Source organism: Gordonia sp. QH-12, assembly GCF_001578675.1.
In the GTDB taxonomy this organism is placed as follows: Bacteria; Actinomycetota; Actinomycetes; order Mycobacteriales; family Mycobacteriaceae; genus Gordonia; species Gordonia sihwensis.
Window position 1 is genome coordinate 1 of sequence record NZ_KQ969284.1, and the last position, 57,010, is coordinate 57,010.

Below are 57,010 nucleotides of genomic sequence, written 5' to 3' on the forward strand. Positions count from 1 at the left end.
GGGATTCGAACCCCTGAGGGCTGTTAACCCAACCCGCGTTCCAGGCGAGCGCCATAGGCCACTAGGCGAATCCTCCAGGCAGAACGATCGTAGCGGGTGGGGTGCATGGAACCCAAAACGACCCGCTACACTGTTCTACGGATCCCGCGCGGCGTGCATCCTGTGAACTCCCCCAGGGCCGGAAGGCAGCAAGGGTCAACGGGCTCTCTCGGGTGCGCGGGGTCCGCTTAACTTTTTTCGCGCGTTACATCTGCAGCCGCCGCGAGGCCGCGTCTGTGGGAGAGGTTCACGTTGAACTTTCACTCGATGAGTGTCGACCAACTCCGCACCACCCAAGACGATCTGCGAAAGCGCTACGAGGTCCTCCGGGCAGCCGGACTCAAGCTCGATCTGACACGCGGCAAGCCGGCCCCCGACCAGCTCGACCTCTCCAACGAGATGCTGTCGCTGCCGGGGCAGACGTACACCAGCCCGGACGGCACCGACTGCCGCAACTACGGTGGCGTCACCGGTCTGCCAGGACTCCGTGCGATCTTCGGCGAACTGCTCGGCACCGGCGCCGACCGCACCCTTGCCCTCGGCAACGCCAGCCTGCAGATCATGCACGACATCACGGTGCACTCACTGCTCGGCGGAAACCCCGACTCCGACAAGCCGTGGTCGGCCGAGCCGATCAAGTTCCTCTGCCCGGCTCCCGGCTACGACCGCCACTTCGGCATCACCGAGCGGTACGGCATCGAGATGATCACCGTCCCGATGAACCCCGACGGCCCCGACGTCGATGCCTGCGCGGCGCTGACCGCCGCCGATCCGTCGATCAAGGGCATGTGGCTGGTCCCGACCTACTCGAACCCCACCGGGTACTCGGTGTCGGAGGAGGTCGCGCGCAAGCTGGTCGCGATGCCCGCCGCCGCCGACTTCCGCATCTACTGGGACAACGCATACGCGGTGCACACGCTGGTCGAACGCGCACCCGAACCGCTGCCGATCCTGGATCTGGCCGCCGAGGCCGGCAACCCGAACCGCGTCTACGTCTTCGGGTCCACCAGCAAGATCACCTTCGCCGGCGCCGGCGTGGCGTTCTTCGCGTCGTCGAAGACCAACCTCGACTGGTTCACAAAGAACGTCAGCGTCTCGACCATCGGTCCGGACAAGCTCAACCAGCTGCGGCACCTGATGTTCCTGCGCGACGCCGACGGCGTGCGTGAACTGATGGCCCGGCACCGCGAGCTCATCGCACCCAAGTTCGCGAAGGTGCTGGAGATCCTCGAGGACCGGCTCGCCGACAGCAAGATCGCCTCATGGACTCACCCCGAGGGCGGCTACTTCATCAGCCTGGACGTCATCGACGGCACCGCGAAACGCACCATCGAGCTGGCGAAGGATGCCGGCATCGCGCTGACGGCCGCCGGATCCACCTTCCCGTACAAGAAGGATCCGCGCGACGAGAACATCCGTCTCGCCCCGACCTTCCCGTCGATCGACGAGCTCGCCACCGCAATGGACGGCGTCGCCACCTGCGCGCTGCTCGCCGCGACCGAGGTGCTGCTGGGCTCCGAGTAGCGACTCCCGGTGAAGCTCGAACGGTCGACGCCGGCGGTCGTCGGATTCCTCCTCGCCGGGCTGCTCTCGGTCTGGGCACAGCACTCCCTGATCCCCTTCACCGAGCCGTACTGGGGGCTGTTCCAGAACTTCCTCGATCTCGACGTGTACCGGGCGGGCGCCCAGGTGGTGCTCGACGGCGGTGATCTCTACCAGGCCAAGCTGCTCGGCCAGATGGACTTCACCTATGCGCCGCTGTCGGTGGTTCTCTTCGCTCCCTTCGCGTGGATGGCGGCGGGCCCGGCGCACCTGGTCTGGACCATCGCGATCTTCGTCGCGCTGTATCTGGTGGTGGTGCTCGGGTTCAAGAGTCTCGGACACGAGGTCACCTGGCGGCTGCGTGCGATCGCGGTGTCGATCGTGCTGCTGAGCGCGCTGCTCGAGCCGGTACGGTCGACCATCTGGTTCGGACAGATCAACGTCTTCCTGATGCTGCTGGTGATCGCCGATCTGGCGCGGCCCGAGGGCAGCCGGCTTCGGGGCGTCGGCGCCGGTATCGCCGCGGGCATCAAGCTGACACCGCTGATGTTCGGTGCGTACCTCCTGGCGATCCGGCAATGGCGGACCGCGGCGAGCATGGCCGCCGGCTTCGCGGCGTCGGTGGTGCTCGGGTTCGCCCTCATGCCGTCGGCGTCGAAGGACTTCTGGTTCGGCACGATGTTCGACTCCGACCGGGTCTCCTCGCCGCAGACCTATGGCAACCAGTCCATTCGCGGCGCGATCGCCAATTTCACCCACACCGACCACCCGAGCACCCTGCTGTGGCTGGTGCTCTCCGCCGCGCTGGTGCTGCTGGCGGGCCGTGCCTGCGTCCTGGCGCATCGGCACGGTCAGGAACTGCTGGCGCTCTCCATCGTCGGAATGACCTCGTGCGCGGTTTCCCCGGTCGCGTGGTCGCACCACTGGGTGTGGCTGGTCCCATTGCTTGTGGTCGCGATCCACCAGATCGCCGAACGGATCCCCGGCCCGGGCGCCTTCGCGCTGGCCGCGCTCACCCTCGGCGGGTTCGCATCCGCGATCGCCTGGCGGACGCACTTCGCCTTCCCGATGTGGTACGCCAACCGCAGCGTGGAAGAGGCGTACCTGACGGGCCTGTTCTTCAAGCACCCCCCGCCGTTCGACTGGTTCACCACCCAGCCGTTCACACTGATCCTCGTCGTCACCTCGGTGGTGACGATCGTGGCGTATCGACGGCCCGGACCCGGGCGACCGGCGCCCGCGGCCGGCCGGTCGTGAGCGCCGGCACGGCTGTCGGGGCTCGCCGGTAGTCTTGCGTCGTGGCTCTCTATCGCACCTATCGCCCGGCAACCTTCGCCGAAGTCGTCGGCCAGGAGCACGTCACCGCGCCTCTGAGCCGAGCCCTCGATACCGGCCGCATCAATCACGCCTATCTCTTCTCCGGTCCGCGCGGCTGCGGCAAGACCTCGTCGGCCCGCATCCTGGCCCGCTCACTCAACTGTGAGCAGGGCCCGACGTCGACCCCGTGCGGCACATGTTCGTCCTGCGTCTCGCTCGGTCCCGGCGGACCGGGCAATCTCGACGTGGTGGAGCTCGACGCGGCCAGCCACGGCGGCGTGGACGACACCCGCGATCTCCGCGACCGCGCGTTCTACGCGCCGGCCGAGTCGCGCTATCGCGTCTTCATCATCGACGAGGCGCACATGGTGTCGTCGGCCGGCTTCAACGCGCTCCTGAAGATCGTCGAGGAGCCGCCGGAGCACTTGATCTTCATCTTCGCGACCACCGAGCCGGAGAAGGTGCTGACGACCATCAAGTCGCGGACGCACCACTATCCGTTCCGTCTGCTCGCGCCGCCGGTGATGCGCGGTCTGTTGGAGAACATCTGCGCCAAGGAGGGCGTGGTGGTGGCGCCCGAGGTGTATCCGCTGGTGATTCGCGCCGGCGGCGGCTCCCCGCGCGACAGCCTCAGCATCCTCGATCAGCTCCTCGCCGGTGCGGGTGACGAGGGCGTCACCTACGACCGCGCGCTCGCCCTGCTCGGTGTCACCGACTCGGCGCTGATCGACGCCGCGGTGGAGGCCCTCGCGGCGGGCGACGGCGCAGCGTTGTTCGGCGTCGTCGAGCGGGTGGTCGACGCCGGGCACGATCCGCGACGCTTCGCGATCGATCTGCTCGACCGTTTCCGCGACCTCATCCTGGTGCAGGCGGTGCCGGACGCCACCGAGCGCGGGCTGGTGGAGGCCCCCGAGGATCAACTGGCCGCGATGCGCGAGGCCGCGGCCGAACTGGGGCCCGCGACTCTGACGAGGTACGCCGAGGTGGCGCACACCGCGCTCGGCGAGATGCGCGGCACCACGTCGCCGCGCCTGTTGCTGGAGGTGATGTGCGCCCGTCTGCTTCTGCCTGCGGCCTCGGCCGACGACGCTGCGCTGCTGCAGCGAATCGAGACGCTGGAACGGCGTCCCGCGGGAGCATCCGCCCCGGGCTCCGTGCCCGTCGCGGTGACGGACGCTCCCGCCGCCCCCGCCGCGGACGAGCCCGCACCGCGCTTCGTCCGGCCTTCGCAGCGCAAGGCCGTCGAAGAAGCGCGTGCGGCCGTCGACACGGCCGATGCGCCTGCGCCGGCATCCGAGCCCCGCGCGCCTGAGCCTCCCGCTCCGCGGCCGAGCACGCCCGCACCCGAACCCAGCGCACCCGAACCCAGCACTCCCGCCCCCGAGTCCGCTGAGGCGCCGCGCGCCGAGGAGCCCGCGGTCTCGGCTCCCCATCCGCCGGAGGTGTCTGATCCACGGGCTCCGGAGCCGCCGCAGCAGCGCGAGCCCGTCGGACGCGAGCACACGCAGCGCGAACAGGTGCAGCGCTCCGCCGCGCACGAGGAGATCCCGCCACCGCCCGAACCGCCGATGGACGCCGATCAGCTCCCGCCGGCGGACGAGCCGCACCAGCCCGATCCCGCGTCCGAACCGGCCCCCGAACCGGAACCGCAGGCCCCGACAGGACTCACGGTGGACGCCGTCTCGGCTCGGTGGCCGGACATCCGTGCGGCTGTGCGGACGCAGAGCACCGTCCTCGAAGCGATGCTCTCGGCCGCTTTCGTACATCAGGTCGACGGCACCCAGGTGGTGCTCGGACATCCGCATCCCGCGCTGGTGGGACGCCTGTCCGACGATCGCGGACTGCGTGCCCTGACCGCCGCGGTGGTCGAGGTCTTCGGCGAGGGCTTCAGCGTCGCCGTCGTGCACGCCCAGCCCGGGTCGGCACCGGCGGCGGCGCCGACCCCGCAGCGCACCCCGGAACGGGAACAGCCCCGCCGTCAGACGTACACCCGGCCGAGCCGGCCACGGTCGGAGCAGACGCACGGTGAGCAACCGGCCCCGCCGCCCGCGCCGGAGGAACCCGAACCGGAGCCGCCGGTGCCCGACGAGGAGCTGACCGACGCCGAACGTGACGAGATGGTGGCGCAGGCCCAGTCGGGGACCCCGGACGACCGTCTCGACCCCGACCAGGTGGCCCTGGAACTGCTCAAGTCGGAGCTCGGCGCTCGGCCGGTCGAGTAGCCGCGCGTAGACGAATCCCCGACCCGCCGACTACTCGGCCGCGCAGGCCGGACGGCGAATCGGGGATTCGTTCACGAACTCGGACCTACGGCTGCCACCAGGGACGCAGCGGTAGATTCGTGGTTCCGTCGAGCTGCATCTTGGTCGCCAGGACGTGGTGCAGCTGCACGATGTCCCGTTCGAAGCCGATGCGGCATCCCGCCATGTACAGCCCCCACAGGCGGGCGGTGCCTTCGCCGACCTCGGCGACCGCCTCGTCCCAGTTCGCGACGAGGTTGGCGTTCCAGTCGCGCAGCGTCATCGCGTAGTGGTGGCGGAAGTTCTCCTCGTGCAGCACTTCGAGGCGCGAGACGTCCTGCATCTTCGAGATGATGGTGCCCGATCCCGTGAGTTCGCCGTCGGGGAACACGTAGCGGTCGATGAACGGGCCGGCCTTGCTCCGCGAACGGTTGTCGGGGCGGGTGATCGAATGGTTCAGGATGAGGCCGCCGGTGCGGACCTTGTCGCGCATGAATCCGAAGTACTTCGGGTAGTTGGCGACGCCGATGTGCTCGGTGAGTCCGATCGACGAGATGGCGTCGAAACCCGTTTCGGTGACGTCGCGGTAGTCGCTGAAGCGGACCTCCGCGAACTTCGACAGCCCCTGCTCCTCGATCGCCTGCTGCGCCCACTTGGCCTGCTCGCTGGAGAGGGTCACTCCCAGTGCGTGGACGCCCTGGCGCGCGGCGTACCGGACCATCCCGCCCCAGCCGCAGCCGATGTCCAGGAGACGGTCGCCGGGCTGCAGGTTCAGCTTGTCGAAGATCAGCCGGTACTTGTTCTCCTGTGCCTCCTCGAGGGTGGCGTCGGCGTTCGGGTACACCGCGCAGGTGTAGGTCATCGATTCACCGAGCACCAGCTCGTAGAAGCGGTTCGAGACGTCGTAGTGGTAGTGGATGGCCTCGGCGTCACGCTCGCGGCTGTGTCGCAGCCCCTCGGCGAACCGGCGCCAACGGGGCAGGCTCTCCTGCGGGGGCGGCGGGATCAGCTTGAAATGCTCGAGCCCGATGGCCCTCGCCACCTGAGCCATCTCCAGCGGGCTCGGCTTGGAGAACTTCAGATCGGCGGCCAGTGCCTGCAGTGCGCTGTACGGGTCGCCGGGATGCGCACCGATCAGCTCGAGGTCGCCGGAGACGTAGGCCCGGGCGAGCCCGAGGTCGCCGGGCGCCGTCACGAGGTACGTGGTGCCGCGCGAGGTCTTGAGATTCAGCCCGTACTCGGCGTCCTCGGGTCCCGCGGTGCTGCCGTCGTATGCCGTGATCCGTACGGCGAGATCGTCGCCGACGAGGGTTTCGAAGATCTGGGCCAGCTTCATGCGCGTTTCACCGCTTTCTCGTAAAGGCCGAGCAGACGGCCGCGGGGATCGTAGCGACGCTTGAGATCGTCGTACGCCTCGCCGCCGTAGAGGTCGTCGAATTCTTCCGAGCCGTAGAAGGATTCGGAGTAGAGGGACTTGTGTCCGCCCAGCTCGCTGACTTTCTGCTCGATGATCCGGTTGGTGTGCCCGGGCCGGCCGGGGGTGACGGGCACCCCGGACCAGAACCCGATGTTGACGTAGAACTTCCCGCGCTCCAACGGATACAGGGTCCACGGCTGGACGGTCTCGTCGTCGCCGGCGACGGCGATCGGCGACGGCTCGGCCAGTTTGAGCGGACAGAGCCAGATCGGTTCGATCGGGATCTCGTCCAGGAACCAGTCGACGAAATCGGCCGTTCGCTCGATCGGGACCTCGATGTCCTGAACCACCCGCTCGGTGGGCGGCAGACCTTTGACGGCGTTCAGCTTGTCGCCGATGTTCCACCGCTGGTCGTGTCCGATCAGCTTCCAGTAGAAGCTGCTGCGCAGGTACTTGGCGGGCCAGAACCGGCGGATGCGCGGATTCTGGGCACCGAATGCGCGGGAGCACCAGAACCAGTCGGTGTCCCAGCGCCAGAGATAGTCACGGATGGTCAGCCGATCGCGTTTGGGTTCGGCGCCGTCGTGCTGGATGGATCGGTAGAAGATGTTCGCGTCGGTGTAGTCGCTCACCGGGCCGGGCTCGTCGGTCTGCCGTCCGAGCACGGCGTACGCCTCGTCGGAGGTGAAGACGACCCCGTCGAGATAGTCGACGCGCTCGCCGCGGTATTCGCGGTCGGTCGCGACCCGGTCGAGCAGATCCTGGAGCTCGCGGGTGCTGTGCACGCGAACGTGACGCAACTCGACGAAGGGCGGAACCGGTTCGAGCCTGATCTTGAGTCGGACCGAATACCCAAGCGTCCCATAGGAATTGGGGAATCCGAAGAACAGGTCGCGGTGCTCGTTGTCGGGTGTCGCGACGATCAGTTCGCCCGATCCGGTCAGGATCTCCATCTCGAGCACCGACTCGTGCGGGAGACCGTTGCGGAACGAGGTGCTCTCGATACCGAGCCCGGTGACGGCGCCGCCGAGGGTGATCGTCTTGAGCTGCGGGACCACCAGGGGCACGAGTCCGTACGGCAGAGTCGCATCCACGAGGTCCTCGTAGGTGCACATCCCCGCGACCTGCGCGGTCTGTTCCTCGGGATCGACCGAGATCACGCGATGCAGTTCGGAGACGTCGAGACCCGGAGCGGACGTCTCGGCCCTCTTGCGGAACAGATTCGACGTCTTCTTCGCCAGTCGCACAGTGGCGCCGTCGGGGATAGCTCGGTAGCTGTCGAGAAGTTTCTGCTTGCCGCGCGCGAAGGCGGCATCGTCGTACTCGGATGCGTTCAAAGCCACATTCCTACCGTAGCCTGATCGCCGTACGGTGAACGAAGTGAATCGGACCCAAGACGAGTTCAGAAGGAGCCTTCCGACGTGGGACAGCTAACAGCCAGCGCAGCAATCCAGATCAACGCCGCTCCCGAGGCCGTCAGTGCGGCCCTGGCCGACTACGCGAACGTGCGCGAGGGCATTCTTCCCGAGAACTACCGCGACTATCGCGTCGACGAGGGCGGCAACGGTTCGGGAACGGTGGTCCACTGGATTCTGCAGGCCACCGAGAAGCGCAAGCGCGACGTGCTGGCCGACGTGACGGTCGCGGGCGACACGATCACCGAGACCGATCGCAATTCGACGATGGTCACCACCTACCGCGTCACTGCCGAGGGCACCGGCTCGCGCGTCGAGACCACGACGAGTTGGAAGGGCGCGGGCGGCATCGGCGGGTTCTTCGAGAAGACCTTCGCCCCGAAGGGACTCAACCGCATCCAGACGGCCCTTCTCACCAATCTCAAGCAGCGTCTCGAGAGCTGAGCTGAGCCGCAGGGGACGCCGCCGCGTCAAACCGCTGACCGCCCGGGACGGCATCGATGCCACCCGGGTGGTTCTGCGTCTGCCGGACGGCCCCGGCGGGTGGTCGGTGCGTGAGGCGCTCCTCGCGGCTCCGGTCCTGACCGGCGTCACTGCGGCCGATCTGGAGTTGCGGTCGCGCACCGGTGAACTGGTCGACGCCGACGGCCGTCCGGTCGATCTCGATGCGCCGGTGCTCCGACCGGTTCCGGTGTACCTGTACCGCGACCCGCCGCGGGAGCCGCCGGTGCCCTTCGACATGCCGATCCTGCACCTGGACGACGATCTCGTGGTGGTCGACAAACCGCACTTCCTCGCCACGATGCCGCGCGGAGCGCATGTGGCGCAGACGGCGCTGGTGCGGTTGCGTCGCGAACTCGGCTCCGACGACGTGGCCCCGGCACACCGGCTCGACCGGTTGACGGCGGGCGTGCTGCTGTTCACGCGCCGCCGCGAGGTGCGGGCCGCCTATCAGGAACTCTTCGCGCAGCGGCGCGTTCGCAAAGAGTATCGGGCGATCGCGCCGGCGGACGACGCTCTGGCCGGCGGCGTGCGGATCGAGAACCGGATCGTCAAGACCGCGGGCGACCTGCGTGCCCGCGTCGTCGAGGGCGAGGTGAACGCGATCAGCGACATCGAACTGTCGACCCGGCTCGGCGACGGGCTGGCCGAATACCGTCTGGCGCCGCACACCGGCCGCACCCACCAGCTCAGGATGCACATGGCTCAGCTCGGCGTCCCGATCGTCGGCGATCCGCTGTACCCCGAGGTCGACGCCGACCTGGCGGCCGCACCGGATCGTGGTGACTTCTCCCGGCCCCTCCGGCTCGTCGCCGCGGCACTGGAGTTCACCGATCCGTTCAGCGGTGAGCGCCGGGAGTTCCGCACCGCCCGCTGAGCGGCGAGCGCAGGGGTCTCCGGCGCGTATCCTCGCGGTCGTGGCGATCATCGGATCCTTCGAACGGCACCCGGACCTCGGCTGCGAGGGTGTGGTGTTCCTCGACGAGGACTCGGACGCCTGCTTCCAGTTGCTGCGCGATCTCCCCGGTGGTCCCCGGGCCGGTGAATACTGTGTGACCACGGGCGCGAGCGCCCCGGTGTACGGGGGCGTCGTGCAGTGGCGCCGCGTCGGTGACGACCGTTTCGAGTTCGCGCTCGCACCGCGAGCGGCTCGACTCTTCGGCGACGAGGTGCTGTCGTTCCGCGTGGTACCGGGTTCGGGCACCACGGTCGCCGAACTCGCCGAACACGTCGAGCGTCTCCTGGCCGGTCCCGGCGACTACCCTGGGAGTCGTGACTGACGCATTCGACCCCAGTGCGCTGTTCGGCGGCGCCGGCGGCGACAACCCGATGGCCGGGCTGATGGCCCAGGTTCAGCAGATGCAGACCCAGATGGAGACGGCGCACGCGGAGATCTCCGCGACGTCGGTGGTGGGGTCGGCGGGCAACGGACTGGTGACGGTGACCGGTGACGGCGCCGGGACGGTCTCCGCCGTCGAGATCTCGCCGGAGGTGGTCGATCCCGCGGACGTCGAGACGTTGCAGGATCTGATCGTCGGTGCGTTCGCCGACTTCGTGGCTCAGCGCGATGCCCTGGTCGCGGAGAAGATGGGGCCGCTGGCGGGCGGCGGACTGCCCGGCCTGGGCTGACGGACTGGCGCATGTACGAAGGCCCGATCCAGGATCTGATCGACCAGCTCGCGAAACTTCCCGGGCTGGGTCCCAAGGGTGCTCAGCGGATCGCCTTCCACCTGCTCGCGGGCGAGAACGTGGAGATCGACCGGCTGATCGCCGCCCTCGGACACGTGCGCGACGACGTCACCTTCTGCGTCGAGTGCGGCAACGTCGCCGCCGATCGGCTGTGCCGCATCTGCGGCGACCCCCGCCGGGACGTCACGAAGATCTGCGTGGTCGAGGAGCCGAAGGACATCTACGCGATCGAGCGGACCAAGGAGTTCGACGGCCGCTACCACGTCCTCGGCGGTGCGCTCGACCCGCTGTCCGGCATCGGCCCCGACCAGCTCCGGATCCGCGAACTGCTGCGTCGTCTGGGCGACCAGCCCGACGGCCAGGACGTCTCCGAGATCATCGTCGCGACCGATCCCAACACCGAGGGCGAGGCGACGGCGACATATCTGCTGCGCATGCTCAAAGACTTCCCCGGGCTGTCCGTGACCCGTCTGGCGTCGGGACTTCCGATGGGCGGCGACCTCGAGTTCGCCGACGAACTGACCCTCGGCCGCGCGCTGTCCGGTCGGCGCATCCTGGTCTGAGCGTTGGCCGACGACCACCTTCCACCGGCGGAGCGCGATCCCTCACCGCAGGACTGGGCGTGGCTGGCCGACGAGATCGCGGTCCGCGGAGGGCTGACCGACGCCATGGTGGCGATCGACGGTCCGTCGGGGGCGGGCAAGAGCACGTTCGCAGCGCAGCTCGTCCGTGCGCTCGCCGAGCGCGGCCGCGCCTCAGTGCTGGTCAGCACCGACGACTACGCGACGTGGGACGACCCCGCCTCGTGGTGGCCGGAACTGGTTCACGATGTGATCCGCGCCTACGAACGGCGTCACGACTACTTCTATCGGCCCCGGGTCTGGGTGGACGGCCGACCGGAGGTGGGGCCGGAGGTCTGGATGCGGTGGCAGCCGATTCTGATCGTCGAGGGCGTGACGTCGGCGCGGCGCTGCACGGCCGATCGTTTCACGCATCGGTTCTGGATCGACGGTCCTCCCGCCGCCGACCGGTTGCGCCGAACCGTGCAGCGTGACGGCGAGGCCGAACGCGATCATCTGGCCCGGTGGCAGGACTTCGAGGAGGGCTGGTTCGCGGTCGACGACACGCGGGCGAGGTGCCGGGTGCTCGGTTAGCGAGCGGCGGCGAGCCGTTCCCGGCGCAGCCGGTCCACCTGCGGCAGGTCGAGAGGCTCCAGTTCCGTGCCGACCGCCTTCGACAGCAGATAGTCGGCCAGTTCGGGATTTCGTGCGAGGACCGGGCCGTGCATGTAGGTGCTGACGACACTGCCTTGCACGGCGCCTTCCACGCCGGCGCCGGCGCCGTTGCCGACACCGTGGCGGACCCGGCCCAGCGGTGCGGCCGCGGCGCCCAGGGAGGTCGCGCCGCGGTGGTTCTCGAACCCGGAGAGCGGTTGGCTGAGACCGTCGATGATCGGTGCGGTCACGAGCTCGCCGATCGCCCGGGACTGCCTCGGAGAGGTGGTGAGGTCGAGCATGCTGATCCCCGCGACGCGCTCGCCCGCAGCGGTCTCGTACCAGTGACCCAGCACTTGGATCGCCGCGCAGATCGCGAGCACCGGGCGTCCGGCGTCCGCCGCGCGCTGCAGCCCCGGATACCGCTGCAGATGACGGGTGGCGAGCCGCTGGGCGTAATCTTCGGCGCCGCCGAGCGTGTAGACGTCGAGCGACTCGGGTACCTCGTCGTCGAGCGTGATCGAGACGATCTCGGCGTCGATGCCTCTCATGCGCGCACGCTGTCGCAGGACGAGGGCGTTTCCGCCGTCGCCGTAGGTGCCCATCACATCGGGAAGCACCAGACCGATCCGCAGGGTCGATTCGCTCATCGGGCGTTGTCCTCCACAGTGTTCTCGACCGGCCGGGCTCCGGCGCGTTCCAGTGCGACGCCGAGGTCGCGGAATGCGGTGTAGTTGGCGAGCACTTCCACTCGGCCCGGTGGACAGGCGGCGATCGCCGCGAACGGATCGTCGGTCACCGTGTGCTCGGCGCCCGCGTACAGCAGACGCACCGAGAGGTCGGCGGCGCGCTCGCCCGAGGCGACCACCTCGACCTGCTCGAACTCTTCGAAGCGCACGTCCCAGAGCCACGAGAGGTCTTCCCCGTCGGGGACCTGCCCGTTCACCGCGATCACCAGACTGTCGGCGTCGGTGTCGATCATCGCCAGGGCCTCCTGCCAGCCGGCCGGATTCTTCGCCAGCAGGGTCCTGATCCGATGGTCGCCCAGCTGCACGGTCCCGTATCGGCCGGCCACTTCGCCGACGGTGCCGACGGCCGCGACGGCGTCCGCGGGGTCGGCGCCCATCGCGACGGCGGTCGCGACGGCCTGGGTGGCGTTGCCGCGATTGGCCCGGCCCGGCACCCTCAACGCCATCGGTGCGACGAACCCGTCCGGGCCGTAGATCTTGTCGTCGTCGAACCACCACTGCGGGGCCGGGCGCCGGAAGCGCTCGTCGCCGGTCGAGTACCAGTCCTCACCGTGGCGCACGATCGGCTCTCCCGACCGCGGGCAGCTCACCGAGTCGCCCACCCAGCCGGCCCCCGCGGCCACCCACACCACGTTCGGAGCGTCGAAGGCCGCCGAGGTGACGAGCACGTCGTCGCAGTTCGCGACCACCACCGCGTCCGGGTGGCGGGCGATTCCCCCGCGCAGACTCTGCTCGATGATGTTGATCTCGCCGACGCGGTCGAGCTGGTCGCGGGAGAGGTTCAACAGGGTGAAGACACGCGGCGACGTGTTGTCGGCGACGTGGGCCACGTGCAGTTCGTCCACTTCCAGCGCGGCGACCGGGGCGTCGGGCTGGAGGCTGAGCGTCGCGATGATGCCCGCGTCCATGTTGGCGCCGTCGGCCTGGGTCGCCACTTCGCCGAGCCCGGCGAGGGCGGCGGCGGTCATGCGGGTGGTCGTCGACTTGCCGTTGGTTCCGGTGATCAGCGCGATCTCGCGGCCGGCGGCGAGCCGGAGCATGATGCGCGGATCGATCTTCTCAGCGACGAGGCCGCCGATCATCGAGCCCTTCCCACGGCCGGCGGCACGCGAGGCCCAGCGGGCCGCGGCAGCGGCGGTGAGTGCCACGCGAGTGCGGACGGGCGGGCGCGGACGGTCAGGGATGCGGCGGGCTTCCGACATTCCACGAGTTTCCCATATCCGGGGAGCACGATCGCCCGGCGCCGACTGTGAGGGCGGTGACAGCCCAGCTCACGCGTGTCGCGGCAGCGTGCGGTCGGTCAATGTCAGGGTCGCCGCGCACAGGCCGATCGCCATGGTGGCCCATCCGACGATGTGGAACCCGGCGTCGGTGGCCCGACTGCCGAACGCCGCGGCGATCAGGCCCGCGGAGGTGATGGCGCCGATGTACGCGAAGGTCCGGTACAGGCCGGATGCGACGCCCACCTGGTCGGCCGGGGACTGCATGAAGAGGGCCGCCTGGTTGGCGAAGCTGTTCAGGCCGTTCGCCAGACCGACCAGCAGCGACATGGCGAGGATCGCCCAGACCGGGGCGTCGTGGCGCAGCGCGAGCATCACGGCTCCGGCCGCGCAGAACGCCATGCCGGTCGCGATCAGCGGGCTGCGGACGGTGCTGCGCCGGGAACAGACGGCGGCGACGACGATACTCGTCGCCGACATCGGAGCGAGGAGCATGCCGACCTGCGTCGGCCGGTAGCCGGCCGCGTCCTCCATCCATTGGCTGACGCCGTACATGGTCGTGTACATGCCGAGCGAGGCGAGCGTCTGCCGCAGATAGGTGCGGATCAGCGGGCGGTTCGACACCAGCATCCGGACGTCGATCAACGGAGTCGAGAACCGGCGTTCCCATCCGATGAGGACGGCGGTCGCCGCCACGGCCACCGCCGCGAGCCACCACGTCGACGCGCTGGGCGAGTCGATGAATTGGAGTGCGCTGACGATCGCCACGGCGAACGCCACGATGCCCAGAGGGTCGACGGCGGTCAGAGTCCGACGCAGGTCGGTCGGCCAGGCCACGGTGTCCTTCGGCACACCGGTGAGCACCAGGAGCAGAGCGGCGAGGGCGGCGGGAACATTGATGAAGAACACCGCTCGCCAGCCGAAGACGCCGGTGAGGACGCCGCCGATCGGCAGTCCGACCATCGCGATCACCTGTCCGGTGATCGAGAAGACGCCTAGGATCCGGCTGGGCACTCCGACGCCGGCGGCGTCCGACCGCTTGCGGATCAGCGACATCGCCATCGGATACGCGGCGGAGGTGCCGACGCCGAGCAGTGCGCGGGAGGCCACCAGCGCCCCGAACGACCAGCCCGCTGCGCCGATGACGCCGGCGGTCAGCACGAGCCCGATCCCCGCGATCATCACGCGCCGCTCGCCGAACAGCGGGCCCAGCTTGCCCATGGTGGGCTGGGCGACGGCGCTGCACAGATAGAGCACCGAGATCAGGATCGCGGTGTCGGCGGGGCCGCGGTGGAAGTCGACGCCGATGCCCACCATCGCGGTCGCGATCAGCGAGCTGTTGATCGGGTTGAGGACCGACGCCAGGATCAGCGGCGCGGTGAATCCGATGCCGAACGGATGGGCGTCGAGGCGGCGGTCGGTGTCTGTTCTCACGCCCGGGTCAGCGCAGCGATGACGTCCGCGGCCGATCCCGTCTCGGCGACCTTCGGCAGGACGGAGGCGGCGCTGTAGGCGTGCCGCGACCCTTCGCTGTCCGAGCAGGCGTCGAGGGCGACGGTGACGTTGTATCCGAGCTCGTAGGCCTGCCGCGCGGTCATCTCGACGCCGATCGACGTCGACACGCCGACCACCACCACCTGGGTGACGCCACGCTCGCGCAGCAGTCGGTGCAGGGGCGTCTCGGTGAAGGCGCCCGGCGACCGCTTCGTGACGCGCCACGCGTCCGGGGCGTCGGAGAAGGGTGCTACCGAGTCGCTCCAGCCGGAGGGGAACTCCATGGGCGGGCCGGAGAGGTCGGTGCGGCCGGGCGGCACGGCGTCGACGGTGACGATGACCACCGGCAGCCCTCGCGCGCTGAACGCGTCGGTCAGCGCCGCGGAACGCTCGACCACGTCCGCGAAGCTGTGCGGTGCGAGGTCGCGGCCCGACAGCCCCTTCTGGAGGTCGATGACGATCAGTGCGGCGTCGCGGTCGACTGCGGTGACAGGCATGGTGATCCTTTCGTGGGGCGGAGGTGCTTCAGGGCTGGTCCGCGATGCGGCCGAGCAACTCGATCGCATCGGCCAGGCGGGCCACCTCGTCCGGAGTGAGGGCCGCGTCGACGGCGTGCGCGAGCCAGTCCGCTCGCTGGAGCCGTCCGGTGGTCAGTTCCGTGCGGGCGTTCTCGGAGAGGGCGAGCAAGGTGCGGCGGCGATCGGTCGGATCGGGGGAGCCGACCACCAGGCCGGCGTCGGTGAGGGCGGCGACGATCGCGGCCATCGACTGCTGACGCACACCGTGCGCACGGGCGAGATCGGCTGTGGAACAGGCGCCGTGGCGATCGAGGTAGCCGATCACGGCCGACTGCGAACGGGTGAGGTCCAGGACCGACGAATTGGCCCTCAGTTTCCGGTTCAGCTCGGCGATCGTTGCGCGCAGACGGTTTCCGACTTCGGCGGACGAGTGCTGGACCATGAGTGCAACTCTAGCAATTAGACAGCTAACTGCACAGTCAACTGTTCTTATCTGAGGGTTGACCCGATGAGTTGACGGTGATAAGTTCTGCACTGTGAGTCGCGCAACAGCAGTCGAACTGCCCATGTCATTCAAGATCCAGCGGACCGCGCTCAAGGCGTCGGCCAAACTGCCCGCACCCGTGCGGAAGGCGATGAGCCGCCTGACGACGGTGAACGGCGACGGTGATCGTCTCGACCCGATGCTCGCACTGGTCGTGACCGCGGCGGCCTACATTCCATCGTTGGCGCTGGTCGGCGATCTGGTCTCCCGATCACGGCAGTCGATGGACTATCACAGCGCGATGATGGCGGAGGCCTTCGAGCCGTTCGCCGTCGAAGAGGATCTGGTGATCGACACCGACGCCGGAGGCGTGCCCGTCACGCGATACAGCCTCGAGGGCAAGGGCCGAGGACTGATCGTCTTCTATCACGGCGGCGGGTTCGTCCTGGGCAGCCGGGCCAGCCACGACTCGGTGGTCCGGGCGCTCGCGATCGCCTCGGGCGCCGACGTGCTGTCGGTGGATTACCGGTTGGCCCCCGAGCACCTCTTCCCGGCGGCGGTCGACGACTCCGTGGCGGCTTGGCGCTACGCCGTCGAGAAGGCGCCGGACTGGGGCGTCGATCCGCGTCAGATCGCGGTGGCCGGTGATTCCGCGGGAGGCAATCTCGCTGCGGTCGTCGCACAGCAGGTGCGTGGCGAGGAGATCACCCCGTGTCTGCAATTGCTGATCTATCCGGTGGTCGACATGTCGCGGAAGCGGCCGTCGGTCCATGAGTTCTCCACCGGCTACTACCTCACCGAGGAACAGATCGACTACTTCTGCGACACCTACCTGGCTTCGCGCGACCAACTGTCCGATCCTCGGGTCTCGCCATTGCTTGCCGAAGATCTCTCCGGGTTGTCGCCCGCCCACGTGGTGGTCGCCGGGTTCGACCCGCTGCGGGACGAAGGCCTCGAGTACGCGGCTGCGCTCGAACAGGCCGGCGTCCCGGTGACCGTGGAACGCGCCGGGACGATGATCCACGGATTCGCGAATATGGCGCTGCTGAGCCCGGACGCGCAGGCCACCGTCCGGCGGATGGGCGAGGCTGTGGCGAAGGCGGTCGCCTCGGCCGGATAGAGGGTCCGCCCGGCGCTCCCGCCGGGCGGACGTCCTCGCCCCGCCTGGGCCGCTACACCGCGATCCGCACGGGCTTCGGCATCAGTTGGGCGGCCGCTGCACCGACCGCGACCAGTCCGATCATCACCAGGAACGAGACCCGGTAGCCGGTGGCGAGGCCGTATGCGCTCGACACCGACGAGTACACCGTGCCGATCACCGCCGCACCCGTCGCCACCGACAGTGCCTGCACGGTGTTGAACACGCCGGACGCCGCGCCGGCGAGCCCGACCGGCACGTCGTTCAGAACCAGCAGGCCGGCGGCCCCGACGATGAGTCCGAAACCAGCGCCTGCGACGATGAGTGCGACGGTGAACCACAGGGCCGGATGGGCCGAGCGGTCGGCGACGATCATGGACGTCATCCCGACGATGAACACCCACGCTCCGCCCTGCAGGACGTGCTTGCCGAATCGGGCGGCCAGGACAGTCGCGGACAGACCGGCGAAGACGGGTACGGCGATCGAGAACGGCACCCACATCAGGCCGGTGTGCAGGACCGACCAGCCGTGCGCGGCCTGGACGTGCAGGGACTGGACGAGGAAGTACCCGCCGGTCGGGATGCTCAGTGCGGTGAACGCGGTCAGCCCCGCGGTGAACGAACGAGACCGGAACACCGCGGGCGGAACCAGCGGTGTTCCGCCTGCGCGAGCAGTGATGACCTGCCGCCGAGCGAAGAGTGCAAGGCCGGCGACGCCCGCCGCCATCATGACGAATCCCCAAGCGGGCCAATCATTCTCCGGTCCCAGTGTGACCGGCGCCATCAACGCTGCCAGCGAACCGCCGAGCAGCGCCGCGGAGATCGGCGTGATGGGCGCGGGACGGGAAGCGTAAGTCTCCGGGATGAAGACGCGCGCCGCGACCAGGGCGAGCAGCGCCACCGGGACGTTGATGAGGAACACCGGCCGCCACGAGAGTCCGAACCAGTCGCCCGAGGTGATGACGGCGCCCAGCACCGGACCGGCCACGGCGGCGATCCCGATGACGGAGGTGAACAGTCCCATCGCGCGGCCGCGTTCGGCGGGTGGATAGAGCACCTGGATGTTGGTCAGCACCTGCGGGATCATCAGTGCCGCCGCGGCACCCTGCAGGATCCGGAACACGACGAGTTGCGTCGGCGTGTCGGCGAGACCGCAGGCCAGTGAGGTGACGCCGAAGGCGACGAGACCGATGAGGAACAGTCGGCGTCGACCGAACCGATCTCCCAGACGGGCACCGAGCACGAGCCCGGTCGCGTAGGCGAGCGGATAGCCCGCGACGATCCACGACATCGCGGTCGGCGACGCGCCGAGATCGGCACTCATCGTCCGCAGTGCGACGTTGACGACCGTGGCGTCCATCAACTCCATGAACGACGCCGCCAACAGGCAGACCAAGGCGACGGTCCGGGCGCGCCCGACGATCGGCGGACTGTCCAAACTCCTCGTGGACGCGGTTGCCAGGGGAGGGGGCTCGGCTGTGACGGTCATCGGGAACTCCTGTGGTGATGGGGGTCTGTTGCACCGATGACGCTACGAACCATTGCGGACGATTCCCGTCCGGAAGAGCGGCGGATAATCCGGTCAGTTTCTGTCCGTTGTTTGGGGCATGATGCAGTCATGGCCGATACGACGACGCGGACGCTGAAGCTGCTGGCGCTGCTCCAAGCGCACCGCCTGTGGTCGGCGGTGGAACTGGCCGACCGTCTGGAGACCACCGAGCGGACCGTGCGCCGCGACGTCGAACGGCTTCGGGATCTCGGCTATCCGGTGCAGTCGGTGCGGGGCAGCGGCGGCGGATACCAACTGGCTCCCGGCGGGTCGCTGCCGCCGCTGGTTGTGGACGAGGAGGAGGCCGTCGCGATCGTGAGTGCGCTGCGGACGGCCGCGCACGGTTCGGCCGCCGGTATGGCGGAGGCCTCGGTGCGGGCGCTGGCCAAGGTGATGCAGGTGCTGCCGCCTCGGCTGCGCCGGCGTGCGGATGCGCTGCGGGCCATGAGCGTGTTGCTCCCCGGCGAACAGCAGGCGCCGGCCGTGGACGCCGAGACCCTGACGACAGTGGCATTGGCGTGCCGGGACGCGACGGAGCTCACCTTCGATTACGCGCCCGCACCGCGGGCCGGACGTGCGTCCGGCACTCGCCGCACCGAGCCGCTGCGGTTGATTCCCGTCGGTCGCCGGTGGTACCTGCTCGCGTACGACCTCGATCGTCAGGACTGGCGCACGTTCCGGCTCGACCGGCTCAGCGCTGCTCAACCGCAGAAGCGGCGGTTCGCGCCGCGTGCGGTGCCGGGCGGCGACCCCGCGGCCTATGTGCGTGAGAGCCTGCGCGGAGGCCGGGACCAACTCCAGGTGCGCGCCGTGGTTCACGCCGAGCCGGAGGCGGTGCGCGGCCGCATCGGCCGGTGGTCGGAGGTCACCGAGCACCCCGACGGCTGCCTGGTCACCATGCAGACCGACGATCCGGGGTGGATCGCGCTGGCGCTCGGCGGACTGGACGCCGACTACGAGTTCGTCGAGGTTCCGGCCGACGTCGTGCGCGCGTTGCGTGGACGCAACGTGCGGGAGGCTCGGGCGCTGTACCTGTCGGAGCGATAGCTTCCGGTCAGCGAGCTGTGAGCCAATCCAGGTACGCGGCGCCTCGCGGTGAGATCTCGCAACCGACCTCGTGACTGATCGTCAGGCCGTACGGCCCACCCATGAGCCACGGCGGCGGATTCGGTGTTCGCACTCGCACTGTTTTGACCAGTTCTGTCGTCTATTCGGACGACGACCCGCCGGTAAAGAGGACTTTTGTGCCTCTGGTCACATTTCGCGATTCCCGGCCACGGCTTTCCTGACATACCTGTCCTACGAACGTTGTCAATCATCCCAGTGAAGGATTCTTGAATGAGACTGTCCACCAGCCGAGTGCTCGCCGTGGCGAGCGGATCGGTACTTCTAGCCGGAGCGATGGTGGTCGTCGACGCGCCGGCCTCGGCGGCGACGACCGACACCACCTTCCAGTCGATCTGCGTGGCGAGTTCGATCGTGACGGTCAAGAAGCCTGTCGGCAACACGAGCCTGTCGGCAACACGATCACCGTCGACGCTCCGGAGTCGGTGTCCGAGGGCGAGAAGTTCACGATCCGGATTCAGCCGAACCCGTCCTCGTTCCCCGACAAGGATTCCGGTGCCACCACCACCAACCTGTCGCGTTTGAAGTACGACTTCGCCGTCCCGGCGAACTCCACCTTCGTCAGCGCCGATGTGGTGGCGGGATCGTCCGTCGGCCTCAGTGGCGTGGCGCCGAATGTTCTGCTGGTCGACAACAGCGGGAATGTGAGCCCGACGGGCTCGGTCATCAGGCTGTCGGGCAACAACCAGGTCATCGCGAACAGCCCTACGTCGAGCACGAACAGCGAGGGCGGCATCGTCATCCCGAAGACGAAGAAGAACCTCGACGGCACCACCAATTCGAGCGGTGAGACGTGGTTCCGCATGCCGGCGATCGACGTGACGCTGAAGGCGGGCACCGCCGGCGTCATCGAGCCCACCGTGCGGATCGCGGGTAACGCCGCGAACCAGAACGCGAACGAGAACTTCAGTACACAGTTGGCGAAGGCCAGTCTGTTCGGTACTCAGTGGGCCCCGACCCGTTGCTCGCCGCGCGACAGCGACGGTGGCCCGACCAATGCCGGCGCCGGTCCGCTCGCCACCATTCGCGTGGATGCCGCGCCGGTGGATGAGGACACGGTGACCACCTTGTCGGTGCCGGGCGCCGCGACGACCGGTGACGAGGTGACGTTGTCGGCGTCGGTGTCACCGAATCCGGGTGGGGGCACTGTGCAGTTCAAGGCTGATGGAGCGAATCTGGGTGCTCCGGTGGCTGTCTCCGGCGGTGCGGCTGTGCTGAAGCATTCGTTCGCCTCGGCCGGGGACAAGGAGGTCGCCGCGGTGTTCTCGGGTGCGGCCGGGTTCTCCGGCTCGACGTCGGAGGCCAAGACCATCAAGGTCTCCGATCCCGAGCCGAGCGAGACGGAGACCACGGTGAAGGTGATCGCTCCCGCGACCGCGAAGCCGGGTGCCGCAGTGGAGCTCAAGGCGGAGCTGACGCCGGCCGACCTGACCGGCGGGACAGTGCAGTTCAAGGTCAACGGCGACGACGTCGGCGGGCCCGTGACGGTCTCCGGCGGCGCGGCGAAGCTGCAGCACGCGTTCGCGGCCGCCGGAGACTTCACCGTCACCGCGGTCTACAGCGGCACGGCGGGCCATTCCGGTGCTATCTCCGGTCCGGTCATCGTCTCGGTGAATGACGACGCCGATCCTCCGACTCCCGGAACTCCCGACGGCGACGGAAGCCTCGGCAGCAGCAGCGGCAGTCTGGGCGGCGGTGTCGTCTCCGACCTCGTCCGAGGACTCTTCTGACAGCCGGGCACCGGGCGTGAACGCACCGAACCCCGCGAGCTTCGGCTCGCGGGGTTCGGTGCGTTCGGGGTTCAGTGCTCGGTTCGGCTGCGACGCGGGCGCGTCAGGGAGCCCACGTGCGGGCGCCCTCGGCGGCGGTCTCGGCCGGCGTCTCGGTGCGGAAGGCCCGGTTCACCGCGGAGACGACGGCGCGCAGGCTCGCGGTCGTGATCGACGAGGCGATGCCGACGCCCCATACCGTCTCGCCGTTGATCTCCGCCTCGACGTAGCTCGCGGCCTCGGCATCGCCGCCGGCCGTCATCGCGTGCTCCGAGTAGTCGAGGACCCGGACGTCGTACCCGATGGTCGACAGTGCGTCGACGAAAGCGGCCAGCGGACCGTTGCCCGATCCGGAGATCTCCTTCTCGGTGCCGTCGACGAGAACCGTCGCGGTCACCGAGTCCTCGCCGTCGTCGGTCTCGGCAGCCGAAACCTGCTGCCGCACCCGCTCGAGTGGCTTCACGGGCTCCAGGTACTCGCGGGAGAACACGTCCCACATCGCCTTCGGGTTCACCTCGCCGCCCTCGCCGTCGGTGATCTTCTGGATCTCGCGGCTGAACTCGATCTGCAGTCGACGCGGCAGATCCAGTCCGTGGTCGGCCTTCATGATGTACGTGACGCCGCCCTTGCCGGACTGGCTGTTCACCCGGATCACGGCCTCGTAGTTGCGGCCCACGTCCTTCGGGTCGATGGGCAGGTAAGGGACCTGCCACAAGATGTCGTCGACGTCCTTGTCGGCTTCGTCGGCGTCGACCTTCATCTGGTCGAGGCCCTTGTTGATGGCGTCCTGATGGCTGCCGGAGAACGCGGTGTAGACCAGGTCGCCGCCGTACGGGTGCCGCTCGGGAACGTTCAGCTGGTTGCAGTACTCGACGGTCCGGCGGATCTCGTCGATGTCCGAGAAGTTGATCTGCGGGTCGACACCGCGGCTGAACAGGTTCATGCCGAGAGTCACCAGGCAGACGTTGCCGGTGCGCTCGCCGTTGCCGAACAGGCAGCCCTCGATCCGGTCCGCGCCCGCCATGTAACCCAGTTCGGCGGCCGCGACGCCCTCGCCGCGGTCGTTGTGCGGGTGCAGGCTCAAGATGATCGAGTCACGGCGCGCCAGATTCCGGTGCATCCATTCGATGGAGTCCGCGTACACGTTGGGCGTCGTCATCTCGACGGTCGCGGGCAGGTTGATGATCAACGGCTTGTCGGGGGTCGGGGCGATCACCTCGGAGACGGCGTCGCAGACCTCCTTGGCGTAGCTCAACTCGGTGCCCGTGTAGCTCTCGGGGGAGTACTCGTAACGCCAGTTGGTGTCGGGGTACTTCTGCTCCTCGGCCAGGCACAGCTCGGCCGCGTCGGTGGCGATCTTGGTGATCGCGGCCTTGTCAGCGCGGAATACGACGCGGCGCTGCAGGACCGACGTGGAGTTGTAGAAGTGGACGATCACGTTCTGCGCGCCGGCGCAGGCCTCGTAGGTGCGGGCGATCAGTTCCGGGCGGGCCTGGGTCAGCACCTGGATGGTCACGTCGTCGGGGATGGCGCCCTCGTCGATGATCTCGCGGACGAAGTCGAAGTCGGTCTGGCTCGCGGAGGGGAAGCCCACCTCGATCTCCTTGTAGCCCATGCGGACCAACAGATCGAACATGCGTCGTTTGCGGGCCGGGCTCATCGGATCGATCAGAGCCTGGTTGCCGTCGCGCAGATCGACGGCGCACCACATCGGTGCCCGGTCGATCACCTTGTCGGGCCAAGTGCGGTCGGGCAGCGCGATCTTCTCGACCTCATCGGCGAAGCTGCGGTAGCGGTGGACGGGCATCGCCGAATTGCGTTGCGGGTTCCAGCTGGGCTGGCCGTCCGGGATGGGTCCGTTGGGCTCGACGATGCGGCTCGGACCGGAGGTGAAAGCGTCTGCTGGTGCCATGAGGGGTCAATCTCCTGATCAAAAGAAGGGGTTTTGACCGGCGCGTGAAGAGGCCCCGCGACGGAGGGCCGGTCGGATCAGACCCCGCCGCGGCAACCGAGGAGGAGTGCACGCTGCATGACATCAACGATAGCACTTGAGTCCGGCGATGCCGGGGCCGGTTGCCATCACAAAAAGTTAGGTTAGGATCACCTTGTTTACAAATTCTTTAGAGAAATGGAGACGAGATGGGCAGCAGCAGCGGAAGCGTGCAGTGGCATGAGGTGCCGATCATCGGCGACCTCGGGGTCGCCTTCGCACAGTCCGATTTCTACAACAGCGTCTGGCTGCCGGTGTGGGACGGATTCGCCATGGGTGTGAATGCGATTCTCGGGCAAGAGATTCTCTGGCACCGCTGATTCGTGAACGGATGCGCCGAGTAGGCGCACTCCTGCGGCAGGGCGCGGGTCTCGACTGTGGACGTCGGGGCCCGCGTCTTCGTCGTCACACCTCGACGGCTGCTTCGGCGCGGTGCTCGCGGCGGCGCATCGCGAGGACGGTGACGATGCTCAACACCGCGAGCAGCAGTCCGCTCACCAGTGTGGTCGCGTGCAGTCCGTCGACGAAGGCCTCTCGCGCGGCCGTTGCCAGGGCGTCTCCGCCGGTGCTCATGGCGTCGGCGCGGACGAGGGTCTCACCGAGCGATCCCGTCACCCCGCTGTCGCCGCCGCGGGACAGGAAGACCGCGGTGGCCAGCGAGCCGAAGAGAGCCAGGCCGAGGGCGGTTCCCAGTTCGAAACAGGTCTCCGAGATGCCCGACGCGGCACCGGACTGCTCCGGCGGCACGGCGCCGACCACCACGTCGGTCACCAGCGAGAACTGCACACCGTATCCGATTCCGGCGAGAGCGCTCAGGGCCATGTACACCAACAGCGACGACGTGGTGCCCAGTGCGATGAATCCGAGATTCGCCGTCGCGGCGACCACCAGCGAGCCGGCGAGGGCGTACCGCTTTCCGACCAGTCGGGCGATGCGATCGGCGACGACGGAGAAGACGGCGATCGTCACCGCCATCGGGAGTCCGGCGAGCGCCGCGGCCAGAACGTCGTGGCCCAGCACCGACTGGAGATAGACGTTCGAGAGATAGGCGATGCCGCCCTCGGCCATCATTCCCACCAGCGCGATGGCGAGGCACACGCTCACCGTGGGGTTGCGGAACAGGTTCAAGTCCAGGAGGGGATCTCGCGTGCGCGCCTCGTGGCGGAGGAATACTGCGAACATCGCGATGCCGACCAGACCCGCCGTCGCCGCAAGCGGCGAGACCCCCTCGGTCGCGAGCGCCTTGACCGCGTAGACGGCGGGGAGGACGCCGAGCAGTGACAGCGCGACACCGACGACGTCGAACCGACCGGTGCGGGCCGATCGGTACTCGGGGAGGACGAACGGCCCCGCCGCGAAGAGCACCGCGAGCACCGGCACGTTGATCAGAAACACCACTCCCCACCAATAGTGGTGCAGCAGAAGGCCTCCGAGAACCGGGCCAATAGCGGCACCGCCGGCGAACGCCGAGGTCCACACCCCGATGGCGCGAGCGCGTTCGTGACTGCGCGTGAACATGTTGGCGATCAGCGCGAGGCTCGCGGGCATCAGCGTCGCACCTCCCACGCCCATCAACGCGCGGGCCGCGATCAAAGCCCCGGCACCGGGCGAGAACGCGGCGAGCACCGACGCACCGCCGAAGACACCCGCGCCGCACAGCAGAATCCGCCGTCGCCCGATCCGATCGCCGAGGTTGCCCATCGTGATGAGCAGCCCGGCGATCAGGAACCCGTAGATGTCGAGGATCCACAACTGCTGTGTGGCCGACGGGTCGAGCGCCGCGGTGATCGTCGGCATCGCCAGGTACAGCACTGAGAAGTCCATCGAGACCAGCAGTACCGGCAGCATCAGAACCGCGAGCCCGAACCATGTCTTCCGATCGGCCGCGGGTGCGGTGCCGGTGGGCGGCGGGACCGAGGGCATGCGTGCGGGCTCCAGATCTGTGAGGTGTGGATCGCGGGCGCGGCCGGCGATGCAAGCGCGACCGCGGCCCGTTCAGGCTACGCCGGATATGCGGTGGTCAGCGACCTCGTTTCCGGCCGATCGACATCAGAAGCACACCGGTGATTCGATCGCGGACCGCGACGGTCCCGGGTGGAGTACAACGGGCTGTGGAGGCCGCCCACGGCGGCCGGCAAGGAGAGGCGTGGCCACGATCGGCAGGCTGGCCGCCGCGACGATCCTCGTCGCGGCGACCGCACTCGTGGCCGGTTGCAGCACCGCCGGTCCCGGCCCGGTGCCCATGCGATCGGTCCTCGGTCCGGCAGAGCGCGTGCTGAACGTCCTGGCATGACCGGGCTACGCCGAGGACGGGAGCAACAACCGGTCCGTGAACTGGGTGCAGCCGTTCCGGGACCTGACCGGCTGCCAGGTGGAGGTCAAGACCTTCGGCACCTCCGACGAAGCGGTGTCCTTGATGCGGACCGGTCAGTTCGACGTGGTCTCGGCATCGGGCGACGCGTCGCTGCGGTTGATCGACGCCGGTGACGTACAGCCGATCAACACCGCGCTGGTCCCCTCGTACTCCGACATCTATCCCTTCTTGAAGGGCAAGCCGTGGAATGCGAAGAACGGGATCACCTACGGTGTGCCGCACGGCTGGGGTGCCAATCTCCTGATGTATCGCACAGACGTCGTGCGACCCGCGCCCACGTCCTGGCGGGCCGTGTTCGAGGACGCGCCGCGCTATGCGGGCCGGGTGACAGCTTACGATTCGCCGATCTACATCGCCGACGCCGCGCTGTATCTGATGCGGCACCGGCCCGATCTCGGCATCACGAATCCCTACGCGCTCGACCGGAGGCAGTTCGACGCGGCCGTCGCGCTGCTCGAGGAGCAGCGCAGAGCGGTCGGCGAGTACTGGAACGACATCGTCCGCGAGGTGCAGGCGTTCAGCGCGGGCTGGAGCGTGCTCGGTTCCACGTGGCAGATGGCGGCCAACCTCGCCCGCGACGGCGGTGCTCCGGTGGCGACGGTGCTGCCCGATGAGGGATCGACGGGGTGGTCGGACTCGTGGATGATCAGTTCCCGGGCCGAGCATCCGAACTGCGCGTACCGCTGGGTCGACTACATCGTGAGCGCGCGGGTCAACGCGCGCGTCGCGGAGTACTTCGGCGAGTCACCCGCGAACGCGAAGGCGTGCGAACTGATGCGGGACCGGACGCACTGCGCGGTGTACCACTCCGCGGACCCCGAGTACGCCTCGCACATCTGGTACTGGACCACGCCGATGCGCGACTGCGTCGACGGTCGCAAGAACGTCGAGTGCGTCGGCTACGACGGTTGGTCGAAGGCGTGGCTTCAGATCAAGGGATAGCCGCGCGCCGTCGTCAGATGGCGTACTGGAAGACCGTGAGCATGCGGGCACCGAACCAGCCGGAGAACAGGGCGGCGACGGCGAGGAAGGCGATGATCTCGGTCCGCGGCCGTCGTGCGATCCGCACGGCCACCGGGATCAGCAGGACGAACGCGGGCAGGAGCAGTCGCGCACGGCTCATCATCAGGCCGTCCGACAGCAGGATCGACGCCAGCACGGCCGCCGCGTAGACGAGCACCGGCCACGGCACGCGGTCGGCGACCGACCAACCGAACAACACGAGCACCGAGATGATCAACAGGGCCGTTGCGATCGCTGAGAAGTCCGATCCGCTGCCGAGCGTCTGGGTGAGGAATCGCCAGGTGGCCGCGCCGCCGTCGAATGTGGTGTTCCACCCCGTCGTCTGGATCTGAAACCAGCCCGTCGCCGAGCCGGTCTGCGCCCACACCACTGCCAGGTAGCCGAGGTAACCGAGCGGCGCGAGAATCACGGCGGCCCACGCACGAGGGCCGTCGCGCCGGGCCACGATCGCTGCGAGCATCACGGCGGCGATCACCGCGACGCCGGTCGGCCGGACGAGTCCGGCACCGAGGGCGCAGAGTCCGGCGAGCAGCCACTGCCGCTCCAGGACTCCGACGAGCGCCCAGCCCGCGAGTGCGCAGAACACCGCCTCGGTGTAGGCCATGTTCAGCACCACCGACATGGGCGTGGCGGCGAAGAGGCCCACCAGGACCAGTCCGGCCGTCGAGGCCTGGTCGGGCGTCGACCGAACCGAGGAACGGATCCGCCCGGAGCAGATCACTCCGATACGACCCACCGCCACCGCGGCGAGGCATCCCGCGACCACGTTGACGATCATGGCCGCGGCGAACGGCGACAGGCCGGGGACCAGGGCGACGGTCCGCACCGTCATCGGATAACCGGGGAAGAATGCGTACGCGGTGAACTCCGTGTGGACGCCGTTTCCGTCGGTGAACCACAGGGGGATTCCGCCGTAGCCGTGCTGGGCGATGCCGAGCATCCACTCGCCGTCCCACATGGACAGCAGCGCGGTGAGACCGGTGTGGTGGAGTCCGGCGAAGACGGTGAGGATCACGATGCCGACGACGCGAATCGTCAGGTACACCCCGACGCATCGAAGGGCGAACTCGTGGGTGATGCCGAAGCGTCGCATGGTGGACATCGGGCGCACGGTAGTCATCGGAGGTGATCCTACGGTGGCCTCCGCGAAATGTGCCGCGCCAGGTCCGGCGGGTAAGGTGAACCCCGCGCGATTCCCGCAGAAGCTGCAGAAGCTCATGTAGACGAGACAGCTGTACAGATAAGGAAGGTTGCACGACGTGGCACTGGTCGTCCAGAAGTATGGCGGATCCTCGGTGTCGGATGCCGAGCGCATTCGCCGGGTCGCCGAGCGCATCGTCGAGACCAAGCGCGCAGGGAACGACGTGGTCGTCGTCGCCTCTGCGATGGGTGACACCACCGACGAACTGCTCGATCTGGCAGAACAGGTGAACCCGAATCCCCCCGACCGTGAGATGGACATGCTGCTCACGTCCGGCGAGCGCATCTCCAATGCGCTGCTCGCCATGGCGATCGAGGGCCTCGGGGAGAACGCGCAGTCGTTCACCGGCTCGCAGGCCGGCGTGATCACCACGAGCAGCCACGGCAAGGCCAAGATCATCGACGTGACTCCGGGCCGGGTCCGCAGTGCGCTCGACGAGGGGAAGATCGTCCTCGTCGCCGGTTTCCAGGGCGTCTCGCAGGACACCAAGGATGTGACCACGCTGGGCCGCGGCGGATCGGACACCACCGCCGTCGCCCTCGCCGCCGCTCTCGAGGCCGACGTCTGCGAGATCTACACCGACGTCGACGGCATCTACACGGCCGACCCGCGCATCGTCAGCAATGCCAAGCACCTCGATCACATCTCTTTCGAGGAGATGCTCGAGATGGCCGCATGCGGCGCGAAGGTGCTGATGCTGCGTTGCGTGGAATACGCCCGCCGATACAACGTTCCAGTTCATGTGCGCTCGTCGTACTCGACTAAGCCCGGCACCGTTGTGTCCGGCTCGATGGAGGACATCCCCGTGGAAGAAGCAATCCTCACCGGCGTCGCCCACGACCGCAGCGAAGCTCAGGTCACCGTGGTCGGCATCGAAGACAAGCCCGGTTACGCGGCGAAGGTGTTCCGCGCCGTCGCCGACGCCGAGATCAACATCGACATGGTCCTGCAGGGCGTGTCGGCGGTGGAGACCGGGAAGACCGACATCACCTTCACGCTGCCGAAGGAGCTCGGCGAGGTCGCCGTGGCCGAACTGGGCAAGCTCAAGTCGGAGATCGGCTTCCGCGAGGTGGTGCTCGACGACAACATCGGCAAGGTGTCGCTGGTCGGTGCGGGAATGAAGAGTCATCCGGGGGTCACCGCGACCTTCTGCGAGTCGCTCAGCGACGCGGGCATCAACATCGAACTGATCTCCACCTCCGAGATCCGGATCTCGGTCCTCGTCCGTGAATCCGATCTGGATCCGGCGGTCCGCGTTCTGCACGAGGCCTTCGGTCTCGGCGCCGACGAGGACGCCGTGGTCTACGGCGGCACCGGACGATAGGAGGACGCTCAGATGGGTATTCGACTCGGAGTAGTCGGCGCCACCGGCCAGGTCGGCGGCGTCATGCGTCAGATCCTCGAAGACCGGAACTTCCCGGCCGACGAGGTGCGGTTCTTCGCGTCGCCGCGGTCGGCGGGCAAGAAGCTGCCGTGGCGCGGCGGTGAAGTGGTGGTCGAGGACGCGACGACCGCAGATCCGGCGGGGCTCGACATCGCTCTGTTCTCCGCGGGCGGAACCATGTCGAAGGTGCAGGCGCCGCGGTTCGCCGCCGCCGGAGTAACGGTGATCGACAACTCGTCGGCCTGGCGCAAGGATCCCGATGTGCCGCTGATCGTGTCGGAGGTGAACGGTGAGCTCGCGAAGAACCCGCCCAAGGGCATCATCGCGAACCCCAACTGCACCACGATGGCTGCGATGCCGGTGCTCAAGCCACTGCACGACGCCAAGGGGTTGCGCCGGCTGATCGTCTCCAGCTATCAGGCGGTCTCGGGCAGCGGGCTGTCGGGCGTGCAGGAACTCGCGGGGCAGGTGCGCGCCGGCGTCGACGGCGCCGAGCAGCTCGTCTACGACGGGCACGCCGTCGATCTCGGCGAGAAGATCAATTACGTCGCGCCGATCGCGTTCAACGTGGTGCCGCTCGCGGGCAACCTCGTCGACGACGGCAGCGGTGAGACCGACGAGGACCAGAAGCTGCGCAACGAGTCGCGACGCATCCTCGGCATCCCCGAGCTGTTGGTCAGCGGAACCTGCGTCCGCGTCCCGGTCTTCACCGGCCATTCGCTGTCGATCAACGCCGAGTTCGATGAAGCGGTGACCCCCGAGCAGGCACGCGAGATCCTCGACGGCGCGCCCGGGGTCCGGCTCGCGGACGTGCCCAACCCGCTCGACGCGGCCGGCGGCGACGTCTCTCTCGTCGGGCGTATCCGTCAGGATCCGGGCGCTCCGGAGGGGCGTGGCCTCGCGCTCTTCGTCTCCGGAGACAACTTGCGAAAGGGTGCCGCGCTCAACACGATCCAGATCGCCGAGCTGCTGGTCTGACGACGCGCGCCCGGCGGCGGGCGGGTTCGCTCGTCGGCGGCGGAACGTCGAAATCGGGACTTACCAAGCGGTAACTTATGGCGTAGATTACTCCCGTGAGAAAAATTCGGGGATTCGTCTCGTCCAGAAGTTCATCCGTTTCCAGCGTCGTCAGGCGCACCGGTTCGATCGCCGTCGTCGGTGCGGTCGCGGCCTCCGGGCTCGTCACCGGCACCGGCGACGCGGGTGCCGTCGGCGACTTCTATCGCCCTCCCGCTCGGTTGTCGGAGACCCCGGGATCGGTGGTCCGCACCCAGCCCACCCAGCTCCTGCTGCAGATCCCGGGCGTTCGCAACCAATGGCCGGGGACCGCGACCCGCATCATGTACACGACCACGCGGCAGGACGGGAAGCCGACGGCCGTCACCGGCGCAGTGGTCGAGCCGACCGCGCCGTGGCACGGCAGGGGGCCGCGGCCCACCGTCGTCTTGGCGCCCGGCACCGTCGGACAAGGCGACCAGTGCGCGGGGTCGAAGATGCTCTCGCTGCCGATGTCCATCGACCCGACCAAGCCGAGTCTCGGCGTCAACTACTCCGGGCTCGAGATGAACCTCTTCCTGCTCAACGGCGTGCGGGTGGTGCTCACCGACTACGTCGGCATGGGCACGCCCGGCATCCACACGTACGTGAACCGTCTCGAGTCCGGTCGGGCCGTGCTCGACGCCGCCCGCGCCGCACTCAAGGTGGCCAAGGCCCCCAAGGACGCTCCTGTCGCCTTCTCCGGCTACTCCCAGGGCGGCGGTGCGACCGCGTCGGCAGCCGAGCTGGCGTCCACCTACGCCTCCGACCTCAACGTGAAGGCCACCTACGCCGGTGCGCCTCCCGCGGATCTGTCCAAGGTGATCGGCCAGATCGACGGCACCTTCATCTCGGGCGCGATCGGCTACGCCATCAACGGACTCGTGGCGCGGTATCCGGCGCTCGACCCGATCCTGAAGAAGGAGACCAGCGCGACCGGGCGCCGCGCCCTGAAAGACGTCGCGACGCAATGCATCGCCGACACCGGTCTCACGCACGGATTCCAGCGCACCGACCAGTGGACTCGCAACGGGAAGTCGCTGAGCGCGGTCATCAAGAAGTACCCCCGCGTCCAGAAGATGCTCGACGACCAGCGGATCGGCCGCCTCAAGCCGAACGCACCGGTGCTGATCTCCACCGGGGTCAGTGACGACGTCATCCCGCACGGACAGGTGGTGCAGCTGTACCGCGACTGGAAGGCCCAGGGGGCGGACGTGCGGCTCGACAACGATTTCACGCCGCCGATCTTCCCCGGGCTGGTCGTGAATCACGCACTGCCGATGCTGGCCAAGATGCTGCCGGCGACGAGTTTCATCCTCAGTGAGTTGAACAGCTGACCAGTCGGTCGTGTGCAAGTGGTCGCCCGTGATCGGCGATCATGTGATCGACTACTGGTCATGACTGACATGAAGCGCTTCCTGATCGCCCTGTCGGCGGCGGTCATCGGGCTCGTCACGGTGTCGACGACGACTGCCGTGGCGAGCCCGGCCGTTCCCGGCGTCGGCCCGGCCTCCACTTCGCTGATGCACGGTGATCCCGAATCGACCGACAGCACCGTCCTGCGCGGGCCGGGCAAGACCGGGCATGTCGCGGCGTCGAGCGTTCCCGGCGGTGTGTGCGCCGCGACTTTCGTGGGCTCGGATGGCTTCCCGGTCTCGTTGTGCACGGCCTACGTCGCGGGTACCCCGCCGCAGTTCGCCACTCCGGTGGTGACCATGTTCGATCCGCGGACCGCCCAGGTCGTCGCGCGGCTGCCGCTGACCAAGGGCAAGCTCCTCGGCGGGGTGTACGGGTTCCTCGACGACCGGAACCGGGTGGTGGTGGCCGACGGCTCGGGCAAGATCCTGCGGGTCGGTCACCACCGGACGCGGTCCGGCTGGGCGCTGCGCGTCGACGAGAGCACCGACGTGTCGAAATACCTCGGCGGCGACGGCGTGACCGGGTTGGCCCCCGACTATCAGGGGCGCACCTGGTTCGCGACCACCGAGGGCGTCATCGGCACCGTGCTGCCCGACGGCCGGGTCGGGGCCACGCGCCTGCCGAAGGGCGAAGAACTGGGCAACGGGCTCACCGTCCGTCGCTCCGGTGCGTCGGTGCTGACCACGCACGCACTCTACGAGATGCGCGCGGACGCCGACGGCGTGCCGCGGACGGTGTGGCGGCGCGCCTACGATCGCGGTGCCGCCCGCCGGCCGGGACAGCTGACCTGGGGATCGGGCACCACGCCGACCTACTTCGGTCCCGGCGGCGACGGCTGGGTCGCGATCGTCGACAACGCCGCGGTGCCGAACCTGATCGTCTACCGCTCCGACGACGGTTCGCAGGTATGCCGGACGCGGGCCTTCGCATCACCGAACCAGGGGACCGAGAACTCCCCGATGGCGTGGGGCGACAGCCTGGTGATCCCCAGCACGTACGGATTCCAGTACCCGCCGATGGCGGTGAGCGGTGGGCCGAGCGATCCGGCGTTCGCTCCCTTCCGCGGCGGTATGACGCGCATCGACGTCCGCGACGGGGCGTGCACGAGAGTATGGGAGAACACCACCGACCGAATGGCCACGCTGCCGCGGCTGTCCCGGGCGGACGGTCTGATTCACGGTCTCGCCTACGGCCCGTACGTGCCGGGACCGCAGCAGTCGGGACCGGTCGACTACGTCGCTGTCGACTTCCAGACCGGTCGACGGGTGGCGACGCGGCGCGTGGGGACCGCGCCGATCGACGAGCCGATGCAGCTCACCGGCATGATCGCGCCGGGCGGAACACTCTGGCAGGGCACCGTGACCCGGATGCTGAAGATCTCCGGCTAGTGCCCACCGGACCGGCGTGCGCGTCGTGCCATCATCAATGACATGACCACTCCCGGACCGTTCGACGACGACGCCGACCGCGATCGGATTCCGACGCAGGCCGAACTCGACGCCGAGGACCTCGCCGAGATCGCGCGGCGGTCGAAGGACAGCGATCTCAGCGGCAGGTATCCGGCGCGTCCCGTCGACCCCGGCCCGCCGCCGGTCGCGCTCGTCCGTGACGCGCGCGTGGTCTGGGCGATCGCCGCGGTGGCGTGCCTGGCGTGGGTCGTGTACGGATTCGCCAATCTCTCCTGGCTCGAGGGGTTGATGGCCGAGCGTCTGCAGCCAGGTCTGCAGAACGTCCCGGGGGTGGATCCGGGAGAGAAGGCGGCCTCGATGGCGTCGTTCTGGACGCCCGCGCTGCTCGTGGGCATCCCGCTGTTCACGGCACTGGGATATCCGCTGCTTGTCGGTACCGCGCGGGCGCACAGCCGCAATCTGCGCAGCATCTATCTCTCGGTGATCACCGTGACGGTCCTGTTCACCGTCGTCGGTGCGGCTCTGCTGTTCCACTATCCGGAGGTCTCGGCGTCGCTGCGAGTGCTCGCGTGGGTGCAATGCGGGGTGCTCGTCCTCTCCGCGCTCATCACCCTGCGCAGGCCGATCAACGAGTGGCTGCCGAAGTCGATGGCCATGAAACCCTTCCGGCGCGCCTCCGGCGGGTAGCTTGGGGACAGCGGGTCCGGTTCGGCCATGCGCCTGGAACCGTTCCCGTTTCGAGTTGACCGAACTAAGGAGAACGCAATGACCGTCACCCCCGTGTACCACGTCTCGTCGACCTCGACCGGCGGCGGCCGCGACAGCGAGGTGGTCTCCGAGTCGGGCCGGATCGACCTGGTGCTCGCTCCGCCCGTCGAGATGGGCGGCAACGGCGAGGGCAGCAATCCCGAGGAGCTGTTCTCCGCGGGCTATGCGGCGTGCTTCATGGGTGCGCTCCGGCACGTCGCCAAGAGCAAGGGCGCCACTCTCACCGACGCCACGTCGGTGAAGGTGAACATCGGCATCGGCAGCGACGACGCCGACGGCGGCTTCGGACTCACCGCCGACATCGAGGTGTATCTGCCCGGGCTCGACACCGCCGAGGCCGCCGAACTGGCACAGGCCGCGCACGCCTTCTGCCCGTACTCGAAGGCCACGCGCGGCAATATCGCGAGCACTGTCACATCGCGCGTGTGATTCGCGGCACGGGGCCCGGTACGGTGAACTCTCGTGAACAACTGGGCTATCGTCGCCGCCGCCGCAGTGCTGGCGGCCACCATCGCGACCATCGCATTCGTGCGATACCGGCAGAATGAGACCGCGGTACTCAAACGCGACGCCGAACTCGCCGCGTCGCTGCGCGAGCTGGCGGGCACCGACGCCGTCCGGCTCGCCGCGGTAGAAGAGTTCGAGACAGCGGTTTACGAGCGGCTGTTCTTCAGCCGAGCGATCGGTCCGCGCATTCGATCGGCCGTCTGGGCCCTGCTCGGGGGCGTCCTCGCGGCGTCCGCGGTGCTGCTCCTGGATGGGATCGACAGTGCTGTGGGCGTCGTGGCCTGGGCCGCCGCGATCGTCTTCGCCATCGGATTCACCCTCGCCGCGGTGGTGTACGCCGCTGTGGCGGGATACTCGGCGCTGACCACCCCGCGGGTGTCCTTCGCGGACTCGTACGAGTCCGACGAGGAATGACGCCGGCTCGCACCACCACGGGCCGCGCTCGTCTGTTCTACATCACAGTCGTCACGCTGGCGGTCGCCGCACTGGTGACGGCATCGGCGATTCCCGTGGTCGGAGACCCCGCGGCCGTGGCGTTCGCGAGAGGGTCGATCCGCGTCGTCGACGACGCCGGTGCGCCCGGATCCGTGATCGTGAGTCGCGAACTGTTCGCCTCGTCGCCGACCGCGGTCGTGGTCGCTCCGACGGCACGAGAGTCGGAGCGCCGCGCCGCGGCGGAGGCCGCGCGCGTCAATGGCGTGCCGGTCTTCGCGGTCGATGACACGAATTCCCGCACTGTCGCAGCGGAATTGGAGCGACTCGGTGTCGAGCGCGCGGTCCGGGTCGGCCGCGTCCCGGCACTGCCGGTTCCGGTCACCGACGACGTCCGGTTGCTCGCCGGCGGTGCCGCGACGCGCGGTGAGGGCACCGTGGTGCTGCTTTCGGCGGCCGGCGACGACGCGATCGCGACCGCCGAGGCGGCACACGCGGAGGTCGCGGCCGTGCCGTCGCCCGATCCGAGAAGCTCCGGGCGCGCAGTGAACCTCGTCAAGGCGCGGCCCGGGGCGCCGATCCTCGCGGTGGGATCGGGATTCGGCGACCCCCGGCTCCTGGCGCGCCGCGTCGAACTCGCGCGGAGCCTCCCGGAACTCCCCGGCGGCGGACAGTTGATGTTCCCGGGGCGCCGCGTCGTCGCGCTCTACGGATCGCCCGGTGCGCCCGAACTGGGGCCTCTGGGCAGGCAGAGCATCAGTGCGTCCATCCGGCGCGCGAAAGCCGTCGCAGCGCAGTACGACCGCCTCTCGCCCGTCCCGGTGGTCCCGGGCTTCGAGATCATCGTGACCGTCGCGTCCGCCGATCCCGGCCCGGGCGGCAACTACACCTCGGCGCTCGACGTGGCGGCGGTGCGGCCGTGGGTCGACGCCGCGCGCAAGGCCGGCGTCTACGTCACCCTCGACCTGCAACCGGGCCGGATGGACTTTCTCGACCAGGCCAAGATGTATCGGGAACTGCTGCTGCAGCCGCACGTCGGCCTGGCCCTCGACCCGGAGTGGCGGCTGAAGCCGAATCAAGTCCACCTGCAGCAGATCGGGTCCGTCTCGCCCGCGGAGGTGAACCGGGTCTCGACCTGGCTCGCCGACCTGGTCAAGAGTCGGAATCTGCCGCAGAAGGCCTTTGTCCTGCACCAGTTCGACGCCGACATGCTGGGTGACAGATCGAAGATCGACACCTCGCGCACCGAACTCGCGTTCCTCGTTCACGCCGACGGCCACGGTGTGCCGAACGTCAAGATGCAGACGTGGAACCGGATTGTCGCGGGCCTGCCTCCCCGGACGTGGCTCGGGTGGAAGAATTTCTACACGGAGGACAAGCCCATGTTCTCTCCACGCCGGACCATGAACGTCGACCCCGTTCCCTGGTTCGTCTCCTATCAATAGAGAGAAGGGAACCGGCCAATGGCTTTGCCCGTCGACCAACTGGCTGCGGTGCCGGAGGCCGCGACCCGCAGGGACTCGCTCGAGATCATCCTCGAACAGGACCGTACGCGGCTGCAGGAACTGACCCCGGTGCGACATCAGCGGATGTCGGCCACGCCGTTCACGTTTTATCGCGGTGCGGCGGCGGTGATGGCCTCCGACCTCGCGGCGACTCCCAGCACCGGCATCGTGACCCAGTTGTGCGGAGACGCGCATCTGAGCAACTTCGGCTTGTTCCGCTCACCGGAACGCGCGATGGTCTTCGACCTCAACGATTTCGACGAGACGCACCCCGGCCCGTTCGAGTGGGACGTGAAGCGCCTCGCGGCCAGCATGGTCATCGCGTCGCAGGCGAACGGCTTCGACGAGACGACGGGCCGCAGCATGGCGCGCCTCGCGGCCAAGGCGTACCGGAAGACGATGATCGCCAGCGAGGCCAAACCCGCCCTCGAATGCTGGTATGCGCGAGTCGACGCCGACGAGGTGGTCGCCGATCTCGGTGACCGCTTCGACACCGCCGCGTCGAAGCGGACGCAGAAGGCGCTCCGGAAGGCGCGGCACCGGGACAGCGCGCAGGCGCTCGAGAAGCTCTGCTACGTCGATCTCGCGGGGGCGCACATCAAGAGCGATCCGCCGCTGCTGGTGCCGGCGTCCGAGGTCGCGCCGTCGATGTCGAAGGTCCAACTCGACGACTACTTCGGTGAGGCCTTCGCACGCTACGCGCGCACCCTGCCCGCGCACGTCGCCGAGTTGTTCTCGCAGTACTCCTTCATCGAGGCGGCGCGAAAGGTCGTCGGCGTCGGCAGCGTCGGCACCCGGTGCTGGATCGCGCTCTTCGGCGGGGCGCGGGGGACCGATCCGCTCTTTCTTCAATTCAAGGAGGCCTCCGAATCGGTCCTCGCGCCGTTCGTGCCGGGCTGCGAGTACACCAATCAGGGACAGCGTGTCGTGTTCGGTCAGCAACTGTTGCAGGCGTCGAGCGACATCTTCCTCGGATGGGTCCGTGCGGCCGGCGCGGAGGCGACGGTCGACACCGACTTCTACGTGCGCCAGCTGCGCGACGGCAAGGGGTCGGTGGTCGTGGAGTCGCTGCTTCCGGCCGGGATGGAGTACTACGGGGCGCTGTGCGGCGAGGTGCTGGCGCAGGCGCACGCGCGTACCGCATCCCGCCACGAGATCGCGGCATACCTGGCCGACGCGGGAAAGGCCTTCGACGCGGCGATCGCCGACTTCTCGGTGGAGTACAGCCGCATCAACATCGGTGACCACGGACGCCTCGATGCCGCGGTCGCCGACGGGTCGGTCAGCTCCGGTGCCCTCGAAAACCCGTCCTGACCTGACGATTTAGTAGTTCGGCCGAGCTCGTTGTACGCTATTGCAGGTCATACACGGGGTATGGCGCAGCTTGGTAGCGCGCTTCGTTCGGGACGAAGAGGTCGTGGGTTCGAATCCCGCTACCCCGACGCTTTGGTTGAGAAGCAGTTGAGGCCCCCGGCCTGCAGAGATGCGAGCCGGGGGCTTCCTCGTATCGTGCGTGTCCGTTCTGCTCAGGTGTCAGATCGTCGTTGAGACCCGGCCTTGCGGTAGAGGTCAGGCTTCCGCGAGCTTACTGCTCAAGCAGATCGTGCCGACCCCGACGCTCGATACCGCGGCGTAACTGTTCCATCGGAGTTCTCTCGGTCAGTGATCGTGCTACGGCCGCCTTCTGGGCGGATTCGGGCTGACGGCGGACGCCCGGCCAGTTCATCAGCGATGGGACAGGCACCCACTCGAGTCGTTCAGAAGGAGGACTCCGGTGGCAGTTCACGCACCCAGTCTTGTGTTGAACTCGTGAGCCTGATTCACTTGAAAAAGTCCGTTGCTAACTGATGCAAGCGGACGCCGCCCCGTCCGGCGGTTGCTCTGGGGAGGGTAGTGAACCGGACGGGTGCGATGACGCGGTCCGTCCCGCTCCTGTCTAAGGGGAGGGAGCCGGACGGACCGCCCTCGAATAGCCGGTCTCGTGCGCCGGGAACTACGCCGCGACCTCAAGCCTCGATCGGCAACTCGCGGATCACTCGCGCGGGATTGCCCGCGGCGAATACATGGTCGGGGAGATCGCGAGTGACGACGCTCCCGGCTCTCATCTGACGCGGCATCACCCAGCTGCCCTCGCCGAGGCCGCCCAGCAATTCACGCAGCAGTGCGTCGCGCACGCCGTCCTCGTCGGCGGCGGTCGCGTTGAATCGGTCCAGCAGCCGCGCGCAGGCCTTGCGCAACCCGACCAATTCGGGATCGGCGTCGCGGTACAACTCGCCGGCCAGCATCCGTTCCCGGTCGGTGGTCATGCCGTCTCGGTCAGCTGAACTGGTCGGCGAGCTGGGGCAACGACTGCTGAACGCTGTCGACGTCGCCGCCGTTCGACACCGCGGTCAGCGTCAGCAGCGACGCCTCCGGGCGGCAGCAGAACCGGGCGGGCGCGTACGGCGAGGTACCGAGGCCTGCGCTGACGTGCAGCTTCATCGTCGAACCCCAGTTGGAGACGCCCTTGACCCGCGAACGATCGAGATGGCAGTTGGTCACCAGCGCGCCGTAGCCGGGCAGGCACAGCTGACCGCCGTGCGTGTGGCCCGCCAGCACGAGGTCGTACCCGTCGTCGGCGAAGGAGTCGAGCACGCGGGGCTCCGGTGAATGCGTCAGCCCCAGCCGCAGTTGCGCGAGCGGGTTGGGTCGCCCGGCGATCGCCTCGTAGCGGTCGCGTTCGATGTGCGGGTCGTCGACGCCGGCCGCGACGATGCGCACCGAGCCGACCTCGAGTTCGCGCACCGTGTGCGTGGCGTCGAGCCAGCCGCGTTCGGTGAAGGCCGCGCGCAGATCCTGCCACGGCAGCGGCTCACCGTGCGTGCGTGTGTGGTTCTTCTTGAAGTACTTGAACGGGTTCTTCGGTTTCGGGCCGAAGTAATCGTTGGAGCCGAAGACGAACAGGCCGGGGCGCGCGAGCAGCCCGCCCAGTGCCTGCACCACAGCGGGGACCGCGCTGGGATGGGCGAGGTTGTCGCCCGTGTTGACCACCAGGTCGGGCTCGAGTCGCTCCAGCTCGGAGATCCATGCCTGCTTGAGATGCTGGTTCGGCATCATGTGGATGTCGCTGATGTGCAGCACGCGCAAGGGCGACGATCCCGGCTCCAGCACCGGCAGCGTCGCGTGACGCAGGGTGAATGCGTTGCGTTCGATCACCGTCGAATACACGAGACCGGCGGCGGCCGCACCGGCGGCACCGGCCACGACGCGGGTGAGAGCTGAGGCGTCACGTGTGGTGCGCGAGGGCGCACCGAATCCGGGAACCGAGACCATGGACTTCAGGATACGCGCCGAAGACGCCCGCCGACCCCGCGCTGCGCCGTCAGCCGCCGGGCACCTCGATGACCACCGGACCCACTCCCGGCACCTGCACCGTCTTCTCCGCCGGTTTGTCTGACGTGCCGTCGCCGGAGGTCTTGCCGCGGCCGTTGCTCACGTACATCGCGATGGTGCTTCCCGGCATCGCGCTGTCGGAAGGAGCGGTGAAGACGACGGTGCCCTTGGGGCGAGTGCTCTCGATTTCGAGTTCGGTGACCTTGAAACCGGCCTCCTGCAAGCGCGAGGTGGCCTGGCTGGCGGGCAGTCCGCTCACTTGCGGGATGCGTCCGCGGTCACTGCCCGCGACGTACTGCGGATCCACGGGAGGCAGCGCGACCGGACCGAACTTGGTCGCGATCGGTCCGATCGCCGAGAACCACGTCCGTGCCGGCTCGAAGCCGCCGTACAGATTTCCGTCGCCGCACTGGCGCAGCGGCGAGGTGCAGATGCCCGCCGGGTGCGAACCGTCGTTGTAGGTGTAGACGGCGGCGGCGAGGCGGTTGGTGAATCCGAGGAAGGCCGCCGAGCGGTGCGCCTCGGTGGTGCCGGTCTTGCCCGACAGCGGCAGGTTCCAGCCCGCCGCCGAAGCCGCGGCCGCCGACGTGCCGCCGCCCTTGTCGTCCTCGCTCATCGCGTTCGCGAGCGTGTTGGCCAGCCCGGACTCGACGACCTGTTCGCACTTGGGCGGGTTGAACGGGACGTTGACCATCGCGCGCTGTCCGTTCTGGTCGAGCACCGCGTTGCCGTACTGATCGCGCTTGACCTGCTGGATCGACGCGATCGGGTTCGGCGGACACCACGTGCCTCCGGAGGCGAGGGTCGCTGCGACGTTGGAGAGTTCGAGCGCGTTCACTGCGAACGGGCCGAGCGTGAACGAGCCGAAATTACCCTTCTTCACATACTCGGCGAGGCTCTGATCGCCGACACCCGAGGTACCGGGCTCGTTGTACGAGCGCAGTCCGAGCCGCACCGCCATGTCGACCGCGGGCTTCACCCCGACCTGCTGAAGCAGCTGGACGAAGGTGGTGTTCGGCGACGTGGCGAGGGCCTGCGTCACCGACGCCGACGGCGGATACGCGCCGGCGTTCTTGACGCAGTACGCGTTCACCGGACAACCGAACGCGCCGTTGCTGTCGCCCATGCCGTACACCGCGACGCTCGACGGGATCGGCAGCACGCTGCCCGTGCCCAACCCCTTCTCCATCGCCGCGGCCGTGGTGAACAGCTTGAAGATCGAGCCGGCGCCGTCGCCGACGAGAGAGAAGGGCTGCGGTTGAACAGTCTCATCGCGCTTGGCGTCGAGGCCGTAATTGCGGCTCGAGGCCATCGCCAGCACGTCGTGAGAGTCCTTGCCGGGAGCGACGATGCTCATCACGGTCGCGATGCCGTCGGTGTCCGGAGCGGTGTGCTGCTGCGCGGACCGCACCGCATCGGCCTGGACCTCGGGATTCAGGGTGGTTCGGATGAGGTAACCGCCCCGCATCACCTGTGCGCGCGGGATGCCGTTGTCGGCCAGGTACTGCAGGACGTAGTCGCAGAAGAAGCCGTTGTTGTGCGCGGAGATGCATCCCTGCACGGGGGTCTTCGGCGCGGGCAGCACGCCGAGCGGCTTCTTCTTCGCCGCCTCGAGTTCGGCGCGACGTTCGGGGAAGTTCTCGATCATGGTGTCGAGCACGGTGTTCCGTCGCGCCATGGTGGCCTGCGGATCGGTGTACGGGTTCAGCCCGGAGCTCGACTGGACCATGCCGGCGAGCATGGCCGCCTGTTCCACCGTCAGCTCCTTCGCGGAGTGACCGAAGTACGTCTGGGCCGCGGCCTCCACACCGTAGGCGTTGTTGCCGAAGGGTACGACGTTCAGGTAGCGGGTCACGATCTGCTTCTTCGCGTCCTGCTTCGCGGCGGCGTCGTCGAGTCCCTTCTCCCGCTTGGCCTGATCGGTGAGCGTCTGCTCCAGAGTCAGGGCCATCCGCACCTCCCGCAGTTTGCGCGCGGGTGTCGTCTCCGTGGCCGCTTCGCGCTCGGCCTCGGTCCGGGCCAGAACCAGCAGTTGGTAGTTCTTGATGTACTGCTGATCGAGCGTCGAGGCACCCTGTTGCACCTCACCCGACGACGAGTTCTTCAGGGCCGCACGGATGGTGCCCTTCCAGTCGACGCCGTCGTGTTCGAGGAAACGCCGGTCCTCGATCGAGATGATCGCCCGGATCATGTCCTGCGAGATGTCGTTGTATCCGACCTGGTAGCGGTACTGGTCGTAGAGGAGCGCAATCGGTGTGCCGTTCGCGTCGGTCACCGTGGTGACTTCGGGGACGGTTCCGCCCAGCAGCTCGGACGACGAGTTCTCCATCGTGGCGGCTGCCCGGTTCGAGAGCACGCCCATTCCGGTGGCGACGGGGAACAGGAGTCCGGCCACGAGGACCGCGGCCATCACGACGGCGACGGCCAGGCCTGCGAGGTTCGAAGTCTTGCGCACGATGGCCAGGATACGTGTGATTCGCCGCGGGGCGCCGTATCCACCTGCGCGGATGTCGGCCCGACCTGCGTCGAACTCAGGACCATAGCCCACCGACTTGCGTTGCATCGGCCGCCTCAATAGATTGGAAACGTGAGTTACCTAACAAAGAAACTCATTGGTAGGTACGAATCACAGCAGGATCTTATGCATGCGCTCAACCAGGGGCATGTCGATGGGTTTGTGAAAGGCGGGATTGCGCAATGACTCTGGCGCCGTTGACCACCGTTGACTCAGAGGCTCGACTGGCTTGGGTTTCCCAGGCGCGTTGTCGTGGAGGTGACCCGGACGATCTGTTCGTCCGCGGAGCTGCTCAGAGGAAGGCTGCGACCATCTGCAGACACTGTCCGGTGCAACTCGAGTGCGGTGCGGATGCGCTCGACAATCGCGTCGAGTTCGGCGTCTGGGGCGGAATGACCGAGCGGCAGCGTCGCGCGCTGCTCCGTCAGCATCCCGAAGTGACGTCGTGGGCGGCGTTCTTCGAAGCGCAGCGCCGACGACAGCGTCTCGGCGCAGTTCCCGACCAGAACTGAACGACGAGGAGCCCGGCACGCGCCGGGCTCCTCGTCGTCTGGGGCTGTGCGGTCCTTCGGTCAGCCGCGGCTGGTGATCTGTTCGGCGACTGCGCGCAGGGCCGACATGTCGGCCACCTCGAAGGGCAGCGCCGGCACACCCACCAGCGGAACGCTCGGGTGCGACGAGGTGAACCGCTGAAGCAGGCGCACCTCGCGCTTGGCGGTGGCGGCGCGCTCGGTGTGCACTTTCAGCACGCCGCGCGTCAGTTCATCGTCCATGCCGGTCATCGCGGTCTCGGCCGCAGCGGCCGTCATGGAGGTGAGCGTCGGGTGGGTCCGGTTCACGATCAGGCCGGTGAGCGGCATCGAGTCCTTCGACAGCCGTTCGACGAAGAACGAGGCCTCGCGCAGCGCATCGGGCTCGGGGGCGGCCACCACGACGAACTCGGTTCCGGGCTGCTTGAGCAGTTCGTAGGTGCGGTTGGCGCGCTCTTGGAATCCGCCGAACATCGAGTCGAGGGACTGTACGAAGGTCGCCACATCGCGCAGGATCTCCCCGCCGACGATCGTGGAGATGCCTCGCATCGCCAGGCTCATCGCCCCGGTCAGCACGCGGCCGACGCCGCGACCGCCGCCGACGAGCATGCGCATCAGTCGACCGGACAGGAACGAGCCGAGGCGCTGGGGGGCGTCCAGGAAGTCGAGCGCATTCCGGGAGGGCGGCGTGTCGACGATGATCAGATCCCACCGCTGCTCGTCGAGGAGTCGGCTCAGCTTCTCCATCGCCATGTACTCCTGCGTGCCCGAGAACGACGACGCCACTGTCTGATAGAAGCTGTTGTTCATGATCGACTCGGCGCGCTCCGGCGTCGAGTGTTCGATCACCATGTCGTCGAAGGTGCGCCGCATGTCGAGCATCATCGCGTCGAGACTGCCCGCGCCGTCGAGCCTGTCGAGGGGAACCGGCTGCGGTTCGTTGGTCAGCTCCGACATTCCCAGCGACTGGGCGAGGCGACGTGCCGGATCGATCGTCAGAACCGCCACTCTGCGGCCGCGCTCGGCGGCGTGCAGGGCCATCGCCGCGGCGGTCGTCGTCTTGCCGACGCCGCCCGACCCACAGCACACCACGACGCGGGTTCCAGGGTCGGCCAGCACCGCGCCCATCTTCAGGTCGGGCATTACGCTCCAGCCTCCTTGAGCACGGCGGACAGTTCGTACAGGGCGCCGAGGTCGACACCGTTCTCCACGGTCGGCAGTTCCACCTGCGCGGCGTCGACGTCGTCGAGTTCGGCGCGCGCGATCTGCTGCGCCTGAAGCCGTGCCGCGTAGTCGATGGTCTCGGTCAGCAGACCGGCCAGATCGTCGTCGGACAGGTGGACGCCGGCCTCCGCCAGGCTCTTCTCGATCCGTGCCGAGTCGATGCGGCCTTCGGCGATGGCGTCCGCCTCGGCCTCGGGAAGATAGGACGGGTTGACGCGATTGACGACGATGGCGCCGATGTTGAGGTTCTTGGCACGCAGTTCGGCGACTGCCTCGATGGTCTCCTGCACCGGCATGGCTTCCAGGAGGGTGCATAGGTGTATCGCGGTCTCCGGCGAATGCAGCAGTGCCGCAACACCTTCGGACTGATTCCGAATGGGGCCGCTCTTCGCCAGATCGCGCATCGCGGTGGTCACGTCGAGGAAGTTGCCGATTCGGCCGGTCGGGGGTGAGTCGACGACGATCGCGTCGTAGGTCCGCGCGCCGTTCTTGTCCGTGGCGATGACGCGTTCCTTGATCTTGCCGGTCACCAGGACGTCCTTGAGTCCGGGGGCGACGGTCGTGACGAAGTCGATCGCGCCGACCTTCTTGATCGCCCGCCCGGCGAAGCCGAGGTTGTAGAACATCTCCAGATACTCCAGCAGGGCGTGCTCGATCTGAAGTGCGAGCGCCCACACCGAGCCACCGCCGTCCATCCCGACCAGTTGAGTGTCGGTGGGCGGAAGCGGGGGGACGTCGAAGAGCTGGGCGATGGCCTGCCGTTCCTCGCACTCGACGAGCAGGACCTTCTTACCCTCGGAGGCGAGGGTGAGTGCCAGCGCTGAGGCCACCGTCGTCTTGCCGGTGCCGCCCTTGCCGGACACGAAATGCAGACGCGCGCTCGCCGCCTGCGCCGGCCACGCCCCGGGACCGTCCTTGCGAACTTCGTTGACCACGCCGATCACCTTATCGACCGTGTCTACTGTGACCGCGGTTAACCGTTAAGGTTGGCACCATGAGTGAAGTCACCGCCTGGGAATACGTCACCGTTCCGCTGCTCACGCATGCGACCAAGCAGATCCTCGACCAGTGGGGCTCGGACGGCTGGGAACTGGTGAGCGTTCTGCCCGGTCCCACCGGAGAACAGCACGTCGCATACCTCAAGCGTCCGAAGGCCTGACCGATGAGCGGGCAGTGGTCGAAGCGCTTGGCGGAACTCGGAATCGATCTTCCGACGGTGGTCGCACCGGTCGGCAGTTACACCCCCGCACTCCGCGTCGGCGATCTCGTGTACACCTCGGGACAGATCCCGGTGGCCGACGGTCAGGTGAGGGTCACGGGGAAGGTGTCCGAGGGCGCGGAAGGCATCGTCACGCCGGAACAGGCGAACGCGGCGGCTCGGCTCTGCGCGCTCAACGCGCTCGCGGCCGTGCACGCCGAAGTCGGCATCGACTCGATCGTCCGGGTGGTCAAGGTGGTCGGATTCGTCGCCTCGGCACCCGGATTCACCGGTCAGCCCGGCGTGATCAATGGAGCGTCGGACCTGCTGGGTGAGATCTTCGGCGAGGCCGGCGTCCACGCGCGGTCGGCCGTCGGGGTCGCCGAACTCCCCCTGGGCGTGCCCGTCGAGGTGGAAATCGTCGTCCAGGTGAAATGACCCGACCGGGGAGCGGTGCCCGGAGGCTGCGGACCAGCGTGCGTCCCGAGGAACAGGAAGCGGTGATCCTGGCGGCGGCGCGCCGCGAGTTCGCGGAGGTCGGAGTGCGGCGGGCCGGCATGGACGCCGTGGCGCGCGCCGCGGGCGTCTCGCGCAGCACGCTGTACCGGCGTTTCCCGAACAAGGACGCATTGCTCGCGAAGGTCGGCGAGGCGATCGCACTCGCGACCATGCGGCATCTCGCCGCGGCCGTCCGCGGCCTGCCGCCGCGCGAGGCGGTGGTCGAGGCCTTCGTCGAATGCACGCGGATCGTCGACGAGGATCCGCTCGTGCGCCGACTGCTGCTCGACGAGCCGGACGTCGCCGACGTTCTGGTGAGCCAGACCTCCCGTACCGCCGGAGAGTTCCTGGAAGCCTCCGGCGCCGCGGTCGCGGGCACGCTGCGTCGTGCGGGCGCGACCATGCCCGACGACGATCTTCTGCTGGTGTCGGAGCATTTCGTACGCGTCGCGCTGTCGCTCACGCAGATCCGGACCTCGCGTCTGGACATCGCGGACGTCGAGACCGTCCGGGCCTACGCCACGAAGTTCCTGGCACCGGTGGTGTGGTGACGCGGCGGTCGCTCGGTAGGCTCGGTGAATGCCCCTTCATGCCGACGCTTCCGCCGACGACAAGCCGGTCCATCCCGCATACGGCGTAGTGCGTGAGGTGACGCCGTTCGCCTCTGTGCTGCTGTGTCACAATCCCGGCTCGTTCGAACTCGACGGCACCAACACCTGGATCCTGCGAGCGCCGGGTTCGTCGACCGCGGTGGTCGTGGATCCGGGACCGACCAAGCACGGCAAACACGTGCGGGCTGTCGCGGCCGCGGCCGGGGAGGTCGAACTCGTCCTCATCAGCCATCGCCATCACGATCACGTCGGTGCATGCAAGAGGATGCGCAAACTCGCGGGCGCACCGCAGCGGGCCTACTCAGACGAGTACTCGGTGGGCGCCCCGCGGTTGCGGGACCGTGAAGTCATCGAGGCGGCGGGCGTGACCATCACGGTGATGCACACCCCGGGACATACGGCCGACTCCACGAGCTTCCTCGTCGAGTGGGAGGGGCAGCGTGCGATCCTGACCGCCGACACCATTCTCGGTTTCGGCACCACCGTGCTCGATCCGTCGGACGGTTCGCTGAAGGACTACTTCAACTCGCTCAATCGGCTGCTGGTGGAGGCCTCCGACGCGGTCGTGCTGCCCGGACACGGCCCCGACCATCCGGAGCTGGAACCCATTGCGCGCTACTACAAGTCGCATCGCGAGGAACGTCTCGCGCAGATCGTCGCCGCGCTCGACGAACTCGGTGTCTCACCGGAGAAGGCCAAGCCGATGAAGGTGGTCCGGAAGGTCTACTCCGACGTCGATCAGAAGCTCTGGCCGGCCGCGAAGATGTCGGTGAAGACTCAATTGGAGTATCTCCGCACGCTGTGAGCGCGTGCGGCGGAGATCAGGACTGACAAACAGGTCCGAGGGCGAAATGCCCTCGGACCTGTTTGTCGGTACTGATTTTGCGCTTGCTCAGCGTGCGCGGCGCGCGAGGCGCTCGGAGTCCGCGATCAGGACACTCTTGCCCTCGAGTCGCAGCCATCCGCGCTGTGCGAAGTCGGCGAGCGCCTTGTTGACGGTCTCGCGCGAGGCGCCGACGAGCTGGGCGATCTCTTCCTGCGTGAGGTCGTGCGTGACGCGCAGTGCGCCGCCCTCCTGCGTGCCGAAGCGCTGCGCCAACTGCAAGAGCTGCTTGGCGACGCGACCCGGGACGTCGGTGAAGATCAGGTCGGCGAGGTTGTTGTTGGTGCGGCGCAGGCGACGTGCCAGCACGCGGAGCAACTGCTCGGCGATCTCCGGACGGTCCTTGATCCACTTGCGCAGCGCGTCGCGGTCCATGGTGACCGCGCGGACCTCGGTGACGGTGGTCGCCGACGAGGTGCGGGGGCCGGGGTCGAAGATCGACAGCTCACCGAACATGTCCGACGGACCCATGATGGTCAGCAGGTTCTCGCGACCGTCCGGCGAGCGGCGGCCGAGCTTCACCTTGCCGGACAGGATGATGTAAAGACGGTCGCCGGGTTCGCCCTCGTGGAAGATGACATGACCGCGCGGAAACTCGACCGGCTGAAGTTCCTTCGCGAGAGCTGCGACGGCGGTGGGTTCGACACCCTGGAAAATGCCGGCCCGTGCTAGTACTTCTTCCACCTAAAGAACCTCTCTCAAATGCTTTTGCCGCGTCCAGTGATAAAGACTACGTGAAAGATCATAGATGTTGGATTGATCACTGTTCGCATTAGTAGGCAACTAGCGCGCGTCGTACCTGCGGCTCGGGCCGCCTGCACGCTCACCGGACTTCAGGACGCGCGACTGGATTCCGGTTCGTCTGTTTCCGCGATCGGCTTGCTGCGCCGGCTCCGGAGCTCGTCGAGTGCGGCGGGCAGCCCGTCTTTCGCGAGGTTGCTCACGTCGGTCTCATCCGCGGCTTCCAGGAACTCCTCGACGTGGGCCGGGCCCACCGACAGTCGGTCGAGTCCCGCCTGCACCCTCTCCATCGCGAGTGCGAAGAGCATCAGCACAGCGGGGAAGAGAAGTCCGGCCAGTCCTTGCATGAGGAACAGTAAACACCGGGGCCGTGGGGGTGCCGCAAACCCAGACGGCTCTCGTCACCGAGTTGTGACCTGCGGTTACCCGGGCCGGCGAGGTCAGCCGACCGCGCGGCCGGGGGCACGGCGGCTAACCTGGTCTGTTGTGAGTAGACGCAAGGAGGAGACCAGGCTGGGCCTGGTCCGGCGGGCGCGGCGGATGAACCGAGCGCTGGAGGCGGCCTTCCCGCACGTCTACTGCGAACTGGATTTCACAACGCCGCTGGAACTGTCGGTCGCGACGATCCTGTCGGCACAGTGCACCGACGTGCGCGTGAACCAGGTGACGCCCGCGCTCTTCGCCAGGTACCCGGACGCGCGCGCATATGCCGAGGCCGACCGGACCGAGTTGGAGGAGATGATTCGGTCCACCGGCTTCTATCGGAACAAGGCCAATTCGATCATCGGCCTGGGGCAGGCGCTGGTCTCGCGGTTCGGTGGCGAGGTGCCGGCGAATCTCAAGGATCTGGTGAGCCTTCCCGGCTTCGGGCGCAAGACGGCCAACGTCGTCCTGGGCAACGCCTTCGGCGTGCCGGGGATCACCGTCGACACGCATTTCGGCCGGCTGGTCCGCCGCTGGGACTGGACTCGGGAGACCGACCCGGTGAAGGTGGAGCACGCGGTGGGCGCGCTGTTCGAGAAGCGCGACTGGACCGACCTGTCGCATCGCATCATCTTCCACGGTCGGCGCGTCTGCCATGCGCGCAAACCGGCGTGCGGTGTCTGCGTGCTCGCCAAGGACTGTCCCTCCTACGGTGAGGGGCCCACTGACAAGGGCGCGGCGGCGGCACTGGTGAAGGGGCCGGAGACCGAGCATCTGCTCGCCTTGGCCGGAGTCGAGCAGTCGGGAGCGGCTCAGTGAAGATCCTGAAGGAGCCCGCGGCCCGGGCCACGCTGGCATTCGTCATCGTCGCGGTCGCGCTAATCGTGGCGCTCTGGCCCCGTGGCGGGCCCGACGACACCGCGGGCGGCGGTGGGACGACGGCGGCGACCTCCACCTCTGGTGTGACCGATCAGCAGGTGTCCGAGGACGAGCTGAGCAAGGAGCGCGCGGCGGCCGCACTGCAGCCCTGTCCCGACGGCACGGGGCCGGCCGGCCCGCATTCCGTCCTGGCCGGTGTCACGGTTCCGTGCATGGCCACCGGCGCACCGGTGGACCTCGGCGTGACCACGGCGGGAAAGCCTCTGGTCATCAACATGTGGGCGGTGTGGTGTCTGCCCTGCCGTCGTGAGCTGCCGATCTTCGACCAGTTCTCCAAGGACGCGGGCGAGAGCCTGAACGTGCTCGCCGTTCACGCAAGCCAGGGCGGCGACAAACCGTACTTCGTCCTGAAATTCCTGCAGGAGGTCGGGGTGCATCTTCCGGTGGTCACCGATCCGAACGGTGCGGTCGCCAAGGCGATCGGGGCGCCTCGGGTGTTCCCGTCGACCGTTCTGATCCGGTCGGACGGCACCGTGGCCGATGTGCTGCCGCGAGTGTTCGATTCGGAGGCGCAGCTCGCAGAGGTGGTCCGTGAGAAGCTGGGTGTCGACGTAGGGGGAGCGCAGTGAGCGGAGTTCCGGTGGGGCCGCTCGTGTCCCGGGACCAGATCCCGCCGTGGCTGCGCCCGGTGACCGACGACCCCGAGGTCGTCAACGAGAAGGTGCTCAGCCGAGGCGGCGGTCGGGCACGGCTCGTCGCGGGCCTGCGCGGACACCGTGCCGCGGCCGTTCTGGTGCTCTTCGCCGGGTCGTTCGCCGCCGACCCGCTGGCGGCCGGAGGACTGCCCGCCGACGCGGACGTGCTGCTCACCGAGCGCGCCGCCACCCTGCGAACGCACAGCGGACAGATCGCCTTTCCGGGCGGCAGCCGCGATCCCGGCGACGACTATCCCGTCGGCACCGCGCTGCGAGAGGCGCGGGAAGAGACCGGCCTCACCGACGACGGCGTCAAAGTGCTGGCGAATCTGCCCGCCTTCCCGGTGCCGACCGGTTTCGAAGTGCACCCGGTGCTCGCACACTGGGAACGCCCCAGCCACGTGTACGCCGTCGACCACGGTGAGACGGCGAGGGTCACCAGGGTGAACCTGCGCGAACTCCTGGCACCGGAGAACCGCTTCCAGGTGAGTCGGTCCCTCGTGGGAACCACCGTGTACAAGGGCCCGGCGTTTCTCTACGACGGCATGCTGGTCTGGGGATTCACCGGTGGACTGCTGGCGGCGATCAGCGAAGCCGCGGGCTGGGACGTCCCCTGGGACACCGACGACGTGCGCCCACTGGAGCAGATGATCGCCGAGACCGGCGGTCGGCAGGTGTCGGGGTTCTCCGACCCCCGGGACGGCGGCCTCGCCGCCGACGTGAACGGAGATCGATGAGCGGATCGGTGTGGGTCGACCTGGTGATCCTCGTCGTCGCCCTGCTGGCGGCGCTGAGCGGATACCGCCAGGGTGCGGCAGCGTCCGCACTGGCCTTCTTCGGCGTGGTCCTGGGTGCGGTCGCGGGAATTCTGCTGGCTCCCGTCGTCATCGAACGCTTCGACGACGCTCGGCTTAGGCTGTTGATCGGCGTGGTGCTGATCGTCGTGTTCGTCATCATCGGCGAAGTCGCGGGCATGGTCCTCGGCGGTGCGGTGCGCAGCAGTATCCACTCCCCGGGACTGCGGCGCGTGGACAGCTGGATCGGTTCGGTGCTGCAGGTGATCGCCATCGTGATCGCTGCGTGGCTGCTCGCCTTCCCTTTGCGGAGTACGGACGAATTCCGTCTCTCGTCGGCGATCGACGGCTCGAAGGTGATTCAGACGGTCGACAAGGTGGCCCCGCAGTGGGTGCGTGACCTGCCCGACGAGTTCACCGGTCTGGTCGACAGTTCCGGGCTCAAGGAGGTGATCGGGCCGTTCGGGCAGACGCGCGTGGCGAACGTCGGTCCGCCCGACGCGGCTCTGGTCGACCAGCCCGCGGTGCGCTCGGCGAAGCGGAGCGTCGTCAAGATCAGCGGTGTGGCTCGCAGTTGCGGCCAGGCGCTGGAGGGCAGTGGATTCGTGGTCTCGCCCGAGCGCGTGATGACCAACGCGCACGTCGTGGCGGGTACCGACACCGTGAGCGTTCAGACGTCGGCGGGCGGCGATTACGAGGCCACCGTCGTCTGGTTCAACCCGCGCAACGACGTCGCGGTCCTGGACGTGCCGGGACTGCGCGCGCCGGCCCTCGAGTTCGCCTCCGGGCAGGCGCAGACGGGCGACGACGCCATCGCTCTCGGCTACCCCGAGAACGGGCCCTTCACGGTCACGCCGCTGCGCGTGCGGAATGTGGTGGAGCTCAACGGGCCGGACATCTATCAGAGCCCGCGCCAGGTGCAGCGCCAGGTGTACACGGTGCGCGGCAACATCCGTTCGGGCAACTCCGGCGGTCCGATGATCTCCACCGACGGCAAAGTCCTCGGCGTGGTCTTCGGCGCCGCAGAGGACCCGACAGAGGACACCGGCTTCGTCCTCACCGCGGAACAGGTTCAGCGCGATCTCGCGGCTTCGGAGCAGAGCGATTCCGAAGCGGCGACGCAGCAATGCGTCTCGGGCTGATCCGGGATCGATCGGACTCTCGAGCGGCGGCGTTCGTCACCGGCCGAGGAGCTGCAGCAGCAGCGCGTTGAACTCCCCGGGTGCTTCCTGGTGTGCGAAGTGCCCGGTGTCGGGAATGATCCGGTAGTCCATGTCGGCTGCCCAGTGGCGGCTCTGGACCATCACCGAGTCGAGGATGTACTCGTCGTCGTGGCCGCGCACGGCGAGGATGGGGATCGGCAGCCGCTTGTCCATGAGATCCATGAAACGCCGGCCGTCGTTGCGGAACTGCGACCGGAACGCCCACCGCCGGTACTCCAGGCTGCAGTGGGCCACGCCGGGGATCTGAATGGCGAGCCGGTTGCGGGCGATCGTCTCGGCGAAGTCGGGGCTCTGCTGCCAAGCCGGTCCGGAGCGTTCCCGGAAGTACTCCTCGATGAAGGCTCCGTCCGCCCGGGTGAGGCGACGCTCGCCCAGGCGAGGCAGCTGGTTGTGCAGGAACAGCGGGAGAAACGCCGACCGCTCCTCGGAGTTGAACAGGACGCCGCGCTTGAGCGCGCGCGGATGTGGCGACGACAGCACCGCCACCCGCTCGACGACCGCGGGATGCAGTGTGGCCGTGGCCCAGCAGACGAGCCCGCCGTCGGCGTGACCCACCAGCGTGGCGCTCGTGTGGCCGAGTGCGCGCACGAGTGCGTTGGTGTCGCCGGCCAGCGTCCACCCGTCGTATCCGCGGGGCGGCTTGTCGGAGTCGCCGTAGCCGCGCAGGTCGACGGCGACGGCGCGGTAGCCGGCCTCGGTCAGTGCTTCGAGCTGGTGCCGCCACGACCACCAGACTTCGCCGAAGCCGTGCAGCAGCAGCACCAACGGACGGTCGGCCACGAACCGCTGCGTCTCCACGGCATGAAAGCGCAGACCGTTGGCGCGGACGTCGAAGTGCCGCCACGGTCCATCGAAGCGGACCAGGGTCGGGTCCGGAGGAGTGCTCGTCAATCTGGCGGTGATGGATCAGTTGCGCATCGGGTCGCGCGCAGGCGGGATCTGCGGGTGCGCCATACCGCCGGTCGACTCGTGGTGACCGGGGATCACGGTCGCCAGCTCGTTGACCGATTCGATCGTCTTCTCCGGCGCTCGAAGCCGTTTCAGGAACACGTACCCAGCGACTATCAGGGCGATCGAGACCACCAGGAGCACCAGGAAGACGATGCCGAACGCAGCCCAGGTCGGCAGCCAGATGTCGAGCAGGAAGCCGAGGAACACGAAGAAGAACAGGCTCGCGTACAGCAGCAGCACGGCCGCCACGATCATCAGTCCACCGCCGGCGCCGGCCTTCTTGGCCTCGCGGACCAGCTCGGACTTGGCCAGCGCGATCTCGGCGCGGAACAGGGTGGAGGCGCTCGCGGCGGCGTCCTTGACCAGATTGCCGATCGTCGGTTCGCCGCTCGGTCCGAGGTTCGCGTCCGACATGGGGATCGACGGAACGCGGGGAGCGTTGCTCGGTTCACTCGGCCAGGTGTCGGAATTTCCGCTCACGAATACTCCCTTGAAGATCGTTGGTCGGTCTCATGTTGCCATGTCGGGTCGTACCGCGAAACGACACCGCCGACCCGGGCAGGTCGGCGGTGTCGATGCGGACGGTCCGGCGATCAGCTCTTGCGCGACCGGATGGCTTCGAATACGGACGGATCGACGAGGGTGGAGGTGTCGCCCAACTCGCGGCCCTCGGCGACGTCCTTGAGCAGGCGCCGCATGATCTTGCCCGACCGCGTCTTGGGAAGCTCCGGGACGATGTTGATCTCCCGGGGCTTCGCGATCGGCGAGATGTCGACCGACACCTGTTCGCGGAGTTCGGCGATCAGCGAATCGCCGGAGGCGTCGGCGCCCTCCATGAGGATGACGAATGCGACGATGCCCTGACCGGTGGTCTCGTCCGCGGCGCCGATGACGGCGGCCTCGGCCACGGCTGAGTGCGCCACCAGCGCCGATTCCACTTCGGACGTGGAGATGCGGTGCCCCGACACGTTCATGACGTCGTCCACTCGGCCCAGGACCCACAGTGCGTGGTCTTCGTCGTACCGCGCGCCGTCGCCGGCGAAGTACCAGCCCTGCTCGGCGAAGCGCGACCAGTAGGTCTCCTTGAACCGCTCGTCGTCGCCCCAGATGCCGCGCAGCATCCCCGGCCACGGACGGTCGAGAACGAGGTAGCCCTGCTCGCCGTCGGGCACCGGATTGCCGTTGTCGTCCACCACATTGGCGCTGATGCCGGGCAGGGGGCGCATGGCCGAGCCCGGCTTGGTCGCGGTGACGCCGGGGAGCGGGGAGATCATGATGCCGCCGGTCTCGGTCTGCCACCAGGTGTCGACGATCGGGCAGCGGCTGCCCCCGATGACCCCGTGATACCAGCGCCAGGCCTCGGGATTGATCGGCTCGCCGACGCTGCCGAGGAGGCGCAGCGACGAGAGGTCGTGCGCATCGGGGATCTCGCGTCCCCACTTCATGAAGGTGCGGATGAGGGTCGGCGCGATGTAATAGATCGTCACGCCGTACTTCTCGATCACCTGGAAGTGCCGGTGCTCGTTGGGAGTGTTCGGCGTGCCCTCGTAGATCACCTCGGTGGCGCCGTTGGAGAGCGGTCCGTAGACGAGGTATGTGTGTCCGGTGACCCAGCCGATGTCGGCGCCGCACCAGAAGACGTCGCGGCCCTCCTTGTGGTCGAAGACGTTGTGGAAGGTGTAGTTGGCCTGAGTGAGGTAGCCGCCCGACGAGTGGACGATGCCCTTGGGCTTGCCGGTGGTGCCGGAGGTGTAGAGCAGGAAGAGGGGATGCTCGGCGTCGAAGGCCTCGGGCTCGTGATGGGGAGACGACTCGCCGACCGTGTCGTCCCACCAGACGTCGCGGCCCTCCACCCAGTTCAGGTTCGGGTCGTGGTTGGTGCGGCGCACCACAAGCACCTTCTCGACCGACTTCGCGGCGTCGTCGCCGGTGCCGAGGGCCTCGTCGACGGCTTCCTTGAGCGGTGCCGGCTTGCCGCGTCGGTACTGGCCGTCGGTGGTGATGACGACCTTGGCCTCGGCATCGTCGACTCGCGACCGGAGGGCGGTGGCGGAGAAGCCCGCGAAGACCACCGAGTGGGTCAGGCCGAGCCGGGCGCAGGCGAGCATCGAGACGACGGCCTCGGGAACCATCGGCATGTAGATGGCGACGCGGTCGCCTGCCTGCAGCCCGATGGACGCCAGATAGTTCGCGGCGCGTGAGACCTCGTCCTTGAGCTGGCTGTAGGTGATGTCGCGCGAGTCCCCGGGCTCGCCGACCCAGTGGATGGCGACGCGATCACCTTTGCCCGCGGCGACATGACGGTCGACGCAGTTGTAGGCGACGTTCAGCCTGCCGCCGACGAACCACTTGGCGAACGGGGCGTTGGACCAGTCCAGGACCTCGCCGAATGGAGTGTCCCAGTCGAGGCGGCGTGCCTGCTGCGCCCAGAACTCGAGCGGATCGGCCTCGGCGCGGTCGTACAGCTGGGCCGTCGCATTCGCGTCGGCAGCGAATTCGGGAGACGGCGGGTAGACCTGATTTGCGCTCGAAGACATCGTCGTTTGCCTTTCCTCTGTTCGTTCATCGACTCCGGCCACACGGTGAGACCGGAACGGGTCTGCAGGGCGAAGAGACTTCCATTGTGAAGGTAATCACTACCGTCTGACAGTGTGACGGCGGGACGGTTGCATGCGGGTTGCGAGCGATGAGCGGTCGGTCGTCAGCGGTCGGCGGCGCTCGCGCAGGTGCCGCTACTGTTGAACGCGTGAGTTCAGATCCGTTGTCGCCGCTGCTCGACCTGCCCGGCGTTCGCGAGGCGTCCGACCGGGCCCGCGACGCGGTCAGCGCGGCACATCGTCATCCGATCAACCTGCGGCAGTGGGACAAGACCTCCCGCGAGGCCTCGTGGCGGGCCGGGCGGTCGTCGGCAGCGATCGACGGCGGCACCACGGACATCTCACGGTCGGATCTCGGTGACCCGATCGCCGCCGGCGCGGTCCGGGTGGCCCAGTCGCTCGACAGCGATGCGATCGATCAGGCAGTCGCGGTGTTCCGGCGCGCGCCCGCCCAGTCGCTGGCCCGCCTGCACACACTCGCCGCCGCCGACCTGCTCGACGATCCGGAGCTGCTCGGCCGTCCCCGCCCCGAGCCGCATATCGCACAGCGTCTCGACCTGCTCGGGCAGTTGATCACCGGCGGCACGTCGGCGCCGGCTCCGGTGCTGGCCGCCGTGGTGCACGGGGAACTGTTGGCGCTGGCACCCTTCACCGAGGCGAACGGAGTGGTCGCGCGCGCCGCGTCGCGACTGGTCTCGGCGATGACCGGGCTCGACCCGCATCTGCTCGGCGTGCCGGAGGTGACCTGGCTCAAGCGTCTCGGTGAGTACCGGGAACTGTCCGCACGCTTCGCTACCGGCGATCCGGAGGCGATCGGTGCGTGGATCGTTCTGTGCTGCGAGGCGATGGAGGCGGGCGGCGCAGAGGCCACGGCGATTGCCGATGCGGCCCGCGGCTGATCGGCGGTGTCACCGACGGATCGCCGTCAAGAGTAGGAGCCGCACACATATTTGCGGGCGGCCCACCGATCGGATCTCCGATCGGTGCGGCCGCCCGCAAGCACGGGCCCAAGTGACCAGGCGTGCATATGTGGGTTGTGGTACCCGCCTCGGCGAGGGACTGCTGGCATCTCGTCGTGAATCGAACGTCGGGTTGTCGGCCCAAAAGAGATTTCGCGAATGATGCCCGCAATGTCGCAGGCGCACAACACTTGTGCCAATGCGGCGCGCTCCGCGTGGGTGCTTGCCGCCCGTGCTGGGAGCTTGCCGGTCCGGGGGCTTCTGCCCTTCTCTTCCGGGAGAAGCTGGGCCGTCCGGGGCTCCGTAAGTCATTTGTACATGGTGATGCCCATCACATCAAGCCCTTCGTGAAAAATCTTCACGCGGCCTCTGACCTGGCGTTTTTCGAGTGCCGAAGCTGATAGACGATCGCTGCCGCGGCGGCGGCGCCAATCCCCGTGGCGCACAGCG

54 protein-coding genes, 1 tRNA gene, 1 other RNA gene and 1 pseudogene (1 of these 57 cut by a window edge) are annotated in these 57,010 nt (G+C 68.2%); 35 read left to right on the top strand and 22 right to left on the bottom strand.

Annotated features, from left to right (window positions below):
- The first annotated feature begins 135 nt into the window (after positions 1–135).
- From ffs to Y710_RS03500, 4 genes are all read left to right on the top strand, one after another.
- An RNA gene (ffs, locus tag Y710_RS03485) (signal recognition particle sRNA small type) lies at positions 136–232 on the top strand.
- A gap of 59 nt (positions 233–291) precedes the next feature.
- Positions 292–1,563, top strand: a complete 1,272-nt coding sequence (locus Y710_RS03490) for an aspartate aminotransferase type Ic (RefSeq protein ID WP_006897411.1) — start codon at positions 292–294, stop codon at positions 1,561–1,563.
- 9 nt (positions 1,564–1,572) lie between these two features.
- Entirely contained in the window at positions 1,573–2,838 is a 1,266-nt protein-coding gene (locus tag Y710_RS03495) for a glycosyltransferase 87 family protein (RefSeq protein WP_062366364.1), read from the top strand.
- A gap of 41 nt (positions 2,839–2,879) precedes the next feature.
- Complete coding sequence (locus Y710_RS03500) at positions 2,880–5,120, top strand: DNA polymerase III subunit gamma and tau (RefSeq protein ID WP_062366366.1); 2,241 nt, start codon at positions 2,880–2,882, stop codon at positions 5,118–5,120.
- A gap of 85 nt (positions 5,121–5,205) precedes the next feature.
- On the opposite strand, the gene Y710_RS03505 is transcribed toward Y710_RS03500, so the two are convergent.
- Positions 5,206–6,474: a class I SAM-dependent methyltransferase gene (locus Y710_RS03505; RefSeq protein WP_006897408.1), complete on the bottom strand. Its 1,269-nt coding sequence runs from the start codon at positions 6,472–6,474 to the stop codon at positions 5,206–5,208.
- On the bottom strand, positions 6,471–7,892 hold the full coding sequence (locus tag Y710_RS03510; RefSeq protein WP_062366544.1) for an FAD-binding oxidoreductase: 1,422 nt from the start codon (positions 7,890–7,892) through the stop codon (positions 6,471–6,473). Before Y710_RS03510 ends, Y710_RS03505 begins: the two co-directional genes overlap by 4 nt.
- Positions 7,893–7,976: 84 nt before the next feature.
- On the opposite strand from Y710_RS03510, the gene Y710_RS03515 reads away from it, so the two are divergent.
- The 6 genes from Y710_RS03515 (at position 7,977) to Y710_RS03540 (ending at position 11,314) form a co-directional block, all read left to right on the top strand.
- A complete protein-coding gene (locus Y710_RS03515; protein ID WP_062366369.1) occupies positions 7,977–8,414 on the top strand; it encodes an SRPBCC family protein in 438 nt (145 codons plus the stop codon).
- 67 nt (positions 8,415–8,481) lie between these two features.
- The gene (locus tag Y710_RS03520; RefSeq protein ID WP_006897405.1) at positions 8,482–9,348 is read left to right on the top strand and encodes a pseudouridine synthase; all 867 of its coding nucleotides are present in this window, start codon (positions 8,482–8,484) and stop codon (positions 9,346–9,348) included.
- Positions 9,349–9,388: 40 nt separating this feature from the next.
- Positions 9,389–9,751 carry a hypothetical protein gene (locus Y710_RS03525; protein ID WP_039867793.1) on the top strand — a complete coding sequence of 121 codons (363 nt, stop codon included), beginning with the start codon at positions 9,389–9,391 and terminating at the stop codon, positions 9,749–9,751.
- A complete protein-coding gene (locus tag Y710_RS03530; protein ID WP_006897403.1) occupies positions 9,744–10,100 on the top strand; it encodes a YbaB/EbfC family nucleoid-associated protein in 357 nt (118 codons plus the stop codon). Before Y710_RS03525 ends, Y710_RS03530 begins: the two co-directional genes overlap by 8 nt.
- An 11-nt stretch (positions 10,101–10,111) precedes the next feature.
- Entirely contained in the window at positions 10,112–10,723 is a 612-nt protein-coding gene (recR, locus tag Y710_RS03535) for a recombination mediator RecR (protein ID WP_006897402.1), read from the top strand.
- A gap of 105 nt (positions 10,724–10,828) precedes the next feature.
- Entirely contained in the window at positions 10,829–11,314 is a 486-nt protein-coding gene (locus tag Y710_RS03540) for a uridine kinase family protein (RefSeq protein ID WP_231650323.1), read from the top strand.
- Here the strand turns inward: Y710_RS03540 and Y710_RS03545 are convergent.
- From Y710_RS03545 to Y710_RS03565, 5 genes are all read right to left on the bottom strand, one after another.
- Entirely contained in the window at positions 11,311–12,024 is a 714-nt protein-coding gene (locus tag Y710_RS03545; RefSeq protein ID WP_062366371.1) for a type 1 glutamine amidotransferase, read from the bottom strand. The genes Y710_RS03540 and Y710_RS03545 overlap by 4 nt on opposite strands.
- Positions 12,021–13,325, bottom strand: coding sequence for a MurT ligase domain-containing protein (locus Y710_RS03550; protein ID WP_062366373.1), 1,305 nt, complete (start codon positions 13,323–13,325; stop codon positions 12,021–12,023). The genes Y710_RS03545 and Y710_RS03550 overlap by 4 nt, the downstream gene beginning before the upstream one ends.
- Before the next feature lie 69 nt (positions 13,326–13,394).
- Positions 13,395–14,777: an MFS transporter gene (locus Y710_RS03555; RefSeq protein ID WP_045537268.1), complete on the bottom strand. Its 1,383-nt coding sequence runs from the start codon at positions 14,775–14,777 to the stop codon at positions 13,395–13,397.
- The gene (locus tag Y710_RS03560; protein WP_062366374.1) at positions 14,774–15,334 is read right to left on the bottom strand and encodes an isochorismatase family protein; all 561 of its coding nucleotides are present in this window, start codon (positions 15,332–15,334) and stop codon (positions 14,774–14,776) included. The genes Y710_RS03555 and Y710_RS03560 overlap by 4 nt, the downstream gene beginning before the upstream one ends.
- Positions 15,335–15,362: 28 nt before the next feature.
- Positions 15,363–15,797 carry a MarR family winged helix-turn-helix transcriptional regulator gene (locus Y710_RS03565; RefSeq protein ID WP_062366376.1) on the bottom strand — a complete coding sequence of 145 codons (435 nt, stop codon included), beginning with the start codon at positions 15,795–15,797 and terminating at the stop codon, positions 15,363–15,365.
- 124 nt (positions 15,798–15,921) lie between these two features.
- Here Y710_RS03565 and Y710_RS03570 point away from each other — a divergent pair, with 124 nt between their 5' ends.
- Positions 15,922–16,959 (top strand): alpha/beta hydrolase, encoded by a 1,038-nt coding sequence (locus Y710_RS03570; protein ID WP_156479396.1) that lies wholly within the window; start codon positions 15,922–15,924, stop codon positions 16,957–16,959.
- 52 nt (positions 16,960–17,011) lie between these two features.
- Here Y710_RS03570 and Y710_RS03575 read toward each other — a convergent pair whose 3' ends face one another.
- Entirely contained in the window at positions 17,012–18,466 is a 1,455-nt protein-coding gene (locus Y710_RS03575) for an MFS transporter (protein ID WP_062366380.1), read from the bottom strand.
- Between the two features lie 129 nt (positions 18,467–18,595).
- On the opposite strand from Y710_RS03575, the gene Y710_RS03580 reads away from it, so the two are divergent.
- Together Y710_RS03580 and Y710_RS03585 are read left to right on the top strand one after the other, a co-directional pair.
- A complete protein-coding gene (locus Y710_RS03580; RefSeq protein ID WP_006897393.1) occupies positions 18,596–19,573 on the top strand; it encodes a helix-turn-helix transcriptional regulator in 978 nt (325 codons plus the stop codon).
- Between the two features lie 503 nt (positions 19,574–20,076).
- Positions 20,077–21,381, top strand: coding sequence for an Ig-like domain-containing protein (locus Y710_RS03585; RefSeq protein ID WP_062366382.1), 1,305 nt, complete (start codon positions 20,077–20,079; stop codon positions 21,379–21,381).
- A 103-nt stretch (positions 21,382–21,484) separates the two neighbouring features.
- Here Y710_RS03585 and leuA read toward each other — a convergent pair whose 3' ends face one another.
- Positions 21,485–23,332, bottom strand: coding sequence for a 2-isopropylmalate synthase (gene leuA, locus Y710_RS03590; protein WP_006897391.1), 1,848 nt, complete (start codon positions 23,330–23,332; stop codon positions 21,485–21,487).
- Between the two features lie 227 nt (positions 23,333–23,559).
- Here leuA and Y710_RS18650 point away from each other — a divergent pair, with 227 nt between their 5' ends.
- Entirely contained in the window at positions 23,560–23,730 is a 171-nt protein-coding gene (locus tag Y710_RS18650) for a hypothetical protein (RefSeq protein WP_156150441.1), read from the top strand.
- A gap of 85 nt (positions 23,731–23,815) precedes the next feature.
- On the opposite strand, the gene Y710_RS03595 is transcribed toward Y710_RS18650, so the two are convergent.
- The gene (locus Y710_RS03595) at positions 23,816–25,333 is read right to left on the bottom strand and encodes an MFS transporter (protein ID WP_045537279.1); all 1,518 of its coding nucleotides are present in this window, start codon (positions 25,331–25,333) and stop codon (positions 23,816–23,818) included.
- A gap of 223 nt (positions 25,334–25,556) precedes the next feature.
- On the opposite strand from Y710_RS03595, the pseudogene Y710_RS03600 reads away from it, so the two are divergent.
- Positions 25,557–26,726: pseudogene (locus Y710_RS03600) on the top strand (ABC transporter substrate-binding protein).
- Positions 26,727–26,739: 13 nt separating this feature from the next.
- On the opposite strand, the gene Y710_RS03605 reads toward Y710_RS03600, so the two are convergent.
- Positions 26,740–27,927 carry a hypothetical protein gene (locus Y710_RS03605; RefSeq protein ID WP_006897387.1) on the bottom strand — a complete coding sequence of 396 codons (1,188 nt, stop codon included), beginning with the start codon at positions 27,925–27,927 and terminating at the stop codon, positions 26,740–26,742.
- A 139-nt stretch (positions 27,928–28,066) separates the two neighbouring features.
- Between Y710_RS03605 and Y710_RS03610 the strand changes: the two genes are divergently transcribed.
- The 10 genes from Y710_RS03610 (at position 28,067) to Y710_RS03655 (ending at position 37,909) form a co-directional block, all read left to right on the top strand.
- Entirely contained in the window at positions 28,067–29,332 is a 1,266-nt protein-coding gene (locus tag Y710_RS03610) for an aspartate kinase (RefSeq protein ID WP_039867782.1), read from the top strand.
- Between the two features lie 12 nt (positions 29,333–29,344).
- Complete coding sequence (locus Y710_RS03615) at positions 29,345–30,370, top strand: aspartate-semialdehyde dehydrogenase (RefSeq protein WP_006897385.1); 1,026 nt, start codon at positions 29,345–29,347, stop codon at positions 30,368–30,370.
- A 95-nt stretch (positions 30,371–30,465) separates the two neighbouring features.
- On the top strand, positions 30,466–31,764 hold the full coding sequence (locus Y710_RS03620) for a lipase family protein (protein WP_062366384.1): 1,299 nt from the start codon (positions 30,466–30,468) through the stop codon (positions 31,762–31,764).
- A 69-nt stretch (positions 31,765–31,833) separates the two neighbouring features.
- The gene (locus Y710_RS03625; protein ID WP_045537296.1) at positions 31,834–33,234 is read left to right on the top strand and encodes a hypothetical protein; all 1,401 of its coding nucleotides are present in this window, start codon (positions 31,834–31,836) and stop codon (positions 33,232–33,234) included.
- A gap of 42 nt (positions 33,235–33,276) precedes the next feature.
- Positions 33,277–33,942 (top strand): hypothetical protein, encoded by a 666-nt coding sequence (locus Y710_RS03630; protein WP_062366386.1) that lies wholly within the window; start codon positions 33,277–33,279, stop codon positions 33,940–33,942.
- Between the two features lie 78 nt (positions 33,943–34,020).
- Entirely contained in the window at positions 34,021–34,452 is a 432-nt protein-coding gene (locus Y710_RS03635) for an Ohr family peroxiredoxin (protein WP_006897381.1), read from the top strand.
- Between the two features lie 33 nt (positions 34,453–34,485).
- Positions 34,486–34,944, top strand: coding sequence for a hypothetical protein (locus Y710_RS03640; RefSeq protein WP_045537280.1), 459 nt, complete (start codon positions 34,486–34,488; stop codon positions 34,942–34,944).
- The gene (locus Y710_RS03645; protein ID WP_062366388.1) at positions 34,941–36,407 is read left to right on the top strand and encodes a hypothetical protein; all 1,467 of its coding nucleotides are present in this window, start codon (positions 34,941–34,943) and stop codon (positions 36,405–36,407) included. The genes Y710_RS03640 and Y710_RS03645 overlap by 4 nt, the downstream gene beginning before the upstream one ends.
- Positions 36,408–36,425: 18 nt before the next feature.
- Entirely contained in the window at positions 36,426–37,781 is a 1,356-nt protein-coding gene (locus Y710_RS03650) for a DUF2252 domain-containing protein (protein ID WP_045537282.1), read from the top strand.
- Between the two features lie 54 nt (positions 37,782–37,835).
- Positions 37,836–37,909: transfer RNA gene (locus Y710_RS03655), tRNA-Pro, on the top strand.
- 564 nt (positions 37,910–38,473) lie between these two features.
- On the opposite strand, the gene Y710_RS03660 is transcribed toward Y710_RS03655, so the two are convergent.
- From Y710_RS03660 to Y710_RS03670, 3 genes are read right to left on the bottom strand one after another with little or no spacing between them, the layout of a single operon-like run.
- On the bottom strand, positions 38,474–38,773 hold the full coding sequence (locus tag Y710_RS03660) for a maltose acetyltransferase domain-containing protein (RefSeq protein WP_006897377.1): 300 nt from the start codon (positions 38,771–38,773) through the stop codon (positions 38,474–38,476).
- Positions 38,774–38,783: 10 nt separating this feature from the next.
- Positions 38,784–39,779: a metallophosphoesterase gene (locus Y710_RS03665; protein WP_006897376.1), complete on the bottom strand. Its 996-nt coding sequence runs from the start codon at positions 39,777–39,779 to the stop codon at positions 38,784–38,786.
- 49 nt (positions 39,780–39,828) lie between these two features.
- The gene (locus Y710_RS03670; RefSeq protein ID WP_062366546.1) at positions 39,829–42,249 is read right to left on the bottom strand and encodes a penicillin-binding protein; all 2,421 of its coding nucleotides are present in this window, start codon (positions 42,247–42,249) and stop codon (positions 39,829–39,831) included.
- Positions 42,250–42,536: 287 nt separating this feature from the next.
- Here Y710_RS03670 and Y710_RS03675 point away from each other — a divergent pair, with 287 nt between their 5' ends.
- Complete coding sequence (locus Y710_RS03675; RefSeq protein WP_006897374.1) at positions 42,537–42,866, top strand: WhiB family transcriptional regulator; 330 nt, start codon at positions 42,537–42,539, stop codon at positions 42,864–42,866.
- Between the two features lie 60 nt (positions 42,867–42,926).
- Here Y710_RS03675 and Y710_RS03680 read toward each other — a convergent pair whose 3' ends face one another.
- Positions 42,927–44,027 (bottom strand): ArsA family ATPase, encoded by a 1,101-nt coding sequence (locus tag Y710_RS03680; protein WP_006897373.1) that lies wholly within the window; start codon positions 44,025–44,027, stop codon positions 42,927–42,929.
- Positions 44,027–45,043: an ATPase BagA gene (locus Y710_RS03685; RefSeq protein ID WP_156150442.1), complete on the bottom strand. Its 1,017-nt coding sequence runs from the start codon at positions 45,041–45,043 to the stop codon at positions 44,027–44,029. The genes Y710_RS03680 and Y710_RS03685 overlap by 1 nt, the downstream gene beginning before the upstream one ends.
- 59 nt (positions 45,044–45,102) lie before the next feature.
- Between Y710_RS03685 and Y710_RS18655 the strand changes: the two genes are divergently transcribed.
- From Y710_RS18655 to Y710_RS03700, 4 genes are read left to right on the top strand one after another with little or no spacing between them, the layout of a single operon-like run.
- Positions 45,103–45,267 (top strand): Sp36 family protein, encoded by a 165-nt coding sequence (locus Y710_RS18655; RefSeq protein ID WP_006897371.1) that lies wholly within the window; start codon positions 45,103–45,105, stop codon positions 45,265–45,267.
- A 3-nt stretch (positions 45,268–45,270) separates the two neighbouring features.
- Positions 45,271–45,744: a RidA family protein gene (locus tag Y710_RS03690; protein ID WP_062366390.1), complete on the top strand. Its 474-nt coding sequence runs from the start codon at positions 45,271–45,273 to the stop codon at positions 45,742–45,744.
- Complete coding sequence (locus Y710_RS03695) at positions 45,741–46,355, top strand: TetR/AcrR family transcriptional regulator (RefSeq protein WP_006897369.1); 615 nt, start codon at positions 45,741–45,743, stop codon at positions 46,353–46,355. The genes Y710_RS03690 and Y710_RS03695 overlap by 4 nt, the downstream gene beginning before the upstream one ends.
- Before the next feature lie 28 nt (positions 46,356–46,383).
- Positions 46,384–47,220: an MBL fold metallo-hydrolase gene (locus Y710_RS03700; protein WP_006897368.1), complete on the top strand. Its 837-nt coding sequence runs from the start codon at positions 46,384–46,386 to the stop codon at positions 47,218–47,220.
- Positions 47,221–47,307: 87 nt separating this feature from the next.
- On the opposite strand, the gene Y710_RS03705 is transcribed toward Y710_RS03700, so the two are convergent.
- Both Y710_RS03705 and Y710_RS03710 read right to left on the bottom strand, forming a co-directional pair.
- Positions 47,308–47,982 (bottom strand): Crp/Fnr family transcriptional regulator, encoded by a 675-nt coding sequence (locus Y710_RS03705; protein ID WP_006897367.1) that lies wholly within the window; start codon positions 47,980–47,982, stop codon positions 47,308–47,310.
- Positions 47,983–48,131: 149 nt separating this feature from the next.
- Positions 48,132–48,386, bottom strand: coding sequence for a hypothetical protein (locus Y710_RS03710; protein ID WP_006897366.1), 255 nt, complete (start codon positions 48,384–48,386; stop codon positions 48,132–48,134).
- A gap of 193 nt (positions 48,387–48,579) precedes the next feature.
- Between Y710_RS03710 and nth the strand changes: the two genes are divergently transcribed.
- From nth to Y710_RS03730, 4 genes are read left to right on the top strand one after another with little or no spacing between them, the layout of a single operon-like run.
- Positions 48,580–49,281 (top strand): endonuclease III, encoded by a 702-nt coding sequence (gene nth / locus Y710_RS03715; RefSeq protein ID WP_231875670.1) that lies wholly within the window; start codon positions 48,580–48,582, stop codon positions 49,279–49,281.
- The gene (locus tag Y710_RS03720) at positions 49,278–49,970 is read left to right on the top strand and encodes a TlpA family protein disulfide reductase (protein ID WP_045537286.1); all 693 of its coding nucleotides are present in this window, start codon (positions 49,278–49,280) and stop codon (positions 49,968–49,970) included. Before nth ends, Y710_RS03720 begins: the two co-directional genes overlap by 4 nt.
- Positions 49,967–50,773 (top strand): NUDIX hydrolase, encoded by an 807-nt coding sequence (locus tag Y710_RS03725; RefSeq protein WP_039867779.1) that lies wholly within the window; start codon positions 49,967–49,969, stop codon positions 50,771–50,773. The genes Y710_RS03720 and Y710_RS03725 overlap by 4 nt, the downstream gene beginning before the upstream one ends.
- A complete protein-coding gene (locus Y710_RS03730; RefSeq protein WP_006897362.1) occupies positions 50,770–51,972 on the top strand; it encodes a MarP family serine protease in 1,203 nt (400 codons plus the stop codon). The genes Y710_RS03725 and Y710_RS03730 overlap by 4 nt, the downstream gene beginning before the upstream one ends.
- A gap of 36 nt (positions 51,973–52,008) precedes the next feature.
- On the opposite strand, the gene Y710_RS03735 is transcribed toward Y710_RS03730, so the two are convergent.
- From Y710_RS03735 to acs, 3 genes are all read right to left on the bottom strand, one after another.
- Complete coding sequence (locus Y710_RS03735; protein ID WP_006897361.1) at positions 52,009–52,944, bottom strand: alpha/beta fold hydrolase; 936 nt, start codon at positions 52,942–52,944, stop codon at positions 52,009–52,011.
- A gap of 15 nt (positions 52,945–52,959) precedes the next feature.
- Positions 52,960–53,418, bottom strand: a complete 459-nt coding sequence (locus tag Y710_RS03740) for a phage holin family protein (protein WP_045537300.1) — start codon at positions 53,416–53,418, stop codon at positions 52,960–52,962.
- A 179-nt stretch (positions 53,419–53,597) separates the two neighbouring features.
- The gene (gene acs / locus Y710_RS03745) at positions 53,598–55,541 is read right to left on the bottom strand and encodes an acetate--CoA ligase (RefSeq protein WP_062366392.1); all 1,944 of its coding nucleotides are present in this window, start codon (positions 55,539–55,541) and stop codon (positions 53,598–53,600) included.
- A gap of 209 nt (positions 55,542–55,750) precedes the next feature.
- On the opposite strand from acs, the gene Y710_RS03750 reads away from it, so the two are divergent.
- On the top strand, positions 55,751–56,500 hold the full coding sequence (locus tag Y710_RS03750) for a Fic family protein (protein WP_039867776.1): 750 nt from the start codon (positions 55,751–55,753) through the stop codon (positions 56,498–56,500).
- Positions 56,501–56,918: 418 nt separating this feature from the next.
- On the opposite strand, the gene Y710_RS03755 is transcribed toward Y710_RS03750, so the two are convergent.
- Positions 56,919–57,010, bottom strand: the final stretch of a protein-coding gene (locus Y710_RS03755) for an HAD family hydrolase (RefSeq protein WP_062366394.1). 727 nt of this gene lie beyond the right edge of the window; only the last 92 of its 819 coding nucleotides appear in the window; the start codon falls outside the window, past its right edge; it ends in the stop codon at positions 56,919–56,921.

Excerpts from the sequence above, each read along its gene's own strand:
- Y710_RS03505 (WP_006897408.1), bottom strand. The coding sequence starts at position 6,474 with ATGAAGCTGGCCCAGATCTTCGAAACCCTCGTCGGCGACGATCTCGCC.
- recR (WP_006897402.1), top strand. The coding sequence starts at position 10,112 with ATGTACGAAGGCCCGATCCAGGATCTGATCGACCAGCTCGCGAAACTT.
- Y710_RS03540 (WP_231650323.1), top strand. The coding sequence starts at position 10,829 with ATGGTGGCGATCGACGGTCCGTCGGGGGCGGGCAAGAGCACGTTCGCA.
- Y710_RS03545 (WP_062366371.1), bottom strand. The coding sequence starts at position 12,024 with ATGAGCGAATCGACCCTGCGGATCGGTCTGGTGCTTCCCGATGTGATG.
- Y710_RS03550 (WP_062366373.1), bottom strand. The coding sequence starts at position 13,325 with ATGTCGGAAGCCCGCCGCATCCCTGACCGTCCGCGCCCGCCCGTCCGC.
- Y710_RS03560 (WP_062366374.1), bottom strand. The coding sequence starts at position 15,334 with ATGCCTGTCACCGCAGTCGACCGCGACGCCGCACTGATCGTCATCGAC.
- Y710_RS03565 (WP_062366376.1), bottom strand. The coding sequence starts at position 15,797 with ATGGTCCAGCACTCGTCCGCCGAAGTCGGAAACCGTCTGCGCGCAACG.
- Y710_RS03570 (WP_156479396.1), top strand. The coding sequence starts at position 15,922 with ATGTCATTCAAGATCCAGCGGACCGCGCTCAAGGCGTCGGCCAAACTG.
- Y710_RS03575 (WP_062366380.1), bottom strand. The coding sequence starts at position 18,466 with ATGACCGTCACAGCCGAGCCCCCTCCCCTGGCAACCGCGTCCACGAGG.
- Y710_RS03580 (WP_006897393.1), top strand. The coding sequence starts at position 18,596 with ATGGCCGATACGACGACGCGGACGCTGAAGCTGCTGGCGCTGCTCCAA.
- leuA (WP_006897391.1), bottom strand. The coding sequence starts at position 23,332 with ATGGCACCAGCAGACGCTTTCACCTCCGGTCCGAGCCGCATCGTCGAG.
- Y710_RS18650 (WP_156150441.1), top strand. The coding sequence starts at position 23,560 with ATGGGCAGCAGCAGCGGAAGCGTGCAGTGGCATGAGGTGCCGATCATC.
- Y710_RS03595 (WP_045537279.1), bottom strand. The coding sequence starts at position 25,333 with ATGCCCTCGGTCCCGCCGCCCACCGGCACCGCACCCGCGGCCGATCGG.
- Y710_RS03605 (WP_006897387.1), bottom strand. The coding sequence starts at position 27,927 with ATGACTACCGTGCGCCCGATGTCCACCATGCGACGCTTCGGCATCACC.
- Y710_RS03615 (WP_006897385.1), top strand. The coding sequence starts at position 29,345 with ATGGGTATTCGACTCGGAGTAGTCGGCGCCACCGGCCAGGTCGGCGGC.
- Y710_RS03625 (WP_045537296.1), top strand. The coding sequence starts at position 31,834 with ATGAAGCGCTTCCTGATCGCCCTGTCGGCGGCGGTCATCGGGCTCGTC.
- Y710_RS03630 (WP_062366386.1), top strand. The coding sequence starts at position 33,277 with ATGACCACTCCCGGACCGTTCGACGACGACGCCGACCGCGATCGGATT.
- Y710_RS03635 (WP_006897381.1), top strand. The coding sequence starts at position 34,021 with ATGACCGTCACCCCCGTGTACCACGTCTCGTCGACCTCGACCGGCGGC.
- Y710_RS03645 (WP_062366388.1), top strand. The coding sequence starts at position 34,941 with ATGACGCCGGCTCGCACCACCACGGGCCGCGCTCGTCTGTTCTACATC.
- Y710_RS03650 (WP_045537282.1), top strand. The coding sequence starts at position 36,426 with ATGGCTTTGCCCGTCGACCAACTGGCTGCGGTGCCGGAGGCCGCGACC.
- Y710_RS03660 (WP_006897377.1), bottom strand. The coding sequence starts at position 38,773 with ATGACCACCGACCGGGAACGGATGCTGGCCGGCGAGTTGTACCGCGAC.
- Y710_RS03665 (WP_006897376.1), bottom strand. The coding sequence starts at position 39,779 with ATGGTCTCGGTTCCCGGATTCGGTGCGCCCTCGCGCACCACACGTGAC.
- Y710_RS03670 (WP_062366546.1), bottom strand. The coding sequence starts at position 42,249 with ATGGCCGCGGTCCTCGTGGCCGGACTCCTGTTCCCCGTCGCCACCGGA.
- Y710_RS03675 (WP_006897374.1), top strand. The coding sequence starts at position 42,537 with ATGACTCTGGCGCCGTTGACCACCGTTGACTCAGAGGCTCGACTGGCT.
- Y710_RS03680 (WP_006897373.1), bottom strand. The coding sequence starts at position 44,027 with ATGCCCGACCTGAAGATGGGCGCGGTGCTGGCCGACCCTGGAACCCGC.
- Y710_RS18655 (WP_006897371.1), top strand. The coding sequence starts at position 45,103 with ATGAGTGAAGTCACCGCCTGGGAATACGTCACCGTTCCGCTGCTCACG.
- Y710_RS03690 (WP_062366390.1), top strand. The coding sequence starts at position 45,271 with ATGAGCGGGCAGTGGTCGAAGCGCTTGGCGGAACTCGGAATCGATCTT.
- Y710_RS03695 (WP_006897369.1), top strand. The coding sequence starts at position 45,741 with ATGACCCGACCGGGGAGCGGTGCCCGGAGGCTGCGGACCAGCGTGCGT.
- Y710_RS03700 (WP_006897368.1), top strand. The coding sequence starts at position 46,384 with ATGCCCCTTCATGCCGACGCTTCCGCCGACGACAAGCCGGTCCATCCC.
- Y710_RS03710 (WP_006897366.1), bottom strand. The coding sequence starts at position 48,386 with ATGCAAGGACTGGCCGGACTTCTCTTCCCCGCTGTGCTGATGCTCTTC.
- nth (WP_231875670.1), top strand. The coding sequence starts at position 48,580 with ATGAACCGAGCGCTGGAGGCGGCCTTCCCGCACGTCTACTGCGAACTG.
- Y710_RS03730 (WP_006897362.1), top strand. The coding sequence starts at position 50,770 with ATGAGCGGATCGGTGTGGGTCGACCTGGTGATCCTCGTCGTCGCCCTG.
- Y710_RS03740 (WP_045537300.1), bottom strand. The coding sequence starts at position 53,418 with ATGTCGGACGCGAACCTCGGACCGAGCGGCGAACCGACGATCGGCAAT.
- acs (WP_062366392.1), bottom strand. The coding sequence starts at position 55,541 with ATGTCTTCGAGCGCAAATCAGGTCTACCCGCCGTCTCCCGAATTCGCT.